At 41.2% G+C, this 57,671-nt stretch carries 46 protein-coding genes and 1 riboswitch (1 of these 47 running past the window's edge); of the genes, 27 read left to right on the top strand and 19 right to left on the bottom strand.

The annotated features are described in order from the left end of the window. On the bottom strand, positions 1-728 hold the 5' end (the start) of the coding sequence (locus MTF64_RS18375; protein ID WP_004587481.1) for an FMN-binding glutamate synthase family protein. 754 nt of this gene lie to the left of the window's left edge; the window shows 728 of its 1,482 coding nt (coding positions 1-728); it begins with the start codon at positions 726-728; its stop codon lies off the left edge, out of view. 96 nt (positions 729-824) lie between these two features. Then, the gene (locus MTF64_RS18370) at positions 825-2,603 is read right to left on the bottom strand and encodes a DUF885 domain-containing protein (RefSeq protein WP_248452265.1); all 1,779 of its coding nucleotides are present in this window, start codon (positions 2,601-2,603) and stop codon (positions 825-827) included. A 355-nt stretch (positions 2,604-2,958) separates the two neighbouring features. On the opposite strand from MTF64_RS18370, the gene MTF64_RS18365 reads away from it, so the two are divergent. The 14 genes from MTF64_RS18365 (at position 2,959) to mdoH (ending at position 19,487) form a co-directional block, all read left to right on the top strand. Continuing rightward, a complete protein-coding gene (locus tag MTF64_RS18365) occupies positions 2,959-3,945 on the top strand; it encodes a GGDEF domain-containing protein (protein WP_055019619.1) in 987 nt (328 codons plus the stop codon). A gap of 95 nt (positions 3,946-4,040) precedes the next feature. Next, positions 4,041-4,796, top strand: coding sequence for a bifunctional demethylmenaquinone methyltransferase/2-methoxy-6-polyprenyl-1,4-benzoquinol methylase UbiE (ubiE, locus tag MTF64_RS18360; protein WP_004587478.1), 756 nt, complete (start codon positions 4,041-4,043; stop codon positions 4,794-4,796). 11 nt (positions 4,797-4,807) lie between these two features. Further along, the gene (locus MTF64_RS18355; protein WP_248452264.1) at positions 4,808-5,491 is read left to right on the top strand and encodes an SCP2 sterol-binding domain-containing protein; all 684 of its coding nucleotides are present in this window, start codon (positions 4,808-4,810) and stop codon (positions 5,489-5,491) included. A gap of 9 nt (positions 5,492-5,500) precedes the next feature. Next, positions 5,501-7,105 carry a ubiquinone biosynthesis regulatory protein kinase UbiB gene (ubiB, locus tag MTF64_RS18350; RefSeq protein WP_248452263.1) on the top strand — a complete coding sequence of 535 codons (1,605 nt, stop codon included), beginning with the start codon at positions 5,501-5,503 and terminating at the stop codon, positions 7,103-7,105. A 79-nt stretch (positions 7,106-7,184) separates the two neighbouring features. After that, positions 7,185-7,439 (top strand): Sec-independent protein translocase subunit TatA, encoded by a 255-nt coding sequence (gene tatA, locus MTF64_RS18345; protein ID WP_004587475.1) that lies wholly within the window; start codon positions 7,185-7,187, stop codon positions 7,437-7,439. 11 nt (positions 7,440-7,450) lie between these two features. After that, positions 7,451-7,774 carry a Sec-independent protein translocase protein TatB gene (gene tatB / locus MTF64_RS18340; RefSeq protein ID WP_232423994.1) on the top strand — a complete coding sequence of 108 codons (324 nt, stop codon included), beginning with the start codon at positions 7,451-7,453 and terminating at the stop codon, positions 7,772-7,774. Positions 7,775-7,822: 48 nt separating this feature from the next. Then, entirely contained in the window at positions 7,823-8,563 is a 741-nt protein-coding gene (gene tatC, locus MTF64_RS18335; RefSeq protein ID WP_004587473.1) for a twin-arginine translocase subunit TatC, read from the top strand. Position 8,564: 1 nt separating this feature from the next. Beyond that, the gene (locus MTF64_RS18330; protein WP_096042484.1) at positions 8,565-9,095 is read left to right on the top strand and encodes a hypothetical protein; all 531 of its coding nucleotides are present in this window, start codon (positions 8,565-8,567) and stop codon (positions 9,093-9,095) included. Beyond that, a complete protein-coding gene (locus MTF64_RS18325) occupies positions 9,095-9,880 on the top strand; it encodes a TatD family hydrolase (RefSeq protein ID WP_248452262.1) in 786 nt (261 codons plus the stop codon). The genes MTF64_RS18330 and MTF64_RS18325 overlap by 1 nt, the downstream gene beginning before the upstream one ends. Continuing rightward, positions 9,880-11,727 (top strand): diguanylate cyclase, encoded by a 1,848-nt coding sequence (locus MTF64_RS18320; protein ID WP_248452261.1) that lies wholly within the window; start codon positions 9,880-9,882, stop codon positions 11,725-11,727. The genes MTF64_RS18325 and MTF64_RS18320 overlap by 1 nt, the downstream gene beginning before the upstream one ends. Before the next feature lie 12 nt (positions 11,728-11,739). Continuing rightward, the gene (hemB, locus tag MTF64_RS18315; RefSeq protein ID WP_248452260.1) at positions 11,740-12,750 is read left to right on the top strand and encodes a porphobilinogen synthase; all 1,011 of its coding nucleotides are present in this window, start codon (positions 11,740-11,742) and stop codon (positions 12,748-12,750) included. 129 nt (positions 12,751-12,879) lie between these two features. After that, positions 12,880-15,609 carry an ExeM/NucH family extracellular endonuclease gene (locus MTF64_RS18310; protein WP_064385962.1) on the top strand — a complete coding sequence of 910 codons (2,730 nt, stop codon included), beginning with the start codon at positions 12,880-12,882 and terminating at the stop codon, positions 15,607-15,609. A 325-nt stretch (positions 15,610-15,934) separates the two neighbouring features. After that, complete coding sequence (locus tag MTF64_RS18305; protein ID WP_054983610.1) at positions 15,935-17,554, top strand: glucan biosynthesis protein G; 1,620 nt, start codon at positions 15,935-15,937, stop codon at positions 17,552-17,554. Next, the gene (mdoH, locus tag MTF64_RS18300) at positions 17,526-19,487 is read left to right on the top strand and encodes a glucans biosynthesis glucosyltransferase MdoH (protein ID WP_054983609.1); all 1,962 of its coding nucleotides are present in this window, start codon (positions 17,526-17,528) and stop codon (positions 19,485-19,487) included. Before MTF64_RS18305 ends, mdoH begins: the two co-directional genes overlap by 29 nt. A 352-nt stretch (positions 19,488-19,839) precedes the next feature. Here mdoH and fusA read toward each other — a convergent pair whose 3' ends face one another. Further along, a complete protein-coding gene (fusA, locus tag MTF64_RS18295) occupies positions 19,840-21,924 on the bottom strand; it encodes an elongation factor G (RefSeq protein ID WP_024033968.1) in 2,085 nt (694 codons plus the stop codon). 815 nt (positions 21,925-22,739) lie between these two features. Next, positions 22,740-23,684: a ribosome biogenesis GTPase YlqF gene (gene ylqF / locus MTF64_RS18290; protein ID WP_054983594.1), complete on the bottom strand. Its 945-nt coding sequence runs from the start codon at positions 23,682-23,684 to the stop codon at positions 22,740-22,742. 91 nt (positions 23,685-23,775) lie between these two features. Here ylqF and MTF64_RS18285 point away from each other — a divergent pair, with 91 nt between their 5' ends. Both MTF64_RS18285 and MTF64_RS18280 read left to right on the top strand, forming a co-directional pair. Continuing rightward, positions 23,776-24,312 (top strand): YaeQ family protein, encoded by a 537-nt coding sequence (locus MTF64_RS18285; RefSeq protein ID WP_024033976.1) that lies wholly within the window; start codon positions 23,776-23,778, stop codon positions 24,310-24,312. Positions 24,313-24,329: 17 nt separating this feature from the next. Continuing rightward, the gene (locus MTF64_RS18280; RefSeq protein ID WP_004585990.1) at positions 24,330-24,935 is read left to right on the top strand and encodes an alpha/beta hydrolase; all 606 of its coding nucleotides are present in this window, start codon (positions 24,330-24,332) and stop codon (positions 24,933-24,935) included. Here the strand turns inward: MTF64_RS18280 and MTF64_RS18275 are convergent. Then, complete coding sequence (locus tag MTF64_RS18275; protein WP_024033977.1) at positions 24,932-25,141, bottom strand: hypothetical protein; 210 nt, start codon at positions 25,139-25,141, stop codon at positions 24,932-24,934. The genes MTF64_RS18280 and MTF64_RS18275 overlap by 4 nt on opposite strands. A 346-nt stretch (positions 25,142-25,487) precedes the next feature. Between MTF64_RS18275 and MTF64_RS18270 the strand changes: the two genes are divergently transcribed. Further along, complete coding sequence (locus tag MTF64_RS18270; RefSeq protein WP_004585992.1) at positions 25,488-25,961, top strand: Dps family protein; 474 nt, start codon at positions 25,488-25,490, stop codon at positions 25,959-25,961. Positions 25,962-26,243: 282 nt separating this feature from the next. On the opposite strand, the gene MTF64_RS18265 is transcribed toward MTF64_RS18270, so the two are convergent. Then, positions 26,244-29,186 carry a TonB-dependent receptor gene (locus MTF64_RS18265; RefSeq protein ID WP_248452259.1) on the bottom strand — a complete coding sequence of 981 codons (2,943 nt, stop codon included), beginning with the start codon at positions 29,184-29,186 and terminating at the stop codon, positions 26,244-26,246. A 241-nt stretch (positions 29,187-29,427) separates the two neighbouring features. Between MTF64_RS18265 and MTF64_RS18260 the strand changes: the two genes are divergently transcribed. Further along, on the top strand, positions 29,428-30,183 hold the full coding sequence (locus MTF64_RS18260) for a LytTR family DNA-binding domain-containing protein (RefSeq protein ID WP_024033980.1): 756 nt from the start codon (positions 29,428-29,430) through the stop codon (positions 30,181-30,183). A gap of 16 nt (positions 30,184-30,199) precedes the next feature. Here MTF64_RS18260 and MTF64_RS18255 read toward each other — a convergent pair whose 3' ends face one another. The 5 genes from MTF64_RS18255 to MTF64_RS18235 all read right to left on the bottom strand — a co-directional run bounded on the left by MTF64_RS18255 (position 30,200) and on the right by MTF64_RS18235 (position 38,088). Next, complete coding sequence (locus MTF64_RS18255; protein ID WP_024033981.1) at positions 30,200-30,598, bottom strand: hypothetical protein; 399 nt, start codon at positions 30,596-30,598, stop codon at positions 30,200-30,202. A 60-nt stretch (positions 30,599-30,658) separates the two neighbouring features. Continuing rightward, the gene (locus MTF64_RS18250; protein WP_248452258.1) at positions 30,659-32,734 is read right to left on the bottom strand and encodes a S9 family peptidase; all 2,076 of its coding nucleotides are present in this window, start codon (positions 32,732-32,734) and stop codon (positions 30,659-30,661) included. A 161-nt stretch (positions 32,735-32,895) separates the two neighbouring features. Beyond that, entirely contained in the window at positions 32,896-33,462 is a 567-nt protein-coding gene (locus MTF64_RS18245) for a hypothetical protein (RefSeq protein ID WP_029772913.1), read from the bottom strand. Between the two features lie 95 nt (positions 33,463-33,557). Further along, positions 33,558-33,640: riboswitch (cyclic di-GMP riboswitch) on the bottom strand. A 111-nt stretch (positions 33,641-33,751) separates the two neighbouring features. After that, positions 33,752-36,892, bottom strand: a complete 3,141-nt coding sequence (locus MTF64_RS18240; RefSeq protein WP_248452256.1) for an efflux RND transporter permease subunit — start codon at positions 36,890-36,892, stop codon at positions 33,752-33,754. An 11-nt stretch (positions 36,893-36,903) separates the two neighbouring features. Then, a complete protein-coding gene (locus MTF64_RS18235) occupies positions 36,904-38,088 on the bottom strand; it encodes an efflux RND transporter periplasmic adaptor subunit (RefSeq protein WP_054983590.1) in 1,185 nt (394 codons plus the stop codon). 290 nt (positions 38,089-38,378) lie between these two features. Between MTF64_RS18235 and MTF64_RS18230 the strand changes: the two genes are divergently transcribed. Next, positions 38,379-40,889 carry a zinc-dependent metalloprotease gene (locus tag MTF64_RS18230; protein WP_248452255.1) on the top strand — a complete coding sequence of 837 codons (2,511 nt, stop codon included), beginning with the start codon at positions 38,379-38,381 and terminating at the stop codon, positions 40,887-40,889. 42 nt (positions 40,890-40,931) lie between these two features. Here MTF64_RS18230 and MTF64_RS18225 read toward each other — a convergent pair whose 3' ends face one another. The 4 genes from MTF64_RS18225 to MTF64_RS18210 all read right to left on the bottom strand — a co-directional run bounded on the left by MTF64_RS18225 (position 40,932) and on the right by MTF64_RS18210 (position 43,721). Further along, positions 40,932-41,720, bottom strand: coding sequence for a PhzF family phenazine biosynthesis protein (locus tag MTF64_RS18225; RefSeq protein WP_248452253.1), 789 nt, complete (start codon positions 41,718-41,720; stop codon positions 40,932-40,934). 20 nt (positions 41,721-41,740) lie between these two features. Beyond that, positions 41,741-42,214, bottom strand: a complete 474-nt coding sequence (locus MTF64_RS18220) for a pilin (RefSeq protein WP_138685056.1) — start codon at positions 42,212-42,214, stop codon at positions 41,741-41,743. Further along, positions 42,211-43,035: a hypothetical protein gene (locus MTF64_RS18215; protein ID WP_248452252.1), complete on the bottom strand. Its 825-nt coding sequence runs from the start codon at positions 43,033-43,035 to the stop codon at positions 42,211-42,213. The genes MTF64_RS18220 and MTF64_RS18215 overlap by 4 nt, the downstream gene beginning before the upstream one ends. A 71-nt stretch (positions 43,036-43,106) precedes the next feature. Further along, positions 43,107-43,721 carry a PQ-loop repeat-containing protein gene (locus MTF64_RS18210; protein WP_248452250.1) on the bottom strand — a complete coding sequence of 205 codons (615 nt, stop codon included), beginning with the start codon at positions 43,719-43,721 and terminating at the stop codon, positions 43,107-43,109. 364 nt (positions 43,722-44,085) lie between these two features. Here MTF64_RS18210 and MTF64_RS18205 point away from each other — a divergent pair, with 364 nt between their 5' ends. Both MTF64_RS18205 and MTF64_RS18200 read left to right on the top strand, forming a co-directional pair. Further along, a complete protein-coding gene (locus MTF64_RS18205) occupies positions 44,086-45,219 on the top strand; it encodes a PepSY-associated TM helix domain-containing protein (protein WP_248452246.1) in 1,134 nt (377 codons plus the stop codon). A 48-nt stretch (positions 45,220-45,267) separates the two neighbouring features. Next, positions 45,268-46,413 carry a hypothetical protein gene (locus MTF64_RS18200; RefSeq protein WP_248452244.1) on the top strand — a complete coding sequence of 382 codons (1,146 nt, stop codon included), beginning with the start codon at positions 45,268-45,270 and terminating at the stop codon, positions 46,411-46,413. An 84-nt stretch (positions 46,414-46,497) separates the two neighbouring features. Here MTF64_RS18200 and MTF64_RS18195 read toward each other — a convergent pair whose 3' ends face one another. The 4 genes from MTF64_RS18195 to MTF64_RS18180 all read right to left on the bottom strand — a co-directional run bounded on the left by MTF64_RS18195 (position 46,498) and on the right by MTF64_RS18180 (position 52,475). Next, on the bottom strand, positions 46,498-49,317 hold the full coding sequence (locus tag MTF64_RS18195; RefSeq protein WP_248452242.1) for a hypothetical protein: 2,820 nt from the start codon (positions 49,315-49,317) through the stop codon (positions 46,498-46,500). A gap of 206 nt (positions 49,318-49,523) precedes the next feature. Next, positions 49,524-51,068 (bottom strand): PH domain-containing protein, encoded by a 1,545-nt coding sequence (locus tag MTF64_RS18190; RefSeq protein WP_248452241.1) that lies wholly within the window; start codon positions 51,066-51,068, stop codon positions 49,524-49,526. Continuing rightward, a complete protein-coding gene (locus MTF64_RS18185) occupies positions 51,061-51,594 on the bottom strand; it encodes a PH domain-containing protein (RefSeq protein ID WP_095206679.1) in 534 nt (177 codons plus the stop codon). The genes MTF64_RS18190 and MTF64_RS18185 overlap by 8 nt, the downstream gene beginning before the upstream one ends. 20 nt (positions 51,595-51,614) lie before the next feature. After that, the gene (locus MTF64_RS18180) at positions 51,615-52,475 is read right to left on the bottom strand and encodes a D-hexose-6-phosphate mutarotase (RefSeq protein WP_248452240.1); all 861 of its coding nucleotides are present in this window, start codon (positions 52,473-52,475) and stop codon (positions 51,615-51,617) included. Between the two features lie 532 nt (positions 52,476-53,007). On the opposite strand from MTF64_RS18180, the gene MTF64_RS18175 reads away from it, so the two are divergent. From MTF64_RS18175 to MTF64_RS18150, 6 genes are all read left to right on the top strand, one after another. Next, positions 53,008-53,490 carry a MarR family transcriptional regulator gene (locus MTF64_RS18175; RefSeq protein WP_004586011.1) on the top strand — a complete coding sequence of 161 codons (483 nt, stop codon included), beginning with the start codon at positions 53,008-53,010 and terminating at the stop codon, positions 53,488-53,490. Positions 53,491-53,592: 102 nt separating this feature from the next. Continuing rightward, positions 53,593-54,912 (top strand): hypothetical protein, encoded by a 1,320-nt coding sequence (locus MTF64_RS18170; protein ID WP_054983581.1) that lies wholly within the window; start codon positions 53,593-53,595, stop codon positions 54,910-54,912. Positions 54,913-55,040: 128 nt separating this feature from the next. Continuing rightward, positions 55,041-55,439: a YbaN family protein gene (locus tag MTF64_RS18165; protein ID WP_248452238.1), complete on the top strand. Its 399-nt coding sequence runs from the start codon at positions 55,041-55,043 to the stop codon at positions 55,437-55,439. Positions 55,440-55,561: 122 nt separating this feature from the next. Beyond that, positions 55,562-56,194 (top strand): PepSY-associated TM helix domain-containing protein, encoded by a 633-nt coding sequence (locus tag MTF64_RS18160; protein WP_004586014.1) that lies wholly within the window; start codon positions 55,562-55,564, stop codon positions 56,192-56,194. Next, on the top strand, positions 56,194-56,703 hold the full coding sequence (locus tag MTF64_RS18155; protein ID WP_004586015.1) for a DUF2271 domain-containing protein: 510 nt from the start codon (positions 56,194-56,196) through the stop codon (positions 56,701-56,703). The genes MTF64_RS18160 and MTF64_RS18155 overlap by 1 nt, the downstream gene beginning before the upstream one ends. A gap of 34 nt (positions 56,704-56,737) precedes the next feature. Continuing rightward, entirely contained in the window at positions 56,738-57,583 is an 846-nt protein-coding gene (locus tag MTF64_RS18150; protein WP_024033999.1) for a DUF4198 domain-containing protein, read from the top strand. Positions 57,584-57,671: the final 88 nt, after the last annotated feature.

The raw sequence follows: 57,671 nt of genomic DNA, 5'->3' as shown, positions 1-57,671 counted from the left end.
ATACCGCCTTTACCTGGTTTGGCGCCCTGGCTTAATTTAAGCTCAAACATTTTTACGTTTTTATGCGCCGCAATTTCTTTAAGTTTATCAATACTTAAATTTCCAAGCTCGTCGCGCACACCATATTTAGCCGTACCAATTTGAAACACCAAATCAGCTCCGCCCTCTAAGTGATAAGGGCTTAACCCGCCTTCGCCGGTATTCATCCAGCAGCCGGCCAATTTTGCCCCTTTTGATAACGCTCTAACAGCCGGTTTTGAGAGCGCGCCGAAGCTCATTCCCGATATATTAAACAAGGAGTTAGTGGTGTACGGCGTTTTACAATAAGGGCCTAAAGTTACATTACTTGGGTCCAGCGCCTCTTCATCTAAGGTAGGAAAAGCACAGTTCATAAACATCACTGTACCTGTAACCTCTAAGCTTTGCGTGGAGCCAAATGCAGCGGTACGATCGACATCTTTTGCAGCGCGATACACCCAGCTGCGCTCTGCTCGGTTAAACGGCATTTCTTCTCTATCGAGGGCAAAAAAGTACTGCCTAAAAAACTCGCCTTGGCGCTCAAAAAAGTACCTAAAGCGACCAATAACCGGGTAATTTCGCCTAATTGCATGCTTTGTTTGAGTAATATCACGAAAATAAAAAACAATAACGGTAAGTACAATTAATCCTAATGCAACAATAAAAATACTCGCAAATACATCAATACTAAAAATAATAAAATCGCTCATCCAAGGCCCCTTGATGGCTGTTTTTAAAAATAAAAAAGGTGTTGCGTCAAAATGACACAACACCTTTCGTTGTTCAAGGTTTATACCTTTAGATAATTAGCTTTGCGTGTTTTCAAGCTCAGCTTTTATATACAAACGAACTTGCTCTTCAAGCACTGATAACGGCACTGAACCATGACGCAATACTTGATGATGAAACTCACGAATATCAAAACGAGACCCAAGCGCTTGCTCGGCCTCTGTGCGTAAACGCTTAATAGTCAGCTCGCCAATTTTGTACGACAAAGCTTGCCCCGGCCACGAAATATAGCGGTCGGTTTCGGTTTTAACATTGTGTAATGAAAGCGCCGTGTTTTCGCTCATAAAGTTCATAGCGCGCTCTCGGCTCCAGCCGTACATGTGCATACCTGTATCAACCACTAAACGAGCTGCACGCCACATTTCATAGGTTAAACGGCCAAATCGGCTGTATGGGTCTTGGTAAAAGCCTGCTTCTATACCTAAGTATTCAGAATAAAGCCCCCACCCTTCACCAAAAGCCGAAAGGTAGGCATCACGTCGGTAGCTTGGTAAGTTTTCAAGCTCTGCATTAAGCGATATTTGTAAATGATGCCCTGGTACGGCTTCGTGTAAGGTCAGCGCCTCTAATACATACAACGGGCGCTTATCTAGCGCATATGTATTAACCCAGTAATAACCTGCTTGATCGCTTCGGCTCGAGCCAACATAGCGACCGGTTGTATATTTAGGGGCTATATTTGCAGGTACAGGTGCAACGCCATAGGGCATACGTGGCAGTGTATGAAATAACTTAGGCAGCTGCGCGTCCATTTTTTTAGCTATATAAGCAGCTTCTTTTAATAGCTGCTCTGGAGTGGTGGCGTAAAATTGCGGATCGGTACGTAAAAAGTGGATAAAATCGGCAAACGTGCCTTCAAAACCTACTTCTTTAATTATTTCCTGCATTTCACTGCGGATACGCGCCACTTCAGATAACCCCAGCTGATGTATTTCATCAATGCTCATATTTGTGGTGGTGTAATACTGTGCGCGGTTTTTATAAAACGCCTTGCCATTAGGGGTTTGCGAAATACCAATCGTAGTGCGTGCACCTGGCTGATATTGCGTAGTAAAAAATGTTAAATATGCTTTGTAAGAGGCAATAACATCGTTTTTTATGATGCGTTTAGCTTTTTGCTGTAACGCTTTAAAGTCGTTTTCGCTTAGCCCTGCTGTGTTCGTTTTAAACGGGGAGTAAAAGTCTGACTGCGTTACATCATCCACTATGTAAGCGCTTATTGAGTCTTCATACCCGGCTAATACCGCTTGTGGTTGAGTAAGCCCCGTTTCGAGCCCCTTTTTCATCCAATGTATGTTTTGCTCAAAAAAGCGCGGCACTTGTTCAAGGCGGGCTAAATACGTTTCTAACTGTTGCGGTTGCTTGTACTGCGAACTATTAATCATATAAGACAAGCTAGAATGGAACCCATACTCAGAAGTTAGCGGCATGTAGTGCGCATTAAATACATATTCATCAACACTGTTTTGTACTTGCGCACGAATAATACTGAGGTTAATACTGTTTTCACTTGAAAGCTGGTCGCTATCAATTGCATCTAAACGACTTAATAATGCTGTTTTTTCCTCATATTGCTGCTTTAAAAATTCAGCCGATAAATTAGGTAATAAATAGCCATCAACCCCTTCAGGCTGAGTGTAGGGATTAACACGTTTGCGGTAATCAACAATACTTTGCGCCACTTGTTCAAATTGTGTGTTTGCGTTGGGGCTTGTTAATGTACATGCGCTTAGCGTGCCAAAAAGTGATAGTACAAGCAGTGTGCGGCAAATTCGCGGGGGTAAGGAATAATTCATTTTAGTTTTACTTAACCATACAATAGATTTCACAAAACTATCGTAGGCTGAGTAAATAGCAAGACAAATGCGATTAATCTCAATAACACACGCTTAATTGGAGCGGGTAAAATAAGCTGAACCCGCCTAAATTAAGCTAAATACGTGCTCTTTGATGATAAAATCAGCTATTAGGCAGCAAAAGTAAAAAATTAAGTTCACTAATACTGGTTTTTACTTTTAAATAGCCTGCTTAACGATTATTGTAGTAAAAAAATAATAAAGCTTGGATGCATTGCCGCCTCATTGAAGAGTTATTTTAATGTGTAATTTAATGCGTACTTAGTTGGTAGTTAAAATGATGTTCCATGATTCCATGGCTGTAGCTCAAGAAAAAATGACGAATGTATGCCTGTTTTTAGAACGTCATACGCTGCCTCCCTCTCCGTTAAATTACCACGTTGCCTATACCTATATTAGTAAAGTAAATCCTCAGCTAAATAACGCCATAGACGAGGCCATTACTAATAAAGCCCAAATTGATAGTATTTTGATTGAGCAGCTCTACTTTGAGTTTTTAAACGAAGGGCATACCACGCAAGTGGCAATGATTAATAACGTAAATGGGGTTATTGATTCACTATCGCGCAATGCGCAATCAACCGAAAAACAAATTGTTAGCTTTGCCGGCCAAGTAAGTGAGTGCATGCACACGCTTGATGAGAATAATATAGAGCAAAGCCGCCAAGCACTCGATACGTTAAACACGCAATCAGCCACGTTACTTGAGCAACATAAGCACTTTAAACACGAGCTATATAAAGCTAAAAAGTTACACGAAAAAACCCAAAAACAGCTGGCGCAATTACGTAAGCAGCACATTATTGACTCACAAACGGGGCTGTATAAACGTCATTATTTAACACAGCAAACCCAACTATGGAGCAACCAAGACAAATCAATTTGCGCAATTGCTATTCAAATAGATAATTTAGATCATTTTGTAGATAATTACGGCGATATAATTGGCGAAGTTATTTTGAACAAAGTAGCTAAACAAGTAAAAAAATATGTCTTTCAAAGTGGTCTACCTGGGCGCACAGCAAAGGACCAATTTACCGTATTACTGCCAGATATAGACCCCGAAACCGCCAATGTTATTGCTGAAAAAGTGCGTAATGGCGTAGAAAAACTTCGTTTTGTTAGCTCAAAAAGCGGCACCAAGCTGCCTGGCATTAACTTATCTTTAGGCATAGCGCAGCAGCTTAAAAATGATGACTTTAACCAGTTAGCTAAAAAAGCCTCGCAAGCGGCATTTAAAGCACGCTCACTGGGGCAAAGTAGCTTTACAGCTGGCCACTAGGTTTTACGCTAAATTACCTGATAAATCATATTCAAATTGCACCTGCAGTATACAATCAAGTACACTAGTCCTTATTGCCACGATAGAGACTAACCATGAACGAAACAGAGCAAAAGACCACGCATTTTGGCTATAAAACCGTAGCCGAAAACGATAAAGCCTCAATGGTTGCAGACGTATTTCACTCGGTTGCAGCAAAGTACGATGTAATGAACGATTTAATGTCTTTTGGTGTACATCGATTATGGAAACGTCAAACTATAGCCAGCTCAGGTGTGCGCAAAGGCCACCACGTCCTTGATTTAGCAGGCGGCACTGGTGACCTAACAGCAAAATTTAGCCAACTAGTCGGTGACACCGGCCAAGTAGTTTTAGGCGACATTAACTCATCAATGTTAAAAGTAGGCCGCGAAAAGCTGCACAACTTGGGTTTAGTTGGCAATATCGACTACGTGCAAATGAATGCCGAAATGCTGCCATTTCCAGATAACAGCTTTGATGTGATCACGATTGCCTTTGGCCTTCGTAATGTAACCGATAAAGACAAAGCCCTGCGCTCTATGTACCGTATATTAAAGCCAGGTGGACGTTTATTAGTATTAGAGTTTTCCAAACCTGAGCATGAAATTTTAAGTAAAGCGTACGATTTTTACTCGTTCAATCTATTACCAACTATGGGTAAAGTAGTGGCGAACGATAGCGAGTCATACCAATACTTAGCTGAGTCGATTCGTATGCACCCAGACCAAGAAACCTTAAAAGCAATGATGGAAGAAGCAGGCTTTGAACAAACAACGTATCAAAACCTAACCGGTGGTATTGTTGCACTGCACCGTGGTTTTAAATATTAAGGCAGGCAGTTATGGCGTTTGAGCAAAAAAGCGAGCATGTAATCGCAGCAAAACCCGATTCGCAGTTTTTTATGTTACCTAATTTTGTACTTTCGCTTATAGAGCGAGTGCTTAATAAGGTACTGCAACTCGACGCCACCTTAATAGATAAGCTCAGTGCCGTTAAACACAAACCATTAAAGGTCGAAATCCGCAATTGGCAGCAGCAAATAGTATTAACCTTTGATGGTAAACTATTACACCTTTACAGTGCCAGCGATGAAGATAGCGCAGAGTGTATGATCAGCGCAGATATAGATACACTCATGGCGCTTAAAGACCCAGCCATGCTTACACAGCTCATTCGTCAAGATAAGCTAGACCTGCAAGGCGACTTAAACGTCGCTCAGGCTTACAGCGCCGCATTTTCTGGACTAGATATAGATTGGCCTGAGCAATTATCGCACTATATTGGCGATGCGCCCGCACAACAACTTTACATACAGCTAAACGCTTTACGCAGTAAAGAGCGTAAAGCACGTCAGCAAATTAGCAGCACATTAACCAGCCTATGCCAAGATGAGCTCGCTGTAACTATTCACCCTTTAGAGCTTGAGCAATTTAAACAACAAAACCGAGCATTAAAAGGGCAAGTGGCCGCTATAGAACAACGCATAAATGCATTAATCAACTCTTCTAACACCAACAGCCGCTAAGGATTTTTTGTGTCGACTGCTCGATTGTATTACATCACTAAAACATTACTTAGCTACGGATTAGATGAGTTAATACCAAAACAAAAAATACCTTGGTACGCTAAAATTGCGCGTGGTAGCTTGTTTTGGTTACGTAACCAGCACAAAAATAAGCCAGCGGGCTTACGCCTGCGCTTAGCCTTGCAAGAGCTTGGCCCTGTGTGGATTAAGTTTGGCCAAATGCTTTCTACCCGCCGAGACTTACTTCCTCACGACATTGCGTTAGAGCTTGCTTTTTTGCAAGACCAAGTCGAGCCCTTTGAAGGCGAACTTGCCCAAAAAATAATTGAAAAAGCCCTCGAAATTAGCGATATAAACCTGTTGTTTAGTGAGTTTTCGCAAACCCCATTGGCCTCAGCGTCTATTGCACAAGTGCATACTGCTAAGCTAGTTGATGCCCATAACAATACCCAAGATGTTGTTATAAAAGTGATTAGGCCAAACATAAAAACACAAATTAATGCCGACTTAGCACTTATGGAAAAGCTCGCTAAAGTACTTGCCAATGTACACAGCGAAGCAAAAAGGTTACGCCCTGTCGAAGTGGTCAAAGAGTATAAAAAAACCTTGTTAGATGAGCTCGATTTAATGCGCGAAGGCGCAAATGGCATCCAACTTAAGCGTAACTTTGAAGGCTCTGATTCGTTATATATCCCGGCTGTTTATAGCGATTATAGCCGCAGTAACGTTTTGGTTATGGAGCGTATTTACGGAATCCCGGTCTCAGATACTGAGTCGTTAATTGCGCAAAATACCAATATGAAATTACTCGCTGAACGCGGTGTAGAAGTGTTTTTTACCCAAGTATTTAGAGACAGTTTTTTTCATGCTGATATGCACCCTGGCAATATATTTGTCTCTCGCGAGCACCCTGAAAACCCCATGTATATTGGTATCGACTGTGGCATTGTTGGCACATTAAACAAAGAAGATAAACGCTATCTCGCAGAAAACTTTATCGCCTTTTTTAATCGTGACTACCGCCAAGTTGCTCAGCTACATGTTGACTCGGGCTGGGTTCCGCCCGATACCAGCATAGAAGAGTTTGAATTTGCAATTCGTACCGTGTGCGAACCTATATTTAATAAGCCACTGGCTGAGATATCGTTTGGCCATGTACTCGTTAATTTATTTAACACCGCACGCCGCTTTAACATGCAAGTACAGCCGCAGTTAGTATTATTACAAAAAACGTTATTATACGTTGAGGGCTTAGGGCGTCAGCTTTATCCTCAGCTTGATTTGTGGAAAACCGCTAAGCCATTTTTAGAAGATTGGGTAAAACAACAAGTTGGACCGTTATCAGTAATGAAACAAATGTATGCTAACTTGCCATTTTGGGCTGAAAAAATGCCAGAACTACCTGATTTAATTTATCAAAATTTAAAACGTAGTCCGCAAATACAGCATTCTCAGCCAAGTAAAGTGTCACACAAAGCGCTAGTACTTAGCCTATTTGGCAGTGCTACACTGATTGTATCGGCACTGTGTTATCTGCAGCACGACCTCATAGCGGCAGGCGTAACATTAGCAGCGTCTGCAATTAGCTTTATTGTGGCGTGGCGTAACACATAAACTAAGTGCTATTTATGCCACAGGGCGTATAATTAGTACTTAAAATAAACATTTAAGCATTTATCAGTTGGAGATAACCATGGGTTTAGGTGGCATTAGTATTTGGCAATTATTGATTGTTTTAGCGATTATCGTACTTCTTTTTGGTACTAAAAAACTACGCGGCATGGGTGGTGATTTAGGCGGTGCAGTAAAAGGGTTTAAAAAAGCCATGTCTGATGATCAAACTAAAGAGACTGAAAGCGAAAAAGCTGAGCAAATCCAAGAGTCTCAAAAAGCAGCGCCAACACAGACACAAAGCACTGAAAAAACCAAAGACGATACTAAGGTTTAAGCAATATGGGAATGTGGGAGCTCGTTGTTGTTTTTATTGTTGGCCTAGTGGTACTTGGCCCTGAGCGGTTACCGGTTGCCATTCGCACCGTAATGCGCTGGGTAAAAACCGTTAAGTCGATGGCCAACTCAGTTAAAGCAGAAGTGAGTGAAGAGCTACGCATACACGAGCTTCACGAGAACCTAAAAAAAGCAGAGCAACAAGAGCTTAAAGATTTAAGCCCTGAGCTACAACAATCGGTTGATGAACTGCAAAAAGCAGCGCAGTCGGTTACTCATAGCTATAAAAACACTTCAAGCACGTCATCTAACGAACAACTCGATGAAAAAAAGTGAAATTAATTCCCCTATTTGTGGTCAACTTATTACGTGGTATAAAAAATAATGTCTGAACAAGCTAAATCAGGGTTCGTCGCTCACTTAATTGAGCTGCGCGATCGGCTTATTAAATCACTTTTTAGTATTTTAGTGATATTTATTGGCCTAGTGTATTTTGCCAATGATATATATGAGTTTGTAGCCGCCCCTTTAGTCGCGCATTTACCAAGCACTGCCACTATGATAGCTACCGATGTTACGGCACCGTTTTTTGCACCGTTTAAACTAACGCTATTTGTTGCCTTGTTTGGCGCTATTCCGTGGATATTGCATCAAATTTGGGGATTTATAGCACCTGGCTTATACCAACACGAAAAACGCATGCTAATGCCAATTTTGGCCTCAAGTATTTTGCTATTTTATGGCGGTATCGCTTTTTGCTACTTTATAGTGCTTCCTATTATATTAGGCTTTTTTACTAGTGTAGGGCCGCAAATGATGACCCTAGCACCGGATATTAGTAGCTATTTAGGATTTGTACTTAAGCTATTTTTTGCATTTGGTGTGGCGTTTGAAATACCCGTAGCCATAATGTTGCTATGTTGGAGTGGCGCTACAACCACGCAGAGTTTAAAGCAAAAACGCCCTTATATTGTGGTTGGTGTATTTGTTGTGGCGATGTTTTTAACACCGCCCGATGTGTTATCACAAACACTATTAGCACTTCCTATGCTGCTTTTATTTGAGCTAGGGTTAATTTTAGCGAAATTTTATAGCGCTAAAGAACAACAGGAATCTGAGGAATAAAATGAAAAAACAACTACTCTCACTACTGGTTTTACTAAGCGCACCGACGTTTGCAGCGCAAGAAATTAACGTGCAAGCTTTGCAAGCATGTAGCTTTATTGAAAACGACTTTAACCGTTTACTATGTTATGACAACACAGTGGCAGGTAAACCGCTTACTAAACCTAGTGAGAAAAAAACCCTTACCCCACCAAAAGCCGTAACCAATGTATCGCCAAACGTAAGTGCACCTGTTGCAGCTGTTTCTAAAGCAGCGCCTGCTGCTAAAGCAGATGATTTTGGCCTTGAGCATAAAGAGATCACTAAAGATAAAGACGAAAATATCACAGCGTCAGTATCATCAGTTAGAAAAGCTCCTTATGGCGAGCTCATTATTACCCTTGATAACGATCAGCAATGGCGTCAAATTGGCTCTGACAGCCTTAAATTAAAAGAGTCAGACACAGTGGTTATTAGCCGCGGTGTATTTAATTCTTTTTTACTTCGTAAAGATGGTCAAAACCGCTCAATCCGTGTGAAGCGCACTCAGTAATGACCTACACGTTAGTTGATGCCGGCGTTAATTTAACCAATCACCAGTTTGTAGGTGAGCATCAGGCCATTATTGCCCGCGCAAATGCCGCGGGCGTGCAAGCTATGTTACTAATTGGCTGCGATGTGCCTAGTAGCGAACAATCGCTTACATTAGCAAAACAATATAATCAGTTTTCTACTGCTGGCGTGCATCCACATGACGCTAAAGACGCCACCGATGAACTTGAAACCACTTTAACGCAGCTTGCTAGTAACGATTGCGTTGTGGCCATTGGTGAGTGTGGGCTTGATTATAATCGCGATTTTTCTCCTCGCGATATTCAGCGCAGCGTATTAAAACGCCAGTTAGCGTTAGCTGAAAAACTAAACCTACCTGTTTATTTACACGAACGTGACGCAAGCGAAGATATGCTAAATATTTTGGCTAACTATAACGTACGTGGCGTGCTGCATTGCTTTACAGGCAATGCCCAAGCACTTAAAGATTATTTAGAATTAGGCCTTTATATTGGCATTACTGGGTGGGTGTGTGACGAGCGCCGCGGTAAAGCATTGCAACAATTGGTGCCAAGTATCCCGCTTGAGCGGTTATTAATAGAAACCGATGCGCCTTTTTTAATTCCACGCACAATAACCCCTAAACCAAAATCACGTAAAAATGAGCCCGCCTACCTTAGCTATGTGTGTGAAACACTCGCTAAGCTTTATAACGTTGAACCAAGTACTATTGCCACCCATAGTACGGCTAACTTTTATAGCTTATTTGATATAGCAGGTCGCTAATGACAAGCCCAAAGGCGCTATTTAGCCTATTTATGCTCCTTTGTTCATTTTGCAGTGTTGCAAACCCCGTAATTTCTGAAAATTTTAAAGCAATAAAAATAGACACCCTGAGCTATTCGTTTACGCCCACCACAGCAAACAATGCCTACCATGAGGTTAACGACTGGCAAACAGTAAGTGATAAGCCATTAAATTTAGGGTTTGAACAACGCCCTGTATGGGTCAAGTTTACAGTTAAAAATACCTTAAATAACAATATAAGCCCTATTTTATCGCTTGATAACCCGCTGTTAAATGAAGCGCAAATTTTTCATTTTTATAATTCAGCACTGCTCTCACACATGCAAACTGGCGATAACTTTAAGCTCTCATCACGGCTAATAAAAAGTGAATCTTTATTAGCAACCTTGAGGCTGCCGGCAAATAGTATTAGCACCGTAATAATGAAGGTTAACAACAGTGCTGGGCTACGCATCCCGCTGACTTTATGGCAACCAGATGCCTACCTAGCGCATAAAGGTAAACTTAATTTAATTTATGGCTTACTCATTGGTTTTTTATTTTCATTGGCCATAAGTTGCTTGGTTTTGTATGGGTTTTCGCGCAAGTTGTATTTTGCTTATGCAGGCATTATTTCGCTGACCTTAGGTGTGCTACTGGCTTATTTATGCGGTTTTGGCGCTCGTTATTTTCATCCAAATTCGCCTTCATTACAGCAAGTAATGATACCTGTTTTACTAATGCTCACTACGCTTGCTTTTGTGCCGCTACAAAAACAACTGTGCCAACCTAAAGCCTCTAAACTACTAAAATGGCAAACCATTGTTGCTAATATTTACGCAATTAGCCTGCTGTTTATGTGGGCTTTACCTAGCACAGTGTTTACCCCATTTAGCTTACTGGCGAGCCCGATTGTTATTATTTATTGCTTGGTAAGCGCCTACATCTGCCAGCAAAACGCGCCTTCAAAACCAATTCAAGCACTGCTAATTGCACTCATGCTATTTTTACTTGTTATGGTGTACCTTATTATTTCTGTATTTGGCTTATATCCTTTAGGTAGAAGTAGCTTAGCTTTTGTTTTTATATGCTTTTTTGGTAGTACATTTTGCCTATGTTATGGCGTTATGAAGCGCTTTATTTTAGAGCGTGATGAACAAGTTATTGCTCAACAAACCTTGATTGCTGAAAATGCAGCCCAAGATACACTATTAAATGAGCGACTCGCGCTGCAAGCCCAAACACAAAAAGAATTAGAGTCGTTAGTTGATGAGCGCACCTTTGAGCTACAAGTCACTTTGCGCGAACTAGAGGATAAAAACCGCGAGCTTGAGCTACTTAATATGGAAGACGCGCTGAGTGGCGTTAAAAATCGTCGCTTTTTTGATAAAAAACTAGTGATGGAACTGCGTCGCTCTCGGCGTGAACAAACGCCTTTGAGTATGATTATGCTCGATATAGACCGATTTAAGCGCGTAAATGATAACTACGGGCACTTAACCGGCGACCAAGTAATACGCGCTGTAGCCGACATTATAAAACAGCATTTAAAACGCCCGTTGGATGAAGTGGCTCGCTACGGCGGCGAAGAGTTTGTTGTTTTGCTACCTAACACCCCAAAAGAGGGGGCTGTTGATATTGCTGAAAAAATTCGCCAAGCCGTAGAGAGTAATACCGTAAACGTAGCCGGAACATCCGTAAAAGTAACCATTAGTGCTGGCGTAAACAGCGCTGTAGTAAACGATATTAGTAACCCTGAGCTATTTACAGACGACGCAGATAAAGCGCTCTATTTCGCTAAACAACACGGTCGAAATCAAGTAATTAGTTTTCCAATTCCACAGTAGGAGCTTAGTAACATGGCCCAATCAGGACTCGACCTTTTCCCATATACCCGCATGCGTAGAATGCGCCGCAGTGATTTTTCTCGCCGTCTTATGGCCGAAAACCAACTATCGGTGAACGATTTAATTTTTCCGGTATTTGTGCTTGAAGGTAAAAACCGCCGCGAAGCAATTGAATCAATGCCAGGAATTGAGCGTTTATCAATTGATTTATTGCTTGAAGAAGCTAAAGAGCTTGTAGATTTAGGTGTACCTGCCGTCGCTATTTTTCCGGTAACCCCTGCTGACAAAAAGTCTTTGATGGCCGAAGAAGCCTACAGTGAAGATGGCTTAGCACAACGCACAGTTCGTGCTTTAAAAGAAGCTTTTCCTGAGCTTGGGGTTATTACCGATGTAGCCCTTGACCCATTTACTACTCATGGCCAAGACGGCATTATTGATGATGAAGGTTATGTAATTAATGACATAACCACTGAAATTCTTGTTAAGCAGGCGCTTTCGCACGCCGAGGCAGGTGCCGATGTGGTTGCACCCTCTGACATGATGGATGGCCGTATTGGTGCTATTCGCGAAGCACTTGAAGCAGATGGACATATTCACACACGCATAATGGCTTACTCAGCTAAATATGCCTCTAGCTATTATGGGCCGTTTAGAGACGCTGTTGGCTCTGCAGGTAACTTGAAAGGGGCTGACAAAAAAACGTATCAAATGGATCCTGCCAACTCTGATGAGGCAATTCGTGAAGTGGCACTTGATTTACAAGAAGGCGCCGACATGGTGATGGTGAAACCCGGTATGCCGTACCTTGATATTGTTCGTCGTGTTAAAGATGAATTTGGTGTACCTACTTTCGCATATCAGGTCAGTGGCGAATATGCAATGCACAAAGCGGCAATCGATAACGGCTGGTTGAGTGAAGAGGCCACAATTATGGAATCTTTACTGGTATTTAAACGCGCCGGAGCGGATGGTATTTTAACGTATTTTGCCAAGCAGGCCGCGCAATGGCTGCAAAATAAGTAAACATGTTATCAAAGGCGGTACGCCGCCTTAATTTTTTACAATCATTAACATATTTGTATTCTTTTTGTCATTTAGATTGCCTAAACTGGTGTCCCATTTTGGGATTTAAATACACGGGAATAATAAAAAATGTTAAAAACGAAAATAACGCCACTGGCGCTTGTATTAGCAAGCCTCAGTGCACCAGCCTCCGCCGATCTAATCATTTCTGAATACATCGAAGGCAGCAGCAACAATAAAGCGATTGAGCTTTATAACAATGCTGATACAGAGCTTTCTCTTGAAGGTTATACTTTAGGACTTTATTCAAATGGTAGTAGTTCGGTAGGTAACTCAATTGATTTATCAGGCACATTGGCTGCCAATACCACCTATATAATTTCAAACCCTAGTGCTGACGCTGCCATTCTTGATATTGCAGATGAAACCAGCACAGTAACTTACTACAACGGTGACGATGCCCTTGTTTTAACTAAAGATGGTGTGGTGGTTGATAGCTTTGGCCAAGTGGGTGTTGATCCTGGCTCTTTTTGGTCTGATGATACCGTACAAACTCAAAATAAAACCTTACGAAGAAAAAATAGCATCACAACGGGTCGAACTGACTCAACTGCAACTTTTAATCCTAGCGATGAATGGGAACAGTTTGATATTGACACCTTTGACGGCTTAGGCTCGCATGCTGGCGATGGTGGTACGGCTCCTGCGCCAGACCCTGAGCCAGAACCATTAGAACCGCTTGTATGTGGCGCAGATAAAACGCTAATTAGCGCTGTGCAAGGTGCTGGTGAAGCAAGCCCGTTAGTAGATACCCTTGTTGAAATTGAAGGTATTGTCACTGCCGATTTTCAAGGTGAAGATGGCTTAGATGGTTTCTTTGTGACCTCGCTTGCTGCAGATGTAGATAACGACCCAATGACCTCTGAAGGTCTATTTGTATACTTTACTGATACCGATGTAAATGTAGGTGACCACGTGCGCGTACAGGGTACGGTTGATGAATACTATGATTCAACACAACTTGCAGATGTAACACAAATTGCAGTATGTGGTACTGACGAAGTGGCCTCTGCAACCTCAATAAGCTTACCTTTAGAGAGCCAAGCTGACCTAGAAGCTTATGAAGGTATGCTAGTAAGCCTAGACCAAACACTTGTAGTTACTAACAACTACGGCTTAGGTCGCTATGGTGAAGTAGAGCTAGCCACTGAGCGTTTATACCAAGGTACTCAAGTTGCATTGCCAGGTGATGCTGCAAATGCTGTTGAAGCGGCTAACTTGACTAAAAAAATCTTATTAGATGATGGCTCTACAGCTCAAAACTCAGATCCAACGGCTTACCCAGCGCCAGGCCTATCGGCAGAAAATACTCTACGTACCGGCGATACAGTAAATGCGGTAACAGGGGTAGTTACATACAGCTTTAGTACGTATCGCATTCACCCAACAGTTACACCACAGTTTATAGCGACTAATGCGCGTGAAGATGCGCCTGAGCAAAGTGAAGAAGCCGATTTACGAATCGCCAGCTTTAACGTACTTAACTACTTTAACGGTGATGGCCAAGGCGGTGGTTTCCCTACTAGCCGTGGTGCAGACTCAGAAGAAGAGTTTGTACGTCAAGAAGCAAAACTTGTAAGCGCTATTAGTGCAATGCAAGCTGATGTTGTTGGCTTAATGGAAATTGAAAATGATGGCTTTGGTGAGTTCAGTGCTATAGCAAGTTTAGTAAATGCATTAAACGATGCTGACAGCGCTAACAACTACGCGTTTGTAGATTTTAACGTAGCCCAAATTGGTACCGACGAAATCACCACAGCCCTTATTTACCGCGCAGATAAAGTAGAAGAAGTAGGCACAGCCGCTATTACTACTGATTACCCGTTTGATTACAGCAACCGTGCACCAATTGCACAAAGCTTTAAGTCACTTTCAACAGATGAAGTATTTACTGTTTCTGTAGCCCACCTTAAATCTAAAGGTAGCTGTGGTGATGATAACAACGACGACCTAGGTGATGGCCAAGGCTGTTGGAATGAAATTCGTACCGAAGCTGCTGATGCGTTTACTGATTGGTTAGACAACAAACCTACTGGCGTAGATGACGAAGATATCATTCTTGTTGGTGATATGAACGCTTATGCAATGGAAGATCCAATCCGTAAGTTTGATGAAAAAGGCTATAAAAACGTAGTCGCAGAGCTTGATGGCGATACACTAAGCTACTCTTATAGCTTCTCTGGCCGTGCAGGTAGCCTTGACCATGCATTAGCAACCGAGTCTTTACTAAGCAAAGTTGTTGCAGCAAATGATTGGCATATCAATGCTGATGAGCCTATCGTGCTTGATTACAACCTAGAGTATAAAAGCGAAGGTCATCAATCTACGCTATACGCAGAAGGGCCATACCGTGCATCTGATCACGACCCAGTTATTGTTGATATAAAATCTGAAGTAGTACTTACCCCTGAAGAGCAAACACCGGTAATTGCACCTGATCAAATATTCACAGTAGATGAAAACAGCGCTGTAGGCACTGTGATTGGTACACTTGATTTTAGTGACCCTAACGCTGATGTATCACCTGTGGTTAAATTTATCGTATCAGGTAACGATTCTGTATCAATTAACGAGCAAGGTCAGTTAATTGTTGCAAGCGAAGTAGATTACGAGTTTGAAAATCGTATTACCCTTACAGTACAAGCAGAGGATAGTGTAGGTAACGTATCTGAAGCACAAACGGTTGTAGTAAGAGTAAACAACCTACGTGGTGATGACGATAACGACTCAGGCTCATTGCTTTGGTTATCTCTTTTATTAGCGCCACTTTCATTAGTGCGCAGATTTAAGAAAAAATAACGAGTGATTTGTTTTAAAGCCGCATTTTTGCGGCTTTTTTTATGCTTATAAAAATGTAATTCAGACAAGCTTCAGTAAACAACCCTTAATATCTTCCATACCGTTTATTAACTATTAATAGAATTAGCCGCGCAACAAATACATTAAATGAGTATTTTTTACACATAAGCCGTAGTTAAAACCCTTTTTAATAAATTTAACTGTTGAAATGTAAACACTTTATTTACGGATTAAAAGTTGCACTATAAATTCGCCACCCTTGTGTAGTAGTTAAGTAACAAACCCTAAGCGTAAAAATAAGTCGTGTTTTTATAAAGGAATGGAAATGAAACAATTAACCCAAACACCTCCTACTTGGCAGAAAAAAGCAACGCCATTATTGGGTCTACTTTTTATTTTTTCTGGCTGGGGCTATAGCACGCAGGCAATAGCAGCAAGTGTTGATGCAGCAATTCCGCAAGAAAGCCTATTTGAAGTAATAAGCGCCCGCGCTAAAAAACTAGCCGAACAAGAATATGCACCTCCAAAAAATATAGAGCTAGAAGCATTAAATAATATTGATTACCAAGATTACCGCTCAATTCGATTTAAGCAGGATAAATCAGTGTGGAAAGATGAAGGCCTGTATGAGCTACAACTCTTTCACCCTGGTTTTTTATATAAAACACCGGTAACAATTAATACCGTAGAAGGCGATTCAAAACGTAACCGCCTACCTTTCAGTACTGATTTTTATCAATACGATGGCACAGCCGCCCCTTTAAAAGACGAAATAGCAAAAAGCGTAGCCGGCACGCAACTAGGCCATGCAGGCTTTCGCTTACATTACCCAATTAACACAAACGAATACAAAGATGAGGTAATGGTGTTTCAAGGGGCCTCTTATTTTAGAGTTGTTGGTCCTAATCAAGTATATGGTTTATCAGCACGCGGATTAGCAATCGATACCGCCGAAACATCGGGTGAAGAGTTCCCTATGTTTAAAGAGTTTTGGCTTGTTAAGCCCCAGGCTGAGCAAACTAACATCACTATTTTTGCATTGCTTGATAGCCCTTCGGTATCAGGCGCTTACAAATTTGATATTGACCCAACAACCAGCATGTTAGTTGATGTTGATATGCAAATTTTTGCCCGTAAAGATATTAAAAAGCTAGGCGTAGCCCCTTTAACAAGTATGTTTTACCACGGTGAAAACAGCACTAAGTTTTTTGATGACTACCGCCCAGAAGTGCATGATTCAGACGGCTTGTTAACACAGTCAGCTGATAACAAATGGGTATGGCGCCCGCTTAACAACCCAACACAGTTAAGCGTTACCTCGTTTTCGTACACCAACCCTAAGGGGTTTGGTTTAGCACAGCGTGACCGTGACTTTAACAATTACCTAGATACTGAAGCGCACTACCACGACCGTCCAAGCCTGTGGATAGAGCCAAAAGGTGAATGGGGAAATGGCCGAGTTGAGCTAGTAGAAATACCAACAGATACAGAAACGAACGACAATATAGTGAGTTACTGGGTGCCTGAAAAGCCAATGAAAGCTGGTGATTCATTAAAGCTAAGCTACAAAATGAGCACCTTTAACGCCCATTTAACTCAACACCAAAAGGCGCGTGTAACACGCACGCGTATTGGTAGCGCAGCGCTGCCAGGTGAAGATAATCCACCACCACAAAGTCATCGCCAGTTTACCGTTGACTTTGCAGGCCCCGATTTAAACAACCTGTCTGAAAAGCTAACACTTGAAGCCGACATTCAGCTTACAACAGGTGAAGTAAGGGATGTAACAGTGCAAAAACTTCCTAAATCTCTTGGTTGGCGAGTAGCGTTTAAAATTGCACCACAGGACGATCAACCCGTAGATATGCGTTTATCGTTAAAACTTCGTGATAAAGAAATTAGTGAGGTATGGAGCTATGTTTGGTACCCAAATGACATCAAGTAATAAAGGAAAGGGCACACCAATGCCATTCAAAACACTGCGCGTATGGTTATTTGCTATTGCTGCACTCACTGTTTCAGGGTACGGCATCTCCATTATGTTTGAAATTTTAAGCTCAAACGGAATGACCTTGCTTGAATACGCGCTATTGGTTTTATTTTCAATAACCTTTGCATGGATTGTTACGGCATTTTGTAGCGGCACGATAGGATTTGTACTGCAATTATTTCGTATTGACCCGCTCACCCTAAGACGCATTAAGCCTATTGAGTTTGACAATGCCGCGCTTGCACAGCAAAAAACTGCTGTAGTAATGCCTATTTATAACGAAGACACGCACCGTGTTATTGCCGGCTTTGAAGTGAGCTTACAATCGCTAAAAGAGACTGGCCAACTTGCCAATTTTGACTTTTATTTACTTAGCGACACGCAAGACCCTGAAATAGCACAAAACGAGCTAAGCGCATGGCATGCTTTATGTGAGCGTTTAGGCGATACTGCAAAACAGGTTTTCTATCGTCGCCGCGAAGATAATAAACACCGTAAAGTAGGTAACTTAACCGACTTTTGCGAGCGCTGGGGCAGCCAATACGATCACATGATTGTACTTGATGCCGACAGCGTAATGACGGGTAAATGTATGCTAGAGCTGACCACAAGCATGATCAACAACCCGCAAGCTGGCTTAATTCAAACTATTCCTATTCCAGTTCGTCAAGACACCTACTTTGGTCGTTTTTTACAATTTGCCTCTGTGCTTTACAGCCCAATGCTGGCAACGGGTTCTGCTTTTTGGCAAACCGACAAAGCTAATTATTGGGGCCACAATGCCATTATTCGTGTTGAAGCATTTATTAACTATTGTGGTTTACCTACGCTTGAAGGCAATGCCCCCTTTGGTGGCGAAATTTTAAGTCATGACTTTGTAGAAGCTTCACTACTGCACAGTGCAGGCTGGGATGTTTTATTACTTAGCGATATTGAAGGTAGCTACGAAGAAGTACCAAGTAACATTTTAGATTATGCCATACGCGACAGACGTTGGGTGCAAGGTAACATTCAGCATCTTGGCTTATTAGGCTCGTCTAAATTAAAGTTAATGAGTAAGTTTCACTTTTTATTAGGCGCAACCGCTTATATTTCATCGCTTATTTGGTTATCTATGCTGGCACTAAGCACCATAGATGCGGTAACGCGTGCATTAAATAGCGATGTGTACTTTAATCGGGTTTATCAGTTATTCCCAACGTGGCAAATAGCTAAAACAGACCTTATTGATTCACTACTTTATTTAACCATTATTATATTATTGGTGCCTAAATTAATGGGTGTAATTGTCACGTTAGTGCACAGAAATAAGCGCTTTGGCGGCTCGTTTAAATTAATATTAGGCTCAATAATAGAGACTGTATTTGCCATTATTGTGGCACCACTTATGATGGTGTTTCATGCTTACTTTGTAGTGTGTGTATTTTTGGGTAAAAAAGTTAAGTGGGATGCACAACCGCGCGAAGGCCGCATGGTACCGTGGAAAGAAGCGTTTAATTACACGCTATTTTCTACCTTGGTTGCCATAGTATGGGGTGCTACAGCCTATTACTTTACGCCAGTGTTCTTTTGGTGGTTATCGCCTATATTACTTGGTCTATTACTTGGAGCGCCAATAATACGCTACACCAGTAGCATTAAGTTAGGTGTGCAGCTGCGTAAAATGGGAATATTTATTTGCCCTAGCGAAGTTGATAACGACCCTATGCTAAACAACCTTAAAGTGCATTTAAAAGAGATTTCGGTACCAGAGCCTGGGCAATACCCTAAAACGGTGCCAGCCCTGCCACAAGAGCATTTAGTGGTTATGCCAATACAAAGCTTTAATAAGCCTCGCTTGCCAAAGATGAAAGCGCTAAGAGCTAAAGCAATTAAGAAGTTTAATTAGCGCAATGGGCACGCACTAAATATAAAAAGGAGCATGATTGCTCCTTTTTTTATACCTAAAATAAGCCGCTATACAACTTCCCTTTCATAACTGCGCCTCACTAACCCAAGTATAGATTACTGTATTAAGTGAGCGCTCTTACGCACTCTGTGCGAAGCTAAGCAGCCATTGCTCCTACGGTCACTTCAGCTTTAAATACCATATATTGCGCACCGCTTTAAGCAGCCTTTTATTTAGGCTTCTAATGTTGGTATTACTGTTTTTGAGAGACGCTAACTCAAAGAGTAATTAAATCGTAGGCAATAAAAAACCCGCAACATGTGCGGGTTTTTTTAAAGAGTTACAGAGCTAATTACTTAGCTGCTTTTTTCTCTTTTTCTGCAGCGATTACAGTGTCAGCTACGTTTTGTGGACATGCTGCGTAGTGTGAGAACTCCATAGAGAACTGACCACGACCTGATGTCATTGTACGTAGTGAACCGATGTAACCAAACATTTCTGATAACGGAACGTCTGCTTTAATGCGAACGCCAGTTAAACCAGCTTCTTGGTCGCTTAGCATACCACGACGACGGTTAAGGTCACCGATTACGTCACCAACGTGATCTTCTGGAGTGAACACGTCAACTTTCATGATTGGCTCAAGAAGTTGTGCGCCCGCTTTAGGGATCGATTGACGGAAAGCGCCTTTAGCAGCGATTTCGAATGCGATTGCAGATGAATCCACGGCGTGGAAGCCACCGTCGAAAAGTTCTACTTCAACGTCAAGTACTGGGAAGCCAGCTAGAACACCTTCGTTCATCATTGACTTGAAGCCTTTCTCAACTGCAGGCCAGAATTCTTTCGGTACGTTACCACCAACAACTGATGAAGTGAACGTGAAGCCTGAATTCGCTTCGCCTGGCTTGATGCGGTAATCAATTTTACCGAACTGACCAGAACCACCAGATTGTTTCTTATGCGTGTAGCTATCTTCGATTTCACGAGTGATAGTTTCACGGTAAGCAACCTGTGGTTGACCAACAATAAGGTCTACGCCGTAAGTACGCTTAAGGATATCTACTTTGATATCTAAGTGAAGCTCACCCATACCTTTAAGGATAGTTTCGCCTGAATCTTCATCAGTCTCAACTTGGAAAGACGGATCTTCTGCAACCATTTTACCGATAGCAATACCCATTTTCTCATTACCGCCTTTATCTTTAGGCTGTACAGCAATCGAGATTACTGGAGTTGGGAATACCATTGGCTCTAGAGTTACTTTGTCTTTCGGATCACATAGAGTGTGACCAGTTTGAACGTTTTTCATACCTACGATTGCAATGATGTCACCAGCTTGTGCGCTAGTTAACTCTTTACGTTCGTCAGCTTGCATCTCAACCATACGGCCAACACGCTCTGTTTTACCAGTAAACGAGTTAAGGATAGTGTCACCCTTGTTAAGTTTACCTGAGTAAATACGTACGAATGTTAATGCACCAAAACGGTCATCCATGATCTTAAATGCTAATGCTTTGAAAGACTCATCAGCAGATACGATTGCATGCTCGCCAGTTTCGTTACCTTCTTCATCCATAAGAGGTTGAGGGTCAACTTCTGTAGGAGATGGTAAGTAATCAACAACAGCGTCAAGTACTAGTTGAACACCTTTGTTTTTGAATGCAGAACCACAGAATGTAGGGAAGAAAGCAAGGTCACGAGTACCTTTACGGATACAACGCTTGATATCTTCTAAAGAAGGTACTTCACCTTCCATGTACGCTTCCATTAGGTCATCGTCTTGCTCTACAGCAGTTTCGATAAGCATTTCATGGTATTCGTCTACTTTGTCAACCATGTCTGCAGGAACGTCTGTGATTTCGTAGTTTTCAGGAAGACCAGTGTCATCCCAAACGTATGCTTTTTTAGTAAGAACGTCTACAACACCAACGAAGTCATCTTCAATACCGATTGGTAAAGTCATAACTAGTGGTACAGCACCAAGTACTTTACGTACTTGCTCAGTTACACGGTAAAAATCAGCACCCATACGGTCTAATTTGTTTACGAAGATAATACGTGCAACTTCTGATTCGTTAGCGTAACGCCAGTTAGTTTCTGATTGTGGCTCAACACCACCAGAACCACAGAATACACCAACACCGCCGTCTAATACTTTAAGTGAACGGTAAACTTCAACTGTGAAGTCAACGTGTCCAGGAGTATCGATAACGTTGAAACGGTGATCTTTCCAGAAACAGCTTACTGCCGCAGACTGGATAGTAATACCGCGCTCAGCTTCTTGATCCATGAAGTCAGTAGTAGATTCACCATCATGAACCTCACCTGTTTTATGGATAGTACCTGTAAGCTTCAGGATACGCTCAGTAGTAGTGGTTTTACCCGCATCAACGTGCGCGAAAATACCAATGTTTCTGTACTTCGATAAATCTGCCATTATTTTACTCTTAATAAAGTCGATAAATTATTCGGCGGGAGTATAGCATTACTTAAAGCGAACATCACCATACAAGTCGCTTAAAATGCAATCAATTCAATAAAATTTTTCTAGATTTACATCAAGCACTGGTTAAATAGCACTGATTATTATGTAACCCATTAAAAAGATTATGTTTTATTCTTGTAATCTGAAGGACACTCAGTTACTTAATTATTTTGTAACCACCTTCATAGTGCGCAATACTAACGCCACTTTAATCTGCCGCTAGCGCGTTAGTTTTGATTAAAAACACTTAAAAATATAAATATTTCGCCTCAGTACAGCTATTTAATTACCTCTTTATTGAGCAAACAACTCCTTTTAAGAAATCAACTCGATTCGGATTTCCTATATTTGATGCTTCCGAATTATGTATGAAATTCTTAAATGACTAAAAAACAACACGAGTAATTACCATTGAAAAGAGAATAAAAAACGCACTTAATAAAATAAGAATTATTTGCATTTAGGTGTTGACAGTTTATTAGATCTAACTGATAATCAATATCAACAAGACGGGAATGCATACCCACTTGTGACGGAATGAACTAATTTGTTTCTCGACCCTGAAACAACGTGTGGCGCACGTAAACAGCTATGGTTACTTGTTATGAACCGCAACGCCCCTTGATGTTGATGATAAGTAACCGCCCTACTATTTTACTTGCTACATTGCTCATATCGGTGACGGTAGATATGAAACTAAAAAAGCCCTTACGGGCTTTTTTTATGTCTGTAATTTAGTAAGTAATATACTCACATAAACTCACATATTAACGGCGGTTTTTACGTGCACGTGCACGGCGCTGTTTTTTCTCTTCTTCTTTAGCGGCTTTTTTGGCCTCTGCAGCGGCGCGTAAGCCAGCTACCATAATCTCTTCTTCTTCACGCATGGCTGGGGTCTCCATGGTGATACGGCCGATAATCCCATCACGTAATTCGTTAATCAGTATTTCAGACATTTTATAGGTGTCTATTTGGTTACCGCCACGAATACAACCACGCTTTTTACCGGCCATTTCTACAAACTCCCAGTCACTTTCTGGCAGTTCATCTATTTTATAGCGTGCTTTTAAAAGCTCTGGGTAGGCTTTTAATAAATACTCTGCGGTATAACTTGCCACATCTTCGTATTCAAGCGCTGTATCACGTATTGCACCAGTGGCACCTAAACGATAACCCGAGTTCTCGTTTTCTACTTTAGGCCACAGCATACCTGGTGTGTCGTAAAGCATAATGCCGTCTTCAAGCTTAATACGTTGCTGCGCTTTTGTTACCGCAGGCTCGTTACCCGTTTTTGCAACTATGCGCCCAGCTAATACGTTAATTAACGTCGATTTACCCACATTTGGAATACCCATGATCATAGCTTTAATTTGCTTATCGGCGCCCACTTTGTGTGGCACCAATTTTTTACAAAGCTCATTAATGCGGTGCACCTCAGCGGCTTTATCATGGCCAAACGCAATCGCTTTTACGCCACTTTCTTGCTCAAAATAGTCTTTCCACGCTTGGGTCATTTTAGGGTCGGCTAAATCCGCCTTATTTAAAATTTTGATGACCGGCTTACCTTCACGAAGCGTGGTTACCATAGGGTTTTCACTACTGTAAGGAATGCGTGCATCAAGCACTTCAATGATCACATCCATTTGCGGCATTATTTCTTTAATCTCATTACGGGCTTTATTCATGTGCCCAGGGAACCACTGGATAGCCATTTTTAACTCCTAACATATAATTTGACGCTATTTTAACTGGCAATTCATTTAATTGCGCTATACTGGCGCAAATTTTTTTAGATTAGATATTATGGCTCTTAAATCTACCATTATTAAAGCGCAATTATCGTTAAGCGATATGGACCGCCACGTGTACCAAGATTTTAATTTAACGTTGGCACAGCATCCCTCTGAAACCGAGCAACGCTTGATGATTCGCTTATTAGCCTATGCGCTAAATAGTTGTGATGGCTTAGAATTTACCAAAGGCTTAAGTGCCGACGATGAACCTGAGCTTTGGCATGTAAACTACAGTGAAGAGATAGAGCTGTGGATAGAGCTGGGCCTGCCAGATGAAAAGCGTCTTAAAAAAGCCTGCAATAAAGCTAAAAAAGTGGTGCTTTATACCTATGGCGAAAACAACCAAGCTATTTGGTGGCAAAAACATCAACCTAAATTGTACGATTTTAAAAACTTAAGTATTTTTAGCCTTGATTACGCCGCTACTCAGGCACTTGCAGATTTAGCAGACCGCAATATAAAACTTACCATTACCGTTCAAGATGGTGATGTGTGGGTCAGTTCTGATACGGCTAATATCGAAATAAAACCACAACAGTTAATGTAAATTGTAGGTAAGGGCGTATGAAAATAAACCACGTTATTGTATTACACGGCCTTTATATGTCGGGCTTTGTTATGCGCCCGCTCTGCTCTCGTCTTGAACAGTCTGGAGTTAAAGTACTGAATCTCACTTACAATACGCTCGACCCTAACTTAAGCACCATATTTAAACAAATTGATGAGTTTATTGGTGATGAGCCCTCTGCATTAGTATGTCACTCTATGGGCGGATTAATTGCCCGCGCCTACTTAGAGGCCGGCACGCCAGCGAGTCACCATGTCACTAAAGTGATTACGCTTGGCACACCCCATCAAGGCAGCCACATAGCGCAAAAGATGAAGCAAAAAGGGTTTGAAACCTTTTTAAAAAACAGCGTCGAGTTTTTACTCACTAAAAATGGTAACTGGCCGTTTAAGGCCAAGCTTTACAGTATTGCTGGCGATTTGCCCATTGGGTTAATGCCGTTAATTGTCAAAGGCAGTCAGTCCGATGGCACCGTTTTACTAGACGAAACCAAGCTTAAAGGCATGGCTGAGCATAAAGTGTTTCATTTAAGCCATACCAGTATGATTTATTCTCGCCAGGTGCTTGAATACATTATTAAGTGCCTTAACGAAGCAGCCTAGTCTTCGCCCGCCTCTGCTATTTTATAACTGATTAAAAATATCACCCCCAAAATAAGTGGCATGGGTGCGGCAATGTAGCCAAACGTGTCGGCATTAGCAAAACTTGCGCCTGCTAAATGCGCCACCAGCCCCAATACAAATGCAATAACGGCTATACCTACCACTATTAACTCTGCTTTATTTTGTTTTACTGTTTTTGCATCCATAATCGCTCTCCAATAAATTTAAGATATTTATTTTGCTTGAGTGAATTATGCGCTACAGCCATAAGCATTTACTGATTTAGATCAATACATCAAATAGCCAATATTCAACCTTGTAGAAAACTTGTTTTAGATCATAATTTATCCATGTTTTGTCTTTATTTTATTGTTAAGGGGTAGAATTTTAATAAATTTAACCCATCTATATTGTATGAGTGATTTATTGCGCTGTACGTTATTAATAGTTAAAACCTATTGCATTGACTGGTTTAAACAATTTTACTAATTAATAGCGCTGAGCAATAATGATCATCAGTTCATAAATAAACGGTTCATCAAGGAGCAAGGTATGTCACAGGTAAATGCAATTGGTTTAAACAGCGCAAAAAGCGAAGACATTGTTAAGTCACTCAATACATTGTTGAGCAGCTACCAAATTCAATACATGAATGCGCGCGGTTTTCATTGGAATATTAAAGGCCGTAACTTTTTTGAATTACACATTAAATTTGAAGAAATTTACAATCTTCTGCTTGAAAAAGTAGATGAAATTGCTGAACGTATTTTAACGTTAGATGGCGCGCCACTTCATGCGTTTTCTGATTACTTAGAAGTAAGTGAAATTAAAGAAGCTAAAAACATTAGCGATGGTACCGCAGCTGTAGAAAACCTATTAGCTGGCTACAGCACACTAATTAAAATGCAACGTGAAGTACTTACTCAAGCAGGTGATGCAGATGATGAAGGTACAGCGTCATTAATGGGTGATTATATTTCAGAGCAAGAAAAACTAGTATGGATGTTAAAAGCGTACTTAGACTAAGCTAAAAAATAAGCCCTCAAAAGGGGAGGGCTACAAATAGGGAGAATCGTAAATTTCTTTGCGATTCGGATACTATATTAGCGCCCCCTATTGACTAAACAACGCCACTGTTACCAGTGGCGTTGTTTTTGGTTTAAGCGGAGCATAAATAATTTTAAAGCAAACTAGCCCACCCTTTTCGCGCTTGCATTAAAAAGCCCCAGCAACGGCTGGGGCTTTTGTTAATACCAGCTCCTTAATTAAGTGAAGCTGGAAAAACGACAATTGTGCAGTATTAACTGCTTAAAATTTACTTCTAAAACCAATATAGAAGGTTTGTCCGATTGGGTCATACGTACCTGCGTCGGTTTCAGTACCTGTGCTTGAGCCACTTACACCTGAAAGTATACGCGGAGGCTCTTTATCAAATAGGTTGTTAGCGCCAGCGTATAGCTCTACCGCGTCACTTATATGATAGCTTGCTTGTACATCGTGGTAGGTTACTGAGCCAATACCCACGCCGCCAGCTGGAATACCAAAGCCACTTAAGAATTGATCATCAAAGTCAGCAGCCCCTATGTAGGTCATGCTCCAGTTAAAATCAAAGTCATCAAGCTTATAGCCTAAGTTCCAGTTAGCTTTGTGTTCAGATGCGCCAATTTCACCAGCAAACTCATCTTTATCCGCACCCGGTAACGGAATAGTGTAACCGTCAATCAAGTAAGTGTATGCAAGGCGAGTTCTAAATGCGCCTGGGCCAATATCGGCAGAGTAAGTTAGTGTTAAATCAACACCTTCAGTTCCTAAACCACCACTATTTGATACACCACTGTCAATAAACTCAAGTGAACCTGCGCTATTATTACCAGAAGGGCCGCTACGACGAGTTATAAAGCTACAGAAGCTATCGTCACCACCGCCATAACATTGGTCTAAAATAAATTGGCGCGGTGTAGATACAATCGCATCTGTGATTTCTATATCAAAGTAATCTAGGGTAACGTCAAGGCCCGAAATTAGCTCCTCTGGGGTAAATACCACACCCACAGTCACAGAGTCGCCCACTTCTTCTTTTAAGTCTGGGTTACCACGGTTAAAACCACTAATACCCTGTAAATCAGACTGGTTAAGGGTAAACTCACCGTTTGATGCAATATTATTTGCAACACCCGCATCGGCACGACACGCATCACCTACAGCGCCACCGCCACTGTTTGTAACACCTATACATGGATCGTTTAAACCACTTGGGAATGTTTGCGAAGGCGGTGAAAATAACTCATCAATATTAGGCGCACGTGTAGAACGAGCACGGGTAGCACGAAGGCGTAAGCTATCCATCACTTCCCAATCAACACCTACGTTCCAGCTTTCTGTATTACCTACTGTTGAGTAGTCAGATAAACGGACTGCGGCGTTCATTGTTACCGCATCCAGCACAGGAATGTTAGCCTCAACATAGTATTCAGTTACATCAAAAGAACCTTCGGTTGCAGGAATTGCATTACCGGCATTTAAGCCTGCTTGCTGTAGGGCATCAAATTCACTGCGAGAAAACTCTTCGCGGTATTCAAAACCAGCCGCAATACCTACCATACCCGCAGGCAGCTCAAATAAATCACCTGAGATATTACCGCCAATAATTTCTTGCTCTACCGACGTAGAAAGCGTACTTGGCGCACTTACAAAATCAATTGCACCTTGCGATAGTGAATTAAATCCGTAAATGTTTACTGGCGCACAATTAAAGCCACGCGCTGTTGCATCAATACAAATCGCTTCATCGGTAATGCCATCCGCATCTAAATCTTGGCTATCAATTACCGCCTCTAAACCTTGGCGAAAGCTTTGTACATTTACTAAGCCACCTGATACTTGCGACTCTTTTGTTTTACCGTACACATAGTAGGTATCGTAAAACCAGCTGTCGTTAATCTCACCCTGAAAGCCCACAGCTAAGCGGAATGTATCACGCTCTGCACGGGCACCACGGTTACCTACGTCACTTAAACGTTTTGCAAAAAAGATATCTCTAGCACCATCACCGTCGGTGTCTGTTGCTGCATTGTATATATCATCCGGCACAAAGGCATTTCTGAGCATTTCACCATTTACGTCAAACTCAATTGGCACGCGGCCATTGGCATAAATGTCATCTGAGGCAAACGGAAAAGGCTCTAACTCTGAAATAGTGGTACTAGATGCATACGTCCCTTCAAAAAAGAAGCTGTGTTTATCTGTTAGCTCGTAACTACCATTTGAGGCAAATAAGTAACGCTCTGTTGGTATAGCAATGGTACGTACGCCGCTTCGGTTAAAGCCGTTGGCATCTATACCGTCACCGCCATTGGTGCTAAACGAGTCCTGTAAGTTGTTGTTTGGATCGTAAGTAAAGCGTGTATCGCCCGCATCAAAACGCCCTTGTGGCGGAAATGATGAGAAAAACGGATTAACGGCTTCAAAAATAGAGCCCGGGTTTGCCGCCGGATCGTCTTCAAAATAAATACCTGAAAATTGGTCTACTGCAGAGCGCTCACGATCGCGTGAAAACACAGCTCCTTGGTCTGAGTAGCCTAAGTGGAACATGGCTTGACCTTTGCCATCACCCGTAGTTAAACCCGAGGTAAAAGAAAACTGACGCGATTCATCATCGCCTTCGCTTGATTCGCCGTATTGGCCTTCAAATTCTACGCCTTCAAAGTCATCTTTTAGTACAAAGTTAACTACACCTGCAACCGCATCAGAGCCATATACTGATGATGCGCCACCGGTCATAATTTCCACGCGCTCAATAAATTGACTAGGAATGGTATTTAAATCAACTGCCGAGCTACCAGGTACACCCGATACATAACGGCGCCCATTCACAAGTACTAAAGTACGGTTTGAACCTAAGTTACGCAAATCAACAGTAGCTACACCCGCGCTTGCCGTCGAAAAGTTAGAGTTAGTACGGCTAATAGCTGGAGAGCCAAATGCTGGGTTTTCTAGCAGTAGGTTTTGGATGTTTAAAGAACCCGATGCATCAATTGCCTCGCCACTTACAACCTGTATAGGTGCAGATGACATCGCCTCGGCTGAACGAATACGAGAACCCGTTACTTGCACGCGTTCTATTTTTTCTAGTTCGTCTTCTTCTGCGGCTAAACCTTGAAAAGAAAAGCCAGCAAGCACTGTCGCACTAAGTGCTAAAGACAATGAAGATTTTTTAAATGTACGACTATCTAAGTTATTTATTTTTTTCATACTATAATGTCCCTGAAATGTTATTTTTGTAACTGGTTGGTTACAAACATTTCAACATTAAGTGGAATAATTTTAAGACACTATGCGCATTATTTAATAGGCATTTAGTCAGGTACAAACAGCAGGATATATGGGATGAAGGTATTTATCCCAGATTGTTATAAATTAGATTAAATTTTTTTAACATTTTTTATTAAATACACGGTCTTTATAACTACACACTCTAGAGATGGATTTTTTTATGATTACTTACTTTCATGCACTAATTAGAGTTAGCACGAGCAAATTTGCAACATTCTTAACTCAGCAGGTGCAAGCTCACCGTCACTTTGATTCGCAAACACAACTGCCCGAGCAGCGTTTAGATCAAATAGATACCTCTCGTTTTAATGTGCTTTTTTACGAATTATCTAATTTAAATGATCCTACTCAAATAGTGCACCTAACTGAATTGGCTAAAACAATGAAAGTGGTGGTGATTGCTAGGTCGGCTGAATTTGCTAATTTTGCGTTTGAAGTCGGCGCAGTCGATTTTTTAACCGTCGATGCAACCGCTTCAAGGCTTGAAAAATGCTTCGATAAGCTTATTCATTTATGCCCATTAGCCACACAAGCCGAGCGCTTGTTTAAAGCCGCATCTGAAAACGAGCAACCTATTGCTGCACATATTGTTGTTAAAGATGTAGGTAAGGTACGTTTAATAGATATTAACGATATTGTATGGATTAACGGTGCGGGTAATTATGTAGAGCTGCACTTTAATGGTAACAGCGCCCCCGTTTTACACCGTGAAACCATGAAAAACATTGAGCAACAGCTAGAGCCTGAAGGTTTTATACGTATTCACCGCTCCACGCTAGTTAGAAAACATGCCATAAAAGAGCTTATGCCAACAGACAGCGGCGACTATAAAGTGAAGCTTAAAAACAATATCTCGTTAAATTTATCAAGAAGGTACAAAAACTGCCTAGAGAGCATTATAAGCCCCGTAGCATAGGGGCTTGTAATTCTATTTACCAGTAGGTTTTAATGTATTCATCGTCTGGGTGATGATGTAGGTAGCTTTCTGAGTCTTTATAAAAGTTAACTTCAATATCGCTGTTGTTCCAGACCTTCTCGAACATATTTTTAGCAATAATGTTTGCATATAAGTAATCTACGCGTTCGTAGCCACGCTCTTTTACGCTGGCAAAATACGCCTCTAACGAGTCCATGCTATCTACAGTTATTAACTCAAATTCTTCTAAATTAACCACAACACACTTTACCGCGCCTTTGGGGTGCATACTTAGTTCGTTCACCACGCCATTAGTTAGTAAAGTAATTCCTTCATTATTAAAACTACCCATTAGCTTTAAATACATGGTGGGTGGCTGAGAGCAAATATAAAACTCTCCATGTGCTCCAAACATAAATAACCTTTTATATATCAGTGCTTCATTAAAGCTTAATACATTTTGCGTATTTTGCAGTTAATTTATAAGCGCGATAAAAAAGGCCATTTCGAGGGCTTTTTCTTCAAGGCTTTTAAAACGCCCAGATGCGCCGCCATGCCCAGCATCCATATCGGTTTTAAATACCAGTATATTGTTATCGGTTTTGAGTTCTCGCATTTTTGCTACCCACTTCATAGGCTCCCAATATTGTACTTGAGAGTCGTGCAGGCCTGTGGTGACTAAAATATGCGGGTAGTCTTGGGCGCTAATATTATCGTACGGTGAGTACGCGGCTATTACATCATAAAAGTATTCATCGTTTGGGTTGCCCCATTCATCATACTCGTTAGTGGTAAGTGGAATACTTTCATCTAGCATGGTGGTTAACACATCTAAAAATGGCACATGACACCCTACACCTAAGTAAAGCTCTGGCGCTTGGTTTAATACAGTGCCCATTAACAAACCACCTGCACTGCCGCCAGAAGCAAATACTTTATTTTTATCACCGTAGCCTTGCTCTACAAGAGCCTTTGTAATATCAATAAAGTCGCTAAAGCTATTTTGTTTATGCTCTTTTTTACCTTGCTCGTACCAATGGCGTCCTAGCATTTCGGAGCCTCTAACATGTGCAATCGCATACACAAAACCGCGGTCTAGCAAACTCAATGAGGTACTCGAAAAGCTCGGATCTATCGTGTAACCATATGCACCATAGCCATATTGAAACAGCGGGTTAGTGCCATCTTTGGTAAAGGTGTCTTTTCTATAAACTAATGAAACAGGTACTTGCACGCCATCGCGTGCTGTCACGAATAAGCGCTCAGAGGCATAAAGTGCACTATCAAACCCGCCCAGTACTTGCTGCTGTTTTAACAATGTTTTTTTGCCTGTGGCTAAATCAACATCGTACAACGTTCCAGGCGTGGTTAGGCTTGAATAATAAATACGTACCGAACGCGCCTGTGGCTCGGGGTTCATCGCCACAGCGGCATAATAACATGGGTCGCTAAATTCAAGCGCCATGCGCTCTTGAGCTTGGTTAATAACAACAAAGCGAGCTTGACCTTGCTCGCGCTCAGTTAATACTAAAAAGTCGTCAAATATCTCTACGCCTTCAAGCAACACATGCTCACGGTGCGCGGTGTGCTCTTGCCACTGCGTTTTATCTGCAATCGTTTCGCTTGTTGCCGTCATCAGTCTGAAATTTTTAGCTTGCCAGTTGGTTACTATGTAATATGTATCGCCGTGTTTATCTATATCAAACTCATGCCCTTCTTCGCGCGGTAGTAATGCGTTAAATTCTCCTTGCGGGTTATTGGCATCAAGCACCCAGGTATCGTTTGTTTCGGTGGTGGCCAAATCAATAATAATAAGGCTCTCGTCACGGCTTTTACCCAAGCCCATAAAAAAGCTTTTATCGTGCTCTTCGTACACCATAACATCTTGGCTTTGCGCTGTGCCTAGTTCATGCCTAAACACCTGAAAACCCAGTAACGTTTGCAAGTCTTTTTTAACGTAAAATACGGTTTTATTGTCGTTAGCCCAAACAATTTGTCCTTCAGTGTTTTCTAAAACATCGCTGAGCATTTCACCTGTTTGCAGGTTTTTAAAATGTACGCTGTAAATTCTGCGCCCTTCGGTATCTTCGCTGTATGCCATTAATTGCTCGCATGGGCTTAGCGCGACTTCACCTAGTTCGTAAAATTCATGGTTTTGAGCTAAAGCATTCACATCAAGAAGTAACTGCTTGTTATCGGTGTTAATACTTGTGCTTCTGTAATGGCGCGAATACTCATCGTCACCACGTACCTCTGAGTGATACCAGTACTTGCCATCTTTAACCGGCACCGTGTTGTCATCTTTTACGATGCGCCCTTTTAGTTCTTCAAAAATACTGTTTTGAAGTGGTTTTATTGCGGCTAGTTGCTCATCGCAGTATGTATTTTCGGCCGCTAAATGGGCGAGTATTTCTGGGTTTTCGCGCTCATCATCGCGCATCCAGTAGTAGTTATCGGTGCGCGTTTTATTGTGCATAGTTAATTGATGAGGTTGCTTTTTAGCAACAGGAAAACGAGCTAATGATTGAGAAGAAAATTCACTTAAAGACACAACAAAACCGTATAAAAAATAACAATGCAGGCAGTTTATCATAAAAATAAAAAAGCCCACTCATAGAGAGTGGGCTTGAGGTATAAGTCCAAATTTTAAAATTACTGCAATTTTATTCTTGTCATTACACCCATGGGAAGATGGTTTTTATTTTAAAAGCGTTAAGAGACCTTAGTCCAGGCCATTGCCCAGCTTTTTCCGATACCAGGTTCAAAGCTTGGGTCTTTATCATTATTGGTTCTGCAAAATTGGCTAAATGGCCATGCCTTACATTGGTATATATAACCTGTTTTAGGCTGCAGTACGCGAGTCCCCGCATTGTATTGTTCGCCCCCATTAGGGTATACAAAATCATATGCTTGGTTGGTGCACTTAGCGGGGGTATCGCACTTTGCAATGCAATGAAAATCAACCTTTGCCTTATTAATACCGCTACTTTCTAGGGCAAATATTTCGTTATCTCTATAGCCAACAACCAACCCTTGTTTGGTCATTCTACCTGCACTTACCAGTGGCACATGCACGTTTATATACTCAGCAACTAAGCGTGGCCAAGCATGAGGCTCACCTTGTTCTAAAGAGGTAATTTTATAATCAAACGATAAATCAACAAGCACTCCTTGCATGTCTGAAAAGGTTACACTAACCACATCCCCAATGAATAATTGAGTATGATGGTTTAAACAACCTATAGTTGACCATTTTCCACAGGCCAACGACGTATGCATAAACACAGTAACACCTTAAGAGTCACAAAATTTTATCCATATCATATGGATACACAAAAACGACACTGAGGGCAAGCAATACCGTATAAAAATTATGCAGCAGCCCCGCTATCGTAGTTTACACCTTAGACCGGAAACTTTGCGTCTTAGCCTTTCGACTAATTTGCCAACAGAAAAAAGTGATTATAAAACGTGCGCAAAGCTTATTCAAACAAAAGAATGTAACCGAGATTTTTATATAACCCTAAATAACTAAAAAGCCAACTTGTTAAAGTTGGCTTTTAATAGTTTAAGAGGTTTGGTTTATAGGGGCTTTTCGCCTAAATACTTTTCGAAAAGCCATTTTAAACACGCCGCCAATATCGCCTAAAATAATGTACAAGCACGGCACCAATATAAGGGTGATTAGTGTTGCAAACATTACCGCAAAGCCTAGCGCTACTGCCATAGGGATTACAAACTTAGCTTGTAAGCTGGTTTCAAACATTATGGGCAGAACCCCTGCAAAGGTTGTAATAGAGGTTAATAATATTGCCCTAAAGCGTGCACAACCGGCTTCTATTACCGCGTTTTTAACGCTTACACCCTCTCGGCGTACTTGGTTTACGTAGTCGGTCATTACCAGCGAGTCGTTTATTACTACGCCGGCCGCGGCTATTAAACCAAAGCCCGACATTAAGCTAATGTCTAAATCAAACCAAAAGTGCCCCCAAATAGCCCCCGTTAAACTAAACGGAATAACCGACATAACAATAAGCGGCTGGGCATAACTTTTAAGTGGTACAGCAAGCAATATATAAACTAAAATCATGCCGCCTACAAAAAACAGCAGCTGCTCATTAGCTTGCGCCTGTTGCTCTTCTATTGCGCCACCTAGCTCTGATTTAACACTTGGGTATTCTTCTTTAAGTTGTGGAAGTAAGTTTTCTTTTACTTGCGAAACCACTTCGCCTGGCTCTATAACTTCTTCATCAATACTGCCGTACACATAAACAGTACGATAACCGCCCTCACGGCGAATATAGCTAATACCCGGCGTTTCGGTTAATTCAACCACATCGCCTAAAAGTACTTCACGCCCTTGCGGTGTAGTAACTACAGTGTGTTTTAGCGATGAAAACGCTTCGCGAGTCAGTTTAGGGTAACGTACCATTACTCTTACTTCTTCGCCGTTACGTATTACACGCTGTGCTTCGCCACCATAAAAACTAGCGCCTACTTGATTTGCAATGTTAGCAAGGTCGAGCCCTAGATCGTAAGCTACAGGTTTTAAGCTCATTTGCACTTCTTTGCTAGCAGGGTCAATGGTTGAACTTATATCAAACAAGCCTTTTTGTTGCTGCAATAGCTGAATAAAACGACGGCCTGCCGCATTAAGCGTTTCTATATCTGAGCCAAACAGTAAATAACCAAATTCGCCTTCGCCGGTGCCGCCACCGCCGCCAACATCATCTTCAATAGTGAGTGATTTAATACCGGCAATGGTTGGCATGGCTTCTCGCCAGCGGCGCGAAAGCTCAAACGCGTTATAAGGGCGTAAGTCTTCATCAACCAACGGCGCAAGTAACTGAGACTCCGTTCTGCCTTGGTTAAATACCAGTACATCACGAATTATTTTTTGGCCAAATTCACGCTCTGTTTCTTCATCAACTCTTAACACCATGGCTTCTACTTCACGAATAGCTGCAATAGTTTGTAAGTCAGACACATTGTCGTTCATTTCTATATGAATTTGCGGAAAATCATGCGGCACTTTTGGAGTGGGTACAGTGCGTACTTTATTTGATGTGATCAGCGCAATGCTTATAAAAAACATAGCAATAAAGCCAAACAATACTGTCCAACGCCAATCTACACAACGCGATATAAAACGCTTATAAGGGCCATTTACAAAGCCAAAAAAGCGGGTATTAAACCTATCGCGCCAGCCCCCTTTTTTAATGGGTGAAAAGTGCGTGTGGGCAATGTGCGCCGGTAAAATAAGTTTTGATTCAACTAAGCTAAATACTAAACACAGCATAACTACTACAGCAATACCGTAAAAAAAGGCGCTTTCTGGCCCGCTTGAAAGTGTAAACGGGGCAAACACTGCAATGGTTGTTAGTACACCAAATGTAGCAGGGGTTGCTACACGGTTAGCACCACGGACGACGTTTTCAACTCCGCCTCCGCTTTTTTCAACCTCAGTATAGGCGGCCTCTCCTATTACTATGGCGTCATCTACCACAATCCCGAGCACCATAATAAAAGCAAACAACGAAATAATATTAATGCTTATACCAAATAAAGGCATTAGCATCATGGCGCCTAAAAAACACACAGGTAAGCCAATCATTACCCAAAGCGCTAATTTAAAGCGCAAGAATAACGAAAGCATAATAGCGACTAATATTGCCCCTTGAAACAAGTTAGCTTTCATCATATCAAGGCGCGCATTTAGGTAGTACGTCATGTCCATTAATGGCTCTAACCTAACGCCCGGTGGCAGCTGGGTATTTTTTTGTTCAATAAATGCTTTAACCGAATCGGCAACGGGGATCATGTTTTGATCTTGCGTTGCCTTTACCGACATATACACCGCGTTTTCGCCATTAAATTTAAAGTAGCGCTCGCCTTCGGTAAATTGGTCTTTAATAACAGCAATGTCTTGAAGCGATACTTTAGCGCCGTATTCGCCTATTTTTACCGGAATTTGTCTAAACTCATCGCCAGAGTAATACTGGTTTTCAACCCGAACAGAAATAATCCCCGCATCTGTTGTTAGTTGCCCCGCCGAAAAATTAGCAGAGTAATTACGCACAGCGGTCATTACATCGCTTAGGGTTAAGTTGTATTGGCGTAAAGTGTCTGGGTCGATTTCAATGGCTATTTCATCAAGCGGCACATCGTTTTCTACCAACGACACGTTAGATAGCTGTAATAGCTCATCTTCAATTTGATTGGCAATTGGTTTGAGTTCTGTCAGCGGCAAATCGGCAACTAAGGTCATCCCTATAACATCTTGCCTAAACTCAATCTGACTTATGGTGACCGGTTCCATACCCGCAGGAAAGGTTGCAATACCATCAACACGCAGCTTTACCTTATCAAGTACATCGGTAAGCTCTGCATCAGTGTTAATTTCAAGGCTTGCTCTACCGCCATTTCTAAAGGCGCGGTACACGCCCTTTTTAATTTCGGTCACATCCTTTAGTGATTCTTCAATTTTTATAAGAATGCTTTCTTCAATTTCTTGTGGTGAGGCACCGGGGTAATTTGCCTCAACATTAATGTAGTTAATTTCTACATTAGGAAACATTTGGCGCTGAATGGTTAAGTAGCTAATAATCCCCATGATGATGATAAAAACCATCATTAGGTTGGCTGCAACAGAGTTTTTAGCAAAATAAGCTATTAACCCTGTTTGTTTTTTTTCAATTGATTCGCTCATTAATTTACACCTTATAACTGTTGCGCATCAGCGCTACTTTCGGTGTTTGTATTAGCGTTACTTGGCTCGCCCATGCCAGCCACTTTAACCTGCATGCCTTTTTGTGGGTACTCAGGTAACGTGGTAACCAACTTATCATCGGCGTTAAGTCCGCTGCTAATATAAAAGTACTCGCCTTCTTCTCTCACTACGGTTACTTTGCGCGGTTCAAGCTCTTGGTTTTCGTTAACTATCCACACCGTTTGGTTATTAACTAATGATTGCGGCAAACGGTAAATATTATTAAGCATGGCGCCTGCAAAATTAACCTGCACGTAGCTGCCAAATTTAATAGCCGGTTGCTGTGTTTTTAAGCCGTATGGGTCTTCAATACGTACCACTAAGCTGCTCATACGCGTCGCGTTATCTACAATACCTAGGTCGCGGTCAATCACGCCTTCACGTGTAAAACTGTTTAAACCTTTTTGAATAATAGTGGCCTTAATGCCCTTAATTCGCTCCGGTAAAAATACGCTATCAAAACCAGCAATAGGAATAATAACCTCTGCTGTTTCTATATTATTTAAATCGGCCACTTGTGCGCCCATAGCCACAAACTGGCCTACCCCCACATTACGACTTATAACAAGCGCATCGTAAGGTGCTTTTATATCGCAGTTTTCTAAATCGCGTTGCGCTCTTTTTAATGCGGCTTGCGCCGATTTAACCGCTGCTTGGGCGCTTAGCACCTGCGGTTTACGTAAAAACAAGTCGGTACGTGCCTTACTCGGAAAACGCTTTGCTTCGTCTTCGGCTACTTTTGCCTGCGCTTGCTCTTCAATTAAGGCCGCTTTGGCACGCGCTAAATCGGCCTCGGCTACCAATACGGCTGCTTCGTAGTTGTCTTTTTCAATGCTAATAAGTGTATCGCCACGAGAAACCACGCCACCCGCTACAAAGTTAGGGTGCCAGCTAATTACTTCGCCCGACACCTGCGCCGCCAACTGCGTATTTTCTAATGGTTTTATTTCGCCATAGCTGTTTATTATTACTTGATGATTATTAGCTTCTACAGGCTCAACTTGCACGGTGGGGCGTGTATCTACTGCTGTTTTACTTTGATCTTCTTGTGCAATAGCGTTTATTCCCATAAAGCCCACTACACCAATGGCTAATGCTACAAATGGGAACACCCATCTCAGTGAATTTGATTGCATATCCTAATTACCTCATATTTCTACTAACACTATAATAACAGAGCGCAATAAAACATTAACCTGACATTTGTAAGCAACTGTTACAAATAAAATTGGGAACTAAATATAGCTGTGTACCCGTTAACAAACACCTGCTATTCATCGCATTTATTATATTTTGTTACAATCTTTTACTGTTTAAAATCAACAAATTACAGGTTTAAGCTATTATTTCATCGAGAAGATGTGCGAACAAATTTTAATTTACGTACAGTCACATTAAATAAATAACAGCGAAAAAGATTATTACAATGAAATTAACAACCCTTGCGCTAACACTTAGTGTAGCGCTTAGCGGCCACGCACTGGCTAGCGATAAAAAAGAAGACAAAAAACCACAAACCCTAAGCGAAATGGTCGAAGGACAAACCGAATTTTCAGGTATTTTTAATTTACACCAAGACCCAAAAACCGGTGAGCACTTAATGGTGATCACCGAATCGCAGCTTAATACCCCTTTTGTATACTTTGCTCATACAGTCGACGGTGTCACTGATGCTGGGCATTATCGCGGTGCCTATAGAGAAACCAAGCTTATTGAGTTTAGAAAATACTTTGACCGCATAGATATAGTTAGCAAAACCCCTCGCTATAAATTTGATCAAAACAGTGCCATTGCCAAAGCAAGCAATGCCAATATTAGCGAAGCCGTTTTAGCCAGCATTAAAATAGAAAAAGAAGAGCAAGGAAAAATAGCCTTTAAGGTCAACAAGCTATTTTTAAGTGAGGCGCTACACAAGGTATCGCCAACGCCAAACCCAGCCGATAAAAAAGCTAAAAAACGCTTTAAAGTAGGTAAATTAAACAGTAAAAAGTCGCGTATTGTTAAGCAGCGTCCTTACCCAAATAACTTAGATGTGGTTGTAGATTACGTATTTAGTAATGCCAGCCCCACCGTGCGTGGTACAAGCGCAGTAAGCGACCCGCGCAATGTCTCTGTAAAGGTGCAGCACTCTTTTGTTGCATTACCAAAAAACGACTATAAACCACGTAAAGATGACGCGCGCATAGGCTATTTCACCAATCAATTTGATCTAATGACCTCGACCGATTGGGCACCATATGAAGATGTTATTAAACGCTGGGACCTACAAAAGAAAAACCCTAGTGCTGAGCTTTCTGAGCCAGTAAAGCCAATTACCTGGTGGATAGAAAATACCACCCCAGTAGAGTGGCGCGACACAATACGCGATGCCGTACTTATCTGGAATAGCGCTTTTGAAAAAGCTGGTTTTAAAAACGCACTAGAAGTTAAAGTACAACCCGATGACGCAACCTGGGATGCTGGTGATATTAACTACAACGTATTACGTTGGACATCATCACCTAAACCGCCATTTGGTGGTTACGGGCCGGCTCTTGCCAACCCGCTAACAGGTGAAATACTTGGCTCAGACATTATGCTTGAGTTTGTGTTTATGAAAAACCGATGGATTTATGACACGCTTTACACACAAGGCACAATGAGCCACGGCGAAAACTTGCACACAAGTGGCGATTTAAATTGCTCACTAGGCCATGAAATTCAACAAAACCTATTACTTGCCAAAGGCTTAGCAACAGGTGCCTCGATTGATGACAATGAAATGATTCGCCAAGGTTTAACTCAGTTAATTCTTCATGAAGTAGGCCATACACTAGGCTTAAACCACAATATGAAATCGTCTATTTTGTGGGATGAAAAAGAGGTTCATGATAAAACCAAAACCCAAGGCATAGTTACAGGCTCAGTGATGGATTATGCGCCGGCTAACATAGCCCCCATTGGTGTGCAACAAGGCGATATTTTTCAAACCAAACCAGGCCCTTATGACGACTGGGCTATAAACTATGGCTACAGCACAGCCCTTGAAGATGAAGCCGCAGAGCGCGCCCGCCTAAATACTATATTAGCGCGCTCTAGCGAGCATGCGCTTGCCTTTGGTAACGATGCCGACGACATGCGTGCACCAGGTCGCCATATAGACCCACGCGTAATGATAGGCGACCTTTCATCAAACCCTGCAGCCTATGGCGCCGATCGTATGGCGCTAATTAATAAGTTATTTACTGAGCTAAAAGATAAAGCCACAGTAAAAGGTGAGTCTTACCAACAGCTGGTTACCTCAGCTAATAGTTTATTTGGCCAATACCGCTCGCAAGCGGGCATTGTTTCTCGCCAAATAGGTGGCGTATATGTTGAACGCGCAGTTGTGGGCGACCAGCATGCTGATAAACCCTTTACCCCCGTACCGCTTGAGCGCCAAACACAAGCAATGAACATACTTGCTAAATATGTATTTGCGCCAGATGTACTCACTAGCATGCAACCACTGTATAACTATTTACAGCAACAGCGTCGTGGTTTTAGCCATTATGGTAAAAATGAAGACCCTAAAGCGCACAAAATGATTTTAGGCATGCAAAAAACAGTACTTGCGCAATTGCTGCACCCTGCTGTTATGCTGCGTATTTCAGACACCGCGCTGTACGGTAACGAATATAGCCTAACGCAATTTATGGACGACCTAACTGCCAGTATTTTTGTTGATAGCAAAGAGAGCACGTCTGTTAGCCGCAATTTACAAATAGAGTATGTAAATCAGCTTATTGCTATTGCAGGCCTAGGCAAAGCCAGTAAACACGACAATTTGGCAAAAACTGCCGCGCTCTATCAGCTAACACAAATAGCTGATACAAGCGTAGGATGGGGAGCCGATACAGCAACTAAAGCGCATAAAAAGTATATTGATCACTTAATTGCTAAAGCGTTAGAAGCTTAATTAACTAAATCAAACAGGCCACGTAATACGTGGCCTGTTTATTTATAAATAAATTGTGCCTTTTAAATACCGCACAGCGTTACCGGTTAAGGTCACTGTATTTTCGCCTACCTCACATTGTATAAAACCACCTCGGCTTGAAGCCTGATACGCGTTTAATTTATTTTTACCTAATTGCTGCGCCCAGTAAGGGGCAAGGCCGGTGTGAATAGAGCCCGTAACAAAGTCTTCTTCGCCGCCACTTGCTGGCCAAAAATAACGAGACACAATATCGTACTCAGCAGAACTCGCTGTGGCGACCACATCAAGTGGATATAAGGTTTTTAACAAATCAGACTCAGTGGTTAAATCATAAATTTGTTGAGCATTTTCGTATATAGCAAAATATGCTTGGCGGTTTTTAAGCACCTTAATAGGTTGTATAGACAACCCTTTCAATAGCGCATCGGGTATAGTTTGCACTTCATCTGGCGCTTGTTTAGGAAAGGTCATAGCAAAACTGCCATCGCTATTTTTATTAACAATAAGCTCCCCTACAGCCGCGGCGTTAAAGCGCACTTGGCTAAGGTTGTGCTGCTCGCATAAAACATACGCAGCAGCGAGCGTAGCGTGGCCGCAAAAATCTATTTCCATTAATGGCGAAAACCACCGTATTGCAAAACTGCCATCTGCCAAAGGGCACGTAAACGCAGTTTCAGAAACATTATTTTCAGCGCCAATATTAAGCATTAACTCATCACTAAGCCACGACTCAAGCGGGATCACAGCCGCGTAATTGCCTTTGAATAACTCGCTTGTAAATGCATCAATTTGATGGATGGTGAGTTGCATAGGCTAACCTCCTAAATTAGTTATAAACAAGCCGAAGGTAATACATCTTTAGGTACTGTCGTTTTATTTTCACCCACAGCTTGCATCCCTACAACAGGTTCATCAAAACCACATAACCATGCAATAGGACTTGTGGGGCTATTAGTAACGACTGCGGGTCTAAAAGTTAAAACTGTATTTTGCAAAGGCTGCGAGGCTTTATTCCCCAAGCTAATGTTAATTGCACCGTTTTCTATGGCAATACCTGTCACTCGATTTCCTATTAAATATTTACTTTCAGGCACATTTGCTTGTTTATTATTTTTAGGAAACTCTCTGTTTTCAATGTAATACGTAGTTACGTCTTCTCTTATTACTGCGGCCATAGCAAGCGGATCAACAAGTTCAGCTTTTTGCATATATTTACTGTATTGAGGTAAAGCAACAGCCGCCAAAATACCAATAATAGAAATTACGACCATCAATTCAATTAGCGTAAATCCTTTTGACTTCATAACACTTCTCCTAGCATAAAAATTGGTTGATAAGCCGCTTTCACAAATAAGTAAATTGACACAACAATGACTAATCCATACAGAATAACCAGCTTATTTATAAAGCCTTTAGCCTGCAAATTAAATTGTTCGAGCTGCTGCTCAAGTAACACTTTAAACTCTTCATGAGTTTCGTAGCCTAACGAATCACACTTAGCCAAATGTTTAGTTTCGACTATTGCGGCGTTTTCATCCTCTTTGAAATTTACCGCAAAGTTAAGCGTTGTCATTAGGCGATCGTATTTCTTAATTAAACTGCGAGGAAGTAAAGCTTTTGATAAACCAGTAAAAGGCTGCGAGTCGGTTAAAGCGCATGCATTTTTAATTTTAAAAATTACTATAAAAATAATGCTTTGCAGTAAAACCAATAGAATAATTGGCACATACCAATAAGAAAAGTAATCACCTAAGGAGTGCGCGGAAGAAGCCATATGATTGCTATATATCTCTACAAATGTAGGAACAACAAAAGACTGATATAAAAGCGAAGAAAAAACATAAATAAAAAAAACAGCAGTTAAATAGATAAAAATGCCTTTGTGCTCAAATTTATACCCGCTAACTAGCTGCGGTACACATTGATAATGCATGGCTTGTTTTTGCAAAATATCTGCATCTTGCAGGGCAAATTTTGCTGCAAGGCAATTGGCTAATTTACTGTCTGTATATTTATTAGCATAAACGGCTAAATACGATTGTGTGGTTAGCTCTTCTTTTTGTGCGGCACTTAATGTTTTAGAACTATAGACACGGCAAATGTAGCCAAACTGATTCCAATTCATACTTTATCCTTTTATTTGATAAAGTAACTTGCCACATATTTAGCACAATATAAATAGAAGACGATTGTTTTTTAAGCCATTGCGGGGCGCATTTTATAATATTGCATACATGTAAATTGCACGGCATTTGTAAGTAGTAGCATAACAAACATTAAAATATGCGAGGTGCTGGGCATAGCACTGCTTAGCTCTACAAATAAGCCACAGGTACCTGCTACAAACTGCAAGCTAAAGTAGCGGGCGCTTAAATTGCTAATATTGCCACTGCGTAAGGTTTTGTACGTTTGCGGCATAACCCGCACTGAGCTCATTACCAGCCCTACGTATGTAAGGGCGTTGAGCACCGATGATGTTTCTAAGCTTTTATTTAACAGCAATAAAAAAGGTAATAACGAAAAGCCAAGCATAGCCACAAGCTGTATACGTTCAGCTTTTGCGGCGTTATAGCGTGCAAAGTAATATAAAATTAAACCACTTAGCGCCCCAGTTACAAAAAATGGTAAAGCAATAAAGTAGCGTTCAAAATAAATATTGTAAGTAATAAAGTAGAGGCTTTGCACTAAACCAAAGGTCATCATTAATAGTGATAACCCCGACACACTGCGATTCTTTCTAATTTTGCTCAATAGCGGTAAAAAGCTAAAAACTAAAATAAAAGCCGACAAAATAGGTAGATAGTGCGCCAAAACAACCTCGCTCGTTACTTAAATGTTAATATAAAACCCGCCTGAAACAATAAATAAACATATGTTTTTTAAAGGGTTTTAAAGTGAGCGCGCATTGTAATGATGAATACATTTTACTCAACAAATTAGCGTAAACCTATATTAGGCACTGGCAAGATAGCTGTACAAAAAGCGTTACTTTAAGTGAACACCTGGGCCGCTTTGTATTTAAAAGTTACCAGCCTTGCACCACAGCTTAAACGCATTTTACTCTAGAGATCGGCTCGCTCTAAAACAATTATTGTGCATTCATCGCACAACTATGAAATAGAACTGATAATTGTTATCATACGCAGGTCCGTGGCAATTACACAAAAAATAAACTATGAGAAAAACACTTTTTAAAATTCACAGCTGGGTAGCCCTTATAGCGCTTATTCCGCTGCTTGTTATCAGTATAACTGGTAGCGTTTTGGTATTTAAAAGCGAGATTGACGGCTTACTAATGCCAGACAGTCACTTTGTTGTACAACAACAAGCCAACCGCTTACCTATTGATACACTTATAACAAAAACTCAAAAAACCTACCCTAAGTATGTTGTTGGTAGCTGGGAAATATTTAACGATGATACTGCTGATCGGGTTTATTTAATTAAACGCGGTACAGAGGACTGGTATAAATTTCATTTAGATCAATACACGGGCAATATTTTATCGGAGCCAGTAGGCACTAGCCATTACTTTACCGACTGGTTTTTAGACTTACATTACACCTTTTTACTTAACGATTTAAAAAGCTTACCAGGGCAAACTGGCACTGTTTTAGGGTTCTTTTTTGCGGTGTTTTTTTTAGTACTGGGTATTACAGGTCTTATTATTTATCGTAAGTTTTGGCAGCGGTTATTTAGTGTACGCTGGCGTGCAACTCTGCAAATAGTACTTAGCGACATTCATAAAATGACCGGCGTAATTGGCTCGCCAATTATTATAATTTTAGCCATCACCGGCGGCTACTTTAACGGCGCGGTGTGGTATCACGAAGTAATTGAACACGCAGAAGAAGAGCACTTTGTATTAACTAAAAATTTATACAATGAAGAGATTTCTTTTCAGCACGTACTTGATGACAGCCAAAAGCAAATACCCACCTTTAACGGTACGTTTTTAGTAATGCCGCTTGAGCCAGACGAAAACATAACGTTATTTGGTGAGGTTGATACCAGCAACCCGCTTGCCAGTGAATATGCCAATACCGTGACTTACAATAAGCTAACGGGCGAGCATATGGCTAACTGGGACATTCGCGAAGTGGGTGTAGGTTGGCAAGTAATTGATAGCTTTAGAAAACTACACTTTGGTTATTTTGCAGGGCTCATTAGTAAAATAATTTGGTGTGTTATTGGTTTAAGCCCTGTTTGGCTTGGCGGTACTGGCTTTTATTTATGGTTTACTCGCCGTAAGCGTAAAAAACAGTCTCAAAAAAACCGCTTAAGTAAACACCGCACCGTAAGTGCTTGATTAAAAAATCACCTCACTGTAATGTTAAAAATCACAGTGAGGTGATATATGAAATATTTAGTTTTTACACTTAGTTTATTGCTAACTGCTTGCAGTAGCACCCCGCCCGAAACGCCAATTAAAAAAGTACAACTTACCCATATAATAAATCACTCGCTTTTCGAGCAGGTTAAAACACCTAGCGAGCACAGTATTTTTGAGCTGTCGGAGCCTGAAAAAAGCGCGTTTTTAACCTACGCACACTCGCGTTTAAACAATGTACGCGCTGATGAAATTATTTTTAATTACCTGCAAAACCAGCTCACCAACTTTAAGTATGATGGCGCAACCCTCACAGCCCAACAAGCGATTGAACGCTCAGAAGGTAACTGCATTAGTTTAGCCATACTTACGCAAAGCTATGCGCAGCTTTTAAACCTCGAAACCAGCTTTCAAGAAATGACGAGCGAACCTGTGTATGCCAAAGAAGGCAATGTAATTTATGTTGCTAACCACTTTAGAACGAAAATTTACGCCCCAAAAAAAGAAACAGATGAAGATATTATTGTAATAATTCGCGCAGGCACGTTAATTGATTACTTCCCCACTCGTGGCAGCTTTTATTCAGGCAGCGCTACGTATAACGATTTACTCTCTAATTTTTATAGCAACTTAGCCGCTACGGCACTAGCCGAAAACAATCTTAATAAGGCTTACTCTTTAATTATGCAAGCCAACCGTTTTACCCCAAACGATGCAGAGCTGTTTAATATAGCTGGCGTGCTGCACCGCCGTGCAGGCGATTTAAAAAGCGCTCACATGATTTACCAAACCGCGCTTGATAGAAACGATATAAGTATAAATTTAATTAATAACTATCGAATATTAGCAAAAGAGCTGGGAGATAAAACACTAGAAAAACGCCTAACAAGCCAGCTTGTTGATAAAGAAAAAGATCCCTACGAGCTACTCGTTATTGCTAAAAATAACTTACATCAGGGCAAGGTCACTCAAGCTAAAAAACAACTCGAACTTGCCATTGCAAAAGCCCCTTATATATCGGAGCTCTATTTAGAGCTGGCTAAAATTCGCTACCAACAAGGTAATACAGCGCAAACACAAAGCTTGCTAGAAAAAGCCATCCAGTATGAGCGCAATAAAGAAAGGCTAAACATATATCAAGCTAAGCTTGCGTCGCTAAACAAGCACAATTAACCACCTTTATTTTAAATTAGTTTAAACACGGCTTTTGCTAATGCACTTATTACACAAGTGCATTAGCGTGTTATAGCAATTTACTTAAAGCGAGTAGTAAAAGCTAAACCAGCCGCGCATTTCATCCTCAAAGCTATCGCCTTCTACGCGCGATAATCCCATATTAAAGGTTAAATCGTTCACACCGACTGGGCCTAATCCAAAGCTAAAATTGCCTTGATACTTTAAACCATAACTTTGTGCGTATACTGCATCATCTACCTGGTGCTGTTTGTAATAAAGCCATGGCATGCCTTCTTTAAAGCTAAAACCACCGCCATAACCCATGTAGCGCTCAGCAGTTGTGCTATAAAATGGCAGCTCTGATGAAAGCACAAACTCACTATTTTGGTGCTCGCTAATTAGGTTTGAGCTAAATCCGCCTAGCGCTAAGCTGCTATCATCGCGCTGCTTTTGAGTAAAATTAATATAAAGCGGCACATCAAACGCTTTACCAAATACTTTGGCCGCTAAATCATAGCCATCCCAATTATTGTTTTTACTGCTGCCATCGTAATACTGGGCATTAACACTTTGCCCTATAGCAAATGCTTGGCGGTCGTACTGCCAGCTTTGTGTAATGCCTATACGTGCCCATTTATTATAGTCTTGCTTATAATCGGTATAGTTATAAGCCAGCTCTGGCGTTATGCTAAACGCCGCGTATTTAATCGGGTAACTTAAGGCTGCAAAACCACCTCGCGCAGATACATCTGCATTTTCGCTCGCTTGGTATTGTTTTGCGGTATTTAAATCATAATCAAATACACTCAATTTAAGCTTAACTGGCAGTGCATTGTATTTTGCCTGGGCGTACCCACCGTGCAAAGCATCATCATTTAAATCAACACTATAGCCCGCTTGAAGGTCTAGCTGTTTAAGTAAGTCACTACTTTTAATATTTATATTTAAAGCGCTTGAAGCGGCCGAGTAATGCTGTGCGCCTAGCGCTAGGCTCGCATGCTGATCAAGCACATCGTAGCTGCTTTGTTTACCTACATTTTCGCTATATATTTTTGCTTTAGGCAAAGTGTACTGATCAACCAAAAGCAGTGGCGCGCTATTATCAAGTGCTAAATCAGTGACTATTTCACCCTCTAGCGTACTCGGTAGTCGCTTTACATTAGGCCCATCAGCAGTAATAGATAAATAAAGTAATGCTCCTTCGTTTGTTTCTAGCGGGTGGGCAACGGCTTCTTGGCCCTGGGTAAGTTTAGTTAATGTGCTACTTGCAATATGGTAGCTATAAATATCAGTTGAGCCTTTTAATCCGGCTACAAAGTAAATTTTTTCTCCGTTTTTACTAAAGCTGGGTTGGCTTAGGTATTGGTACCCGTTTGGCATAGGCACGGCTTGGCGAGTATTATTGGCAACATCTTGTATATACAATTGCCAATTCTCATTCAAATTGGCTGATACATAAGCTAGTTGGGTTTCATCAGGGCTAAAAGTTGGGTAGTCGTAAGCTGTTTTTAAGCTTTTAGTAAATAAAGGGGTAATGGTTTGCGTTGCTAAGTCTACTTTTACTAATTCTGAGTAGCCACCACGTACTTGCTCGGCGTAAAGAGTTTCTCCATTGTTAGTAACACTAAAGCGGCGTAAACCAGCAAGTTTAGTTAACTGCTCAACTTTTCCGGTTTCGGTGTTATAACTAAAAATATCAGACACTTTGTTATAAATACCCGTCTCTTCACGTGTATAAGCATTAAAGTAAAGTGTACTGTTATTTACCCATTGTGGATTAGCAATTCCCGCTCTGTTTATTTGATTTAATACGTGCTTTTTCTCACGTTTAAATACACTCGGGGCGTTATCGGGTATATCCAAGGCATCGTTTTCTAATAGCGCTTTTTGTGCTTTTGTAAATTCATCTTCAGCTTTAGTATTATCCTGCGTGCTATAAATAATAAGCTTGGTTTTTTTATCTTTATCGCGCTCAACAATCGCAAGTTTACTGCCATCTTTTGAAAGCGCAGGGTTGCTTGCATATAAGTTAAGCTTTAACCACAGCTCGCTGTTAAGCGCAGGCTCTGACTGCTCTTTTGCCATAGCTTTATAAGTATATTGTGCAATAAAGCGGCCATATAACTTAGCCGCACTTTGGCCAAATATCCCAGTAAAGGCCTCGTTAAAATCACGCTTTCTAACTGCCTGCATACGTGTCCAAACAGCATCGAGCATTTGCGCTGAATAAGTTTGCTCTAGCCAATTTAAAAACCGGCTGCCCATTAAATACGCCATAGAGCCAGCCATAAAACCGCCCTCTGTATCGCTTAGCTGGCTATAGCTAGGCAATGCCCCCTGCTGGGCAAACTCAATTAGCATTGACTCAGTGTAGTTATCAAATAGTCGCCCTCGGCCCGTCATTTTTGACTCAAGTAAGGTTGCATAACCTTCGGCTACCCAGCGCGGCATATCACTGTAAGTTAAGTCGTAAATATCCCACACTCCCCGTATTTGTTGCTGCCACGTGTTGCGTGTGGGCTGAGCTAAATGCACTAAGTGAATATATTCGTGCAATATCAGTAATTGCTGCCAGCCACTAATATTAGAAATCACCGTGTCTGATTGCGGGGGCGTGGTAAAAAGGGCCATTAAAGGATTATTAGAAGTAGGTAAAGCAAAACCGTTGGGCGCATTTAGGGGATCAAACACCACCACATCAACTACTTTACCGAGCGCTCGGTTTTGCTGCTCAAGCACTTTACTGCGTACTATTTCAAGTTCGACCGCTGTCGATTTAGCATAATCGGCGTTTTCGGTGCTGTAATGCACATTAAAGTGCTCGGTATGAATAGTTTGCCAATCAGCAGCTAAGGTAGGTGTGGCTAATAACAAAGAGGCAGCGATGAATGATTTTTTCATGATAATCCTTTAAATGATTGATACCACTTAGAGTATTATTAAACCAACTAATGTTGCAGTAAAAAAATGTAACAAAGCTTATGAAAGTGTATAATTTATAAGCTTTTAAATTAAGCAATGCCTTGTTTTACATGAAAAATCAATAACGCCGTTAACGCTTTATTTGGCAACCTAAAAAGGCTAAATATGTAAGTCGATTGGTATAATCACATCCAGTTACGCTGCGTTGACTCCGCCTGATAAAGAGTAAAATCAATTATATAATCAGCATCTTGCTGCTTTATATAGGGCATAAAGGCAAACCCTGATGCAAGTTGTATATACAGGCTTTTAAGCCCTGCGCGGCGCATAAAGTAGGTACTAATACTGCGTGCACTTTGCGCTTTATACAGTTCAAACACACGGTAATGCACCCCTATCATACCTTTGCGTACCACCATGTAAAAACGGCCGTTGTCTTCATGCAAATAATAGCCATAACGCTGATAAGCAAGCGTTACCAACCCCGCTAAAATAAGTAATACTCCCAAGCTAAGCCAGGCATTAAAGTCGCCTAAATAACAGCCTAACAGTACAATAGCGCTTGGAATTAAGGCATAAAAGCTCAAGTTTTTATAAAGTAAGGCCGGTTCTGCGCCGTTAAACTGCAATTTTTTGCTATTAAACCACGGGTAAATCCATTGGCAAACGCTATCTACTTGCTCGCTATTTAAAACGGGTAACACTAAGGTTTGTTTATTTTTTTTAGCAGCCACACCCGCCGCTATACCGCTGCTACTTGCTTGTAAGCACTCAACGGTAAAACGCTTTAGTAACCGCCCCATTAGGTTTTGTTTTATAACTATAGATTGCACTTTATCCATGCTCATAGACAACTGATGGCGCTCTAATAAGCCGGCAATACGTTTAAATTTTTGGCCTTTAAAGTAAAGCTCAAAGTTATAAAAACGAATAAGCGACATACCTACCGACAACATCACAGCCGTTAAAACAAGCAAAGCAATAAGCGTTATCATGGCAAAGGTTGCAGCACTTGCCAGTAAACCAAGCTCTTGCTGATAAAACCCTTCTACCTTAGCAATAATTTGCTGCTCTAAAAAATCTACCAACACATTTATAAAAGGCGCAATAGCGGCCATTGCTAATATAGCCATATTAGACATTAAGCCAAATTTAGCGATTTCTTTATTACTGATACGTAAGCTATTTTCTGCTTCAAAATACTCGCTTGAGGGTGTTTGCTCGTCGGGTTGCTGCTGCGCCTTAAAGGCAAAAATTTGTTTACGCATTTGCTGTGCATAGGCTTTGGTAACTCCTGGCAAAACCGCCTCTTGGGTTACGCTGCCTGCGGCATCAAAAATACAATTAACCAAATTAACGGGCGTAAAATAAAAGGGCTCAGCAATATTTACGTTTTGCACGCGCGAAAATTTTAGCGTTAGGCGCTCTTTTTTAAACACCCCTTTGTTAAGCAAAATTTCGTGATCGTCGCTAATGCAAAACTTAAAATTTATGTAATATAAAATTGAATATATTAGCAGTGTCACTATCGCAATAGCACCTGCAACTTGCGCCCAAAACAGCTTGTTTTCTACTTGTGTTACAAACACCACAAGCATAGGCAGCAGGTTTAAAAGCCCGTCTTTTACAAAGCGCACGCTAAAATACACCACAAAATACAATACCGCCCAAGGCGATACTTTTTGCCAATGTAGTGATCTACTTTGCTCCTCGCTAATGGTATTACTCATTTGCTAATTCAACCTGCGCGGGTGTGCCGTCTTGGCGATAATTTTGTACAAATTGACGTATGTTTTTGCACTGCTCGTGGGTTAAGCCACTTATTTGTAAATCAGCACTGACCCCGCCGGCACTAAATAGCTTTAAACTGGCTAACTTTAGTTTTCGCTCAATGGGGCCTTGGTGAATTTCCATATGCTGTACGCGCGCGAGGGGCAAAATCGTTATTTGCTGCCAAATAACCCCTTTTTTAAACGCAATATCGTGATTGCGCAGCGCAAAGCCCTGCAGCTTAATACTCAGGGCGTTATAAAGCATTGAAAGCAATATTAAAATAGGCACGCCTATCAGCAAGTAGGTTTGTGCTTTGTTAGCAAACGCTTCGTTAAAGTAACAAACAGCAAACAGTACCGCGCAAAAAGGAATGTAAAACGCCAGCCAATTAAGTTGCACGTGTAATAACGCTTTATCGGCCAAGGGATTGAGCTGTATTTCGCTATGCTTTGGTAAATCCATTACTTGCTGATTATCAAACACGATTTTAGTACCTTTCCTATTTACTGACTATTAGCCCAGCTGATTGTAGTAACTAAAGTATGGCTTTGTTTAGGCTCAAGTGTCACGTTATCTTCTAACACATTGGCGGCTTCTAAACACACCATGCTCAGGTATTCATCGTCAGCAAAATTAGATAAACGCTTAGATTTTTCTATCCATGGGTTCCACAGCACACACGAGCTTGAGTTCTCGCGGCTTACATTAATAATCCCATCTGGGGTGTGAATGTGTTGCTGCTTAGCGGCCTGGGTATAAACCATATCGGTTTCGCGGGTAAACTCCACTGGCGCATTTTGCGCAAACGGCCCTTCGCCAAATTCAATATATTGCGCGCCTTGTAAACCTTCTACATGGGTGTGTTTTATATCTGAGGTAGGAAAATAGCTGTGCAAAGCCTGCGTATAGCTAAAAGGGCTATTACTTAAATTAGTGGTTGTTAAACGCACCTGTAATTGCTCGCTCAATACAAACTCAACCTTTAACGCCGAGTGGTGCGGCCAATACGTTGGGTTAACTAATTTCATGGGTAAGTTTAAGCTAATTGTAATGTACTCATCATCTTCATGCACTGCATCAGCTTGCCATAAACTGGTACGTGCAAAGCCATGTGCTGGCCAATCTTGGTTTTCATGATTACCAAACCAAGGCCAACAAATAGGAATACCACCGCGAATGCTCACCCCTTCTTGAAACGTCTCGTTTTTAGAGATCCAAATAAGTGGCTTGTTATTTTTTGGAATAAACTCGGTAATTTGCCCGCCTTGCAAAAATATTTTTGCATCACACTTTGAGCTCGCAACTTTTATAAACTCTAGGCCGGTTTCGCTTTGTTCAATGCTAACTGATGGCGATAATTTCATGTTTTTCCCTACAATGCTGATATTAAAGATTTTTAACATGTGCATATAAACAATAATGCATGTGCAAAGTATACGCTATACTCACTAAACATTGCGTGCATAATTTGTTCATTGGCGATTAATACATACACAGCTAACTTACAAACAATTACCAATTAATAACAGCTGTTATAAATAACACTAATGCGTATAAATAATGGCCATGCTTTAAGGCAGTAAAACCGCGGCTAAGCTTAGGCAAACGCATGTTAAATTTATTAAGGTATTAATGCAGGTGGGTATAATACTAAAGTCTAAACCATAAGACTTGCCAATTATTCACAACATACGTAGTGTGCGCACCACAATGCAAACAATATGCTAATAACATTTAATAAGTTTTAAACAAAATTATACTATTTTAGTTTCTGCTCAAACTAATAAAAACCAATAAACATGGGCTCAAGCTTAATTTATTATTTGAATTCAATTTATTTGATGTGTAACATTTCGCGATTACGGCACACCTTTGGCCCATCGACGAGATAAGCAAATGCAAAAATATGACGAATTATTAGTTTCTTTACGTAAAGTAATCCGCGCGATTGACTTACATTCTAAGCAGCTAAATAAAACATCAGGTTTAACAGGCCCACAATTGCTTATAATGCAAGAAGTAGCGCACACCGATGGAATAACAGCAAGCCGTATCGCTCAGAATGTTAACTTAAGCCCGGCTACTGTAACTAATATTCTTGATAGAATAGAAAGCAGAAACCTTGTAACACGCGTTCGTAGTCAAATGGATAAACGCCGAGTGAGCTTATACCTCACCGAGCAAGGGAAAGAGTTACTAGAAAAAGCACCTCAGCCACTGCAAGAACACTTTATTGAAAAGTTTTCTGCACTTGCAGAGTGGGAGCAAAGTTTATTGCTTTCATCTATGCAACGCGTTGCAGCAATGATGGATGCCGATAAGTTAGACGCATCACCTCTGTTAGAGGTAGGCGCGTTAACTCAAACACCAAATAAATAAAAAAAATAAAAAATAAATTTAAATTAGTTCTTACATCATTCGTAAGGGGCTTTTGGGCACCTTGAATTTTTTTATTTTTTAATCAAAACCTGAGCATCAACAATGACTAAACTCTCAAAATTAACGCTAGCACTAATGCTTGGCGGTGCAGCAAGCACAGCTAATGCAGCCGATCTCGACACACTACAAAGCCAATTAAAGCAGCTTAAGCAACAAATGCAGTTGCTTGAACAGCAGCTTGCTGATGAAAAATCAAAGCAAAGCCAAATCAACAAGCAACACGAACAACAAGTTGCCGAGATCAGTAAAAAGGCCGACAACAAAGAAGTTGTTGTTGCCGCCGCTGCGCCTGAACAAGAAGATGAAGGCATTAAAATTGGCGGTGCCGTACGTTTTAACTACAGCACAAACACCTACGATGAAGACACGCAAGACCGTGGCGGCGATTTAGACTTTGAAGTATTTCGCCTTAACTTATCGGGTGAAATTAGCGATATTTCTGTAAATGGTGATTTTCGTTTTTACGATTACATGACCATTGTTAAGTATGCATACTTAGGTTACGAATTTACAGATGGCTGGGAAGCGCAAGCTGGTATTGCACCTGTACCGTTTGGTAACGGCCCATACAACTCACACAGCTACTTTTTTAGCACCAACTACTACGTTGGCCTAGAAGATGACTTTGATTTAGGTGTAACAGTAAACCGTAAACTTAAAGACAACTGGAAACTAGACCTCGGCTTTTTCAAAAATGATGAAGTAGGCGGCGTTGATGGCAGCTCAGAAGTTAACGAACGTTACTCTTACGATATTGTTGGTAGCCGTGCAACAACCGAAGGCACCTACGACGCACCAGGTTCACGCCTTGGTGAGTACAACACTTTTGCTGGTCGTACAGTGTATCAAATTGAGCACAGTGAAAACGCTAAAACCGATATTGGCGTATCACTTCTAAGCGGTGGTTTGCACGACGGTAACGACCGTGCAGGTAACTACGGCGCATGGGCGTTTCATGTAAATAGCCAAATTAATAACTGGAATATTCAATTTCAGCACGGCGAGTACGACTACGACCTAGACGACAACAGCAACCGCTTTGTAGTTGGCGCGTTTGATTACTACGATACCGTATCAAGCGAAGCAACCATGACCAACTTTAACGTAGCTTACGACCTATCGCTTGATTGGGGCCCAGTAACAGGCGTTCAATTTTACAACGATTACGGCATTATTTACGACAAGTCTGACGACAGCCCAGATACGTGGATGAACGTAACAGGCATGAGCGTATCGGCCGGTGCATTATTTACTTACTTTGACTTTATTCAAGCACGCAACCAGCCATTTATTGGTGGCTCTGTTGCAGGTGATGGCGACACAGAACGTCGCTTTAACATCAACGTAGGTTACTACTTCTAAATAAGTAACACATATTTAGTATTTTAAAAGGGCAAACTTAGTTTGCCCTTTTTTGCGTTTATAGGGTTCGATTTTATAACTATTTGGCCTACAATCCTAACTAACAGCCATTACTTAAAAGAGCCTAAGTGAATATAAAAGCAGTATTTATTTGTTATAAAAACTTATGGCTTAAAGCACTTGGGTTATTGTTAGTGGCTCTTGGCATTATTGGTATTGTGCTGCCGGTTATGCCCACCACCATTTTTTTTATTCTTGCGCTTACCTGCTTTACTCGCTCATCACCAGCGCTTGAACACTGGCTACTTAACCACCCTCGTTACGGCGTTACCTTACAACAATGGCAAGCGCATAAAGTAGTGCCTGTAAAAGCAAAATACTACGCCGCGATTGGTATGCTTATTGGTTTTGTATTTTTGCTTTACTCAAACGCCCCTGTTTGGGTTATTTACCTTGTTGGCGTAATTGAAATAGCCGTTATGATTTACCTAATTTTAAGGCCCTCGCACCCACCAAGTGCTAAATAACCGCCCTTTTTTGCATGCACACACCGTTTAGCCAAAAATTTAATGTAAAGTTAAGTAAGTAAATTTGTAATAGTTAATGCAAATGATTATCATGTTCTAAATTTAATTTAATTACTGTTTTTATGGCGTTTATTAATAAGCGGGCTTTGTACAGCACAAGCCGTGCGCTCCATATTTATATTTCTACAGCTTTGTTTTTTTTGCTTATTTTATTTTGCGTTAGCGGCATTGTACTTAACCATGTTGATTGGCTTAAAAACGACAAAAGCAACGGCCAAGTAAGTACCGCTATTCCTCAAGCGTTAATGGCTAAAGCAAATACTCAACTAGATACATTACCCACCCTCTACCCAGACATAGAAGCGTTTTTTGCCGAGCAATACGCGCTCACTAAAGTTAAAAGCATTGAGTGGGAAAAAGAAGACGCGCTGGTTATGCTCGACTACCCACTACCGGCAGGTTTTGCTTACGCAGAGCTTGATTTTACAACCGGTGAGCTAAACCTAGATTACCAAACCGGTGGCTTTTTAAGCCTGATTGGCGATTTACACAAAGGCCGCCACAGTGGCGCCGTGTGGAGCTGGGTTATTGATATTTCAGCGGTATTGATGATTATTTTTTCAATCACCGGGATGATTATTTTATTTCAAAACAGAAAAAAACGCTTAGCAGGAATATGGATAACCGTTTTAGGCATAGCAACGCCTTTGGTTATTTATTTATGTTGGGTGCCACAAATTAAAGGAGTGTCTTAATGTTAAAAGTAAGTACGGTACTAAGTGCAGCACTATTAATGGTTGCCGCATTATTTCAAACAACTGCGCAGGCACAAACGCCACAGCTAGAGATTGAATTAACCCTACCCGATCTTGATGTACAACCTTACCACCGCCCATACGTAGCTGTTTGGCTAGAAACGCCAAAGCGTAAACACGTAACGACGCTTGCGCTATGGGTTCAAAAAGCAGAATGGTTTAAAGATCTGCGCCAATGGTGGCGTAAAGCAGGTAAAACCGACATTAACTTTGACGGCATAAGCGGCGCCACTAAGCGCGCAGGTACTTACACCATTGACTGGCAAGGTAAAGATTTAGACGGCAATGCCGTAAAGCCTGGCAAATACCTTTTAAACATTGAGGTTGTGCGCGAAGAAGGCGGCCGTGATTACAGCCGCGTAGAGCTTGATTTATCGCAAGCTGGCAAAGTGACCATTGAAGGTAAAAAAGAATTTTCTACAAGTTTTGTAACCGTAAGCACTAAGTAGCTGCTACTTAATCATTTGAATTTAAGGAAATACAATGAAAATTAATTTATTAAAAACGGCTTTAATTGGCGCACTTAGCTTATCGGCGCTGGTATCTACATCGGCAAGTGCACATGGGCGCTGGTTATTACCTTCGCACACGTCATTATCTGGCGACAAAGCGCACTACGTAATGATTGACGCGAGTATTTCTAACGAAATATTTGCACCCGACAAAGCCTTTAAACCAAAAGAAAAAGGCGCAGAGTACGACGACACTCTACTTATGGCCCTTGCACCAAACGGCGAAGAAGTATCTGAGACCATTCGTGCTTATTACCTAAAGCGTAAAAGCTCAGCGGCGGTAAGCCTAAAAGAAGAAGGCACTTACCACATTGCCATGACGCAAAAGCCAATGTACATGACCTTCTACAAAAACGAAGAAGGTAAGCGCAAGCGCGTATTTGGTAAAAAGTCAGAAGCTAAATTACCAAGCAATGCAAAAGATGTAACCACAACTAAAGTTATATCTACAGTAGATACATTTGTAAGCCGTAACGGTACTTCTAAGCCTGCACAACTTGGTTTAGGCCTTGAGCTTAGCGGCCCAACGCATCCAAACGATTTATTTGTTGGCGAGCAAGCGCGTTTTCAGTTACTACAAGATGGCAAGCCAGCGGGCGAAGGCATTGAAGTAAGCATTTTAAAAGGCGATACACGCTACCGTAACGAACGTGGGGAAATAAAAGTAACAACCGATAAAAACGGCATGTTTAGCACAACCTGGAAAGAGCCAGGCCTATACCTAATCGAAACCTCTAACAAAGTTAAAGTAAACGAAGAAGGCGTAGATGCCGGTCGTTATGCTCTATTCACGACGTTAGAAGTAGCACCTGAATAATTTTTTGCGTAATTTTGTCCCGTCCTGAAATAGGTTGACGGTTTTAATGAAAGACTTGGTGCGAAAGCGCCAGGTCTTTTTTATGCAC

The sequence above is a fragment of the Pseudoalteromonas sp. 2CM41L genome (assembly GCF_023161905.1).
GTDB classification, from domain to species: Bacteria; Pseudomonadota; Gammaproteobacteria; order Enterobacterales; family Alteromonadaceae; genus Pseudoalteromonas; species Pseudoalteromonas atlantica.
Note: the sequence above shows the minus strand (reverse complement) of the source record. Positions and strands in the feature narration are given on the sequence as shown.

What these genes read in the sequence shown, in the direction of transcription:
- MTF64_RS18370 (WP_248452265.1), bottom strand. Translation starts at nt 2,603, where the DNA reads ATGAATTATTCCTTACCCCCGCGAATTTGCCGCACACTGCTTGTACTA.
- MTF64_RS18365 (WP_055019619.1), top strand. Translation starts at nt 2,959, where the DNA reads ATGGCTGTAGCTCAAGAAAAAATGACGAATGTATGCCTGTTTTTAGAA.
- ubiE (WP_004587478.1), top strand. Translation starts at nt 4,041, where the DNA reads ATGAACGAAACAGAGCAAAAGACCACGCATTTTGGCTATAAAACCGTA.
- MTF64_RS18355 (WP_248452264.1), top strand. Translation starts at nt 4,808, where the DNA reads ATGGCGTTTGAGCAAAAAAGCGAGCATGTAATCGCAGCAAAACCCGAT.
- tatA (WP_004587475.1), top strand. Translation starts at nt 7,185, where the DNA reads ATGGGTTTAGGTGGCATTAGTATTTGGCAATTATTGATTGTTTTAGCG.
- tatB (WP_232423994.1), top strand. Translation starts at nt 7,451, where the DNA reads ATGTGGGAGCTCGTTGTTGTTTTTATTGTTGGCCTAGTGGTACTTGGC.
- tatC (WP_004587473.1), top strand. Translation starts at nt 7,823, where the DNA reads ATGTCTGAACAAGCTAAATCAGGGTTCGTCGCTCACTTAATTGAGCTG.
- MTF64_RS18330 (WP_096042484.1), top strand. Translation starts at nt 8,565, where the DNA reads ATGAAAAAACAACTACTCTCACTACTGGTTTTACTAAGCGCACCGACG.
- MTF64_RS18325 (WP_248452262.1), top strand. Translation starts at nt 9,095, where the DNA reads ATGACCTACACGTTAGTTGATGCCGGCGTTAATTTAACCAATCACCAG.
- MTF64_RS18320 (WP_248452261.1), top strand. Translation starts at nt 9,880, where the DNA reads ATGACAAGCCCAAAGGCGCTATTTAGCCTATTTATGCTCCTTTGTTCA.
- hemB (WP_248452260.1), top strand. Translation starts at nt 11,740, where the DNA reads ATGGCCCAATCAGGACTCGACCTTTTCCCATATACCCGCATGCGTAGA.
- MTF64_RS18310 (WP_064385962.1), top strand. Translation starts at nt 12,880, where the DNA reads ATGTTAAAAACGAAAATAACGCCACTGGCGCTTGTATTAGCAAGCCTC.
- MTF64_RS18305 (WP_054983610.1), top strand. Translation starts at nt 15,935, where the DNA reads ATGAAACAATTAACCCAAACACCTCCTACTTGGCAGAAAAAAGCAACG.
- mdoH (WP_054983609.1), top strand. Translation starts at nt 17,526, where the DNA reads ATGTTTGGTACCCAAATGACATCAAGTAATAAAGGAAAGGGCACACCA.
- fusA (WP_024033968.1), bottom strand. Translation starts at nt 21,924, where the DNA reads ATGGCAGATTTATCGAAGTACAGAAACATTGGTATTTTCGCGCACGTT.
- ylqF (WP_054983594.1), bottom strand. Translation starts at nt 23,684, where the DNA reads ATGGCTATCCAGTGGTTCCCTGGGCACATGAATAAAGCCCGTAATGAG.
- MTF64_RS18285 (WP_024033976.1), top strand. Translation starts at nt 23,776, where the DNA reads ATGGCTCTTAAATCTACCATTATTAAAGCGCAATTATCGTTAAGCGAT.
- MTF64_RS18280 (WP_004585990.1), top strand. Translation starts at nt 24,330, where the DNA reads ATGAAAATAAACCACGTTATTGTATTACACGGCCTTTATATGTCGGGC.
- MTF64_RS18275 (WP_024033977.1), bottom strand. Translation starts at nt 25,141, where the DNA reads ATGGATGCAAAAACAGTAAAACAAAATAAAGCAGAGTTAATAGTGGTA.
- MTF64_RS18270 (WP_004585992.1), top strand. Translation starts at nt 25,488, where the DNA reads ATGTCACAGGTAAATGCAATTGGTTTAAACAGCGCAAAAAGCGAAGAC.
- MTF64_RS18265 (WP_248452259.1), bottom strand. Translation starts at nt 29,186, where the DNA reads ATGAAAAAAATAAATAACTTAGATAGTCGTACATTTAAAAAATCTTCA.
- MTF64_RS18260 (WP_024033980.1), top strand. Translation starts at nt 29,428, where the DNA reads ATGATTACTTACTTTCATGCACTAATTAGAGTTAGCACGAGCAAATTT.
- MTF64_RS18255 (WP_024033981.1), bottom strand. Translation starts at nt 30,598, where the DNA reads ATGTTTGGAGCACATGGAGAGTTTTATATTTGCTCTCAGCCACCCACC.
- MTF64_RS18245 (WP_029772913.1), bottom strand. Translation starts at nt 33,462, where the DNA reads ATGCATACGTCGTTGGCCTGTGGAAAATGGTCAACTATAGGTTGTTTA.
- MTF64_RS18240 (WP_248452256.1), bottom strand. Translation starts at nt 36,892, where the DNA reads ATGAGCGAATCAATTGAAAAAAAACAAACAGGGTTAATAGCTTATTTT.
- MTF64_RS18235 (WP_054983590.1), bottom strand. Translation starts at nt 38,088, where the DNA reads ATGCAATCAAATTCACTGAGATGGGTGTTCCCATTTGTAGCATTAGCC.
- MTF64_RS18230 (WP_248452255.1), top strand. Translation starts at nt 38,379, where the DNA reads ATGAAATTAACAACCCTTGCGCTAACACTTAGTGTAGCGCTTAGCGGC.
- MTF64_RS18225 (WP_248452253.1), bottom strand. Translation starts at nt 41,720, where the DNA reads ATGCAACTCACCATCCATCAAATTGATGCATTTACAAGCGAGTTATTC.
- MTF64_RS18220 (WP_138685056.1), bottom strand. Translation starts at nt 42,214, where the DNA reads ATGAAGTCAAAAGGATTTACGCTAATTGAATTGATGGTCGTAATTTCT.
- MTF64_RS18215 (WP_248452252.1), bottom strand. Translation starts at nt 43,035, where the DNA reads ATGAATTGGAATCAGTTTGGCTACATTTGCCGTGTCTATAGTTCTAAA.
- MTF64_RS18205 (WP_248452246.1), top strand. Translation starts at nt 44,086, where the DNA reads ATGAGAAAAACACTTTTTAAAATTCACAGCTGGGTAGCCCTTATAGCG.
- MTF64_RS18200 (WP_248452244.1), top strand. Translation starts at nt 45,268, where the DNA reads ATGAAATATTTAGTTTTTACACTTAGTTTATTGCTAACTGCTTGCAGT.
- MTF64_RS18195 (WP_248452242.1), bottom strand. Translation starts at nt 49,317, where the DNA reads ATGAAAAAATCATTCATCGCTGCCTCTTTGTTATTAGCCACACCTACC.
- MTF64_RS18190 (WP_248452241.1), bottom strand. Translation starts at nt 51,068, where the DNA reads ATGAGTAATACCATTAGCGAGGAGCAAAGTAGATCACTACATTGGCAA.
- MTF64_RS18180 (WP_248452240.1), bottom strand. Translation starts at nt 52,475, where the DNA reads ATGAAATTATCGCCATCAGTTAGCATTGAACAAAGCGAAACCGGCCTA.
- MTF64_RS18175 (WP_004586011.1), top strand. Translation starts at nt 53,008, where the DNA reads ATGCAAAAATATGACGAATTATTAGTTTCTTTACGTAAAGTAATCCGC.
- MTF64_RS18170 (WP_054983581.1), top strand. Translation starts at nt 53,593, where the DNA reads ATGACTAAACTCTCAAAATTAACGCTAGCACTAATGCTTGGCGGTGCA.
- MTF64_RS18160 (WP_004586014.1), top strand. Translation starts at nt 55,562, where the DNA reads ATGGCGTTTATTAATAAGCGGGCTTTGTACAGCACAAGCCGTGCGCTC.
- MTF64_RS18155 (WP_004586015.1), top strand. Translation starts at nt 56,194, where the DNA reads ATGTTAAAAGTAAGTACGGTACTAAGTGCAGCACTATTAATGGTTGCC.
- MTF64_RS18150 (WP_024033999.1), top strand. Translation starts at nt 56,738, where the DNA reads ATGAAAATTAATTTATTAAAAACGGCTTTAATTGGCGCACTTAGCTTA.